Raw genomic sequence first — 57,671 nt, forward strand, 5'->3', positions numbered from 1 at the left:
GCAAACAGCAAGAATCCCAACATGCCATTAAGTAGGAGCATATTGAAGTTCAGACTGGCCACAGATGTGGTGATGGCTTGAGTGACGCTGTTGTCGTAGTACTGGGTGAAGCCCATTAACAGCAATGAAATTACAACGGAGCCGGTTGTGATAGCGATCGTTGTTTGAAGTTTGAGCACGTATTGATTGCTAAAGGCAATTAAGATAGCAATAACGGATAGAAGACAGAGGAAGTACCAAGCGTTCATAGAGTTCCTATTTGATAAGCATGTTTACAACTAAACGCCCACAGGAAGGGAAGGCAGAGGGTAGGACGCTTAGTTTTAAACACGGCAACACTAAAAATTATACGCCTGATGCAAGTCAAATTTTTAGTGTCGGGTATTGTATTCCTATAAAAACACTATTTGTAGGGAATTGTGTAAAAAAATTACGAGATAAGTCATTGAGGATGGTTTCCTTGTCCGATTCTATTCATGTACTTTTCGGATACATCTTTCCGTATTTATCGAGGAAAGCTACGCAAAACAATGCCTTGTAAATGTTTTCTATTTACCAACATAATGCCTATGAATGAAATGTCTTCTAAGATAACTTATTCACTCGTAAGGAGCGTCTTTGTTTAAGTGTAATAAATGGTGTGCTGTAATGGCTTTACTTGGCTTCGCACAGTGGGCGCAGGCCGATCAAGTACATGTTGCTGTCGCCTCGAATTTCTCGAGGGCGATGAAAGCGTTGGTTGAACAGTTTGAGTACCAGACGGAGCATGATGTGGTGCTGTCGTCTGGCTCTTCTGGAAAAATGTTAGCTCAGATTCAAAATGGGGCACCTTACGATGTTTTTTTGTCAGCTGACCAAGCAAAGCCGCTGGCCCTAGAGGCGTCTGGTGAGGCGTTGCAAGACACTCGATTTACGTACGCTATTGGTGCATTGGCGTTATGGTCGTCTGATTCAGATTTGATTGATCAGTCACCCGCAGCACTATTATCTGGCCAGTTTAATAAGCTGGCCTTGGCCAATCCAAAGCTTGCTCCATATGGCTATGCTGCATCTGAAGTGCTCAATGCCATGGGGCTTACGGAGTCGACTCAAGCTCATTGGGTGATGGGAGAAAACATTTCTCAAACCTATCAGTTTGTTGCATCTGGTAATGCGGACCTAGGTTTCGTGGCTTTGTCTCAAATTATGGGCAATGGCGCTGTGACAAACGGTTCTAGCTGGTTGGTGCCCAAGTCACTTTATCATCCGATCAGGCAAGATGCGGTTTTGCTAAAGCGAGGACAAGATAACCTTGCGGCCAAAGACTTGTTGGCCTTTCTGAAAAGCCCCGCCGCCATAGAAACGATCCATCGTTTTGGTTATGGAACGGAGTAATTAAGCTCATGTTCAGTGAAGCGGACCTTATTGCGATCGGATTAACCTTGCGGTTAGCGTTTACGGTAACGGTGATTTTATTAATCATCGGGACTCCTGTCGCGTGGTGGCTTGCACGAACAGATTCATGGTGGCGAGGACCTGTGGGGGCAGTGGTGGCATTACCACTTGTTTTGCCTCCGACGGTTTTAGGTTTCTATATGTTGGTTGCCATGGGACCTAATGGCTATTTAGGGCAACTGACACAAGCACTGGGTATGGGGCTGCTGCCTTTCAGCTTTTGGGGGCTGGTTCTGGCGTCAGTGGTGTATTCCCTTCCATTTGTTGTGCAGCCGATTCAAAACGCTTTTGAATCTCTCGGTAATCGTCCTCTAGAAGCTGCAGCAACGCTACGTTGCGGCCCATGGGAAACATTTTTCTATGTTGTATTACCGCTAACAAAACCGGGTTTTTTGACAGCTGCGATACTGGGATTTGCTCATACGGTAGGTGAGTTCGGTGTTGTACTGATGATTGGCGGCAATATTCCAAATGAAACCCGAGTGGTTTCTGTGCAGATTTATGATTATGTGGAAGCGCTGGAGTACGGTCAGGCCCATATTCTTTCAATTGCTATGATAGTGTTCTCGTTCCTAGTGTTACTTGGCGTTTATGGGGTGCGTCGTCATGCGAATGTGTCTAGTTTGATGAAGGCGCGTAAATAATGGCTAATACTCCATCAATGCTTCGAGCAAGAGTGAAACTTGAACGAAAATCCGCACAGCACCGGTTTTGTTTAGATGTGGATTGCGAGCTACCGGATAGCGGAGTTACCGCTATTTTTGGTGTTTCGGGCTCAGGGAAAACGACGTTTTTGCGTTGTATTGCTGGCCTTGAACGGCCCGAGCAAGGTGAAGTGGTCGTTGCTGGACAAGCATGGCAACAAGGGGCGTCATTCACGCCAGCCTACCAGCGTTCAATTGGCTACGTGTTTCAGGAAGCCAGTCTGTTTGAACATCTCACTGCCAAAGGGAATTTACTGTTTGCCATGAAGCGGGCAGATCAAAAGGTTTCTGACGACTATTACCAAGAGGTAATTTCGTTATTGGGGCTTGAGACCTTGTTACAACGTTTCCCGATTGAGCTGTCTGGTGGTGAGCGTCAACGGGTGGCTATCGCGCGAGCTTTGTTGATACAGCCGAAGTTATTGCTGATGGATGAACCCTTGGCTTCGCTGGACCAAGCTCGTCGACAAGAGATTTTGCCCTATCTGGCGCGCTTACGAGAAGTGTTTTCCATCCCTATTTTATATGTCACTCATTCTATTGATGAAATCGTTCAGCTCGCGGATCACGTGTTAGTGCTTAAAGACGGTAAACAGATTGCTGAGGGGGAACTGACCGAAGTCTTGTCCCAACCAGACTTGCCGATGTTTACGGGATTTGATGCTGGAACAATTTGGCAAGGTCAAGTCATTGAACGATCAGAAACGTGGCACTTGGCCCAAGTGGAATGTGCACAAGGAGTGAGTGTATGGGTTCGTGATACGGGGATCTCGGTTGGACAAACGTTGCGTATACGAATCTTGGCCCGAGATGTAAGTATTACGCTAGAAGACGCGACCGCTTCTAGTATATTGAATAAGATCTCAGCCAAGATTTTAAGAATAGATCCAGACTTAGATGAAGCCATGTTGCTCGTGCGATTACAATGCGATGTTCTGAGTCTTACGGCACGTATCACTAAGCGTTCAGCTTATGAATTAGGTCTTAGCATTGGCCAACAGGTTGTTGCTCAGGTGAAGTCTGTTGCACTGGTTTGTTGAAGTGTACAGCAAAGGCAAACGATAGTGGGTAAGATAGGCTAACTGTATTCGTCAAAGTCAGCCTATCGGGATGTTCTATCCGTCTTGGTTAATGATTTTAATGATGTCCTGGAGCGCTTGTTCCGCCTGATCGTTTTCAATCTGGCAAGTACCGGCATTCATATGACCACCGCCACCGTATTTCAAGCACAGCTCACCCACATTCGTGTTAGATGTTCGGTTCAGGATCGACTTACCAATTGCGAAGACCGTATTTTGCTTTTTCAAGCCCCACATTTTATGAATAGAAATGTTGCTTTCAGGGTACAGCGCATAGATAACGAAGCGGTTTGTGGTGTAGATAGTTTCTTCTTCTAATAGATCCAACACAACTAGATTGCCGTGAACGGTTGCACAACGTTTGATTTGTTCTTTGGCTTTAGCGTCGTGTTCTAAATAGAGGTCGACACGCTCTTTTACGTCTTCCAACGCTAAAATATCTTCGATGGTGTGGCTTTTACAGTAATCGATCAATTGCATCATCAATTGATAATTGGATATACGGAACTCTCGGAAACGCCCTAAGCCTGTGCGAGCATCCATAATGAAGTTCAGTAATACCCAGCCCGTTGGGTTGAGTACTTCATCTTCATTAAACTGCGCAGAGTCACCTTTATCAACCGCGTCCATCATATCGAGTGAGATGTCTGGGAAACGTTCTTGTCCACCATAGTAATCGTATACCACTCTTGCTGCGGAAGGAGCATTTGGATCGATGATATGGTTATCAATGTTACTGTCGTTACGTACCGTTTCACTTAAGTGGTGATCGAATGCAAGATGGCAGCCGGCAACATAAGGCAAATTTGTCGTAATGTCATTGGCGTTAATGTCGACTTTTCCATCCTGCATGTCCTTTGGGTGAACAAACAAAATATCATCAATCAAATCTAAATCTTTCAGTAACACGGCACATACTAAACCGTCAAAGTCACTGCGAGTCACCAAACGAAATTTTTCGTTGCTCATATTTTTTACGTCCTACACTGAATTCAACAACAATGTTTTAAGTGTAACAGCGATTTATACTATCTGTGTGAAATTTAATGTAATGCTTTTTGATGTAATACATTTTATGTATCAGAAGCCCTTATACAGTTAGCCGAAAAGCAAGTGTTTTTTTGAAGGTCATAAACCCTAATAGTCGTTTTCCTCGCGAAGAAGATTGATGGCATAATGCTACGTTAATGATTATAAAATGATTAAGAGACGTAGCATGGCGAGAGGGCGCCCCTCCAAAAAGGGCCTGATAGCAGACGCAGCATTGAACTTATTTCAAGTGGCAGGCTATCAAGGAACGAGCATTGACCAAGTTGTACTGGAGGCGGGGGTATCCAAGCCCACCGTCTACAGTAACTACCCATCGAAGCAATTGTTATGGCAGGAAGTGCTAAAACACATCATTGAGCGAAGTAAAGCAGAGTTAGATGGTTTAATCACTCAGCATGAGCAGTGCAATGATGTGTTCTCACAAGGCTGGATCGATATATGGCAGCATTGGTCGAATGCTAAAGATCGCTTGGCGGCTTACAGAATTCATTGGGGGGAACCGCATAAATTTTCTGAAGAGGACAGCACACTTTTTGCTCAACTAGAGCTTTCCTTGATTCAGACTTTGCAACGCTGGATGGCTTTTCACGCTGTGTCTGATTCGCATTTCTTTGTCTTGTTTGCTATCTCACGAGAAGCATTTTTATTGCCTAAGATCAATCCGTGTCGCCATGACTCAAAGCTGACTAGTGAATCCATTACCGCCTTAATCGATTCACTAGTGCAACAGAATAACTAGGTGTTAACGTTCGATGCGGGCAGCCATGAAAGCAAATACACTGCCCATGGCGCATATGAACCAGATCAGCCCGACTAAACCGTTTAGACCGTATGCCGTGATCAAAGTAGCAAAGCTTGGGGGGCCGACGGTTGCACCTAAATTACCTAATTGGGCGATCAGACCGTATCCATTTGCTTGCTCGTCACTGTTTCGTGCTAAGCGTGGAATCATTGCTAGCGCAGCTCCAGGGATCAGTCCAGCAAAGAGCACCATTTGGCCAACTACTAAGCAAAATGCCATCGCAGAAGATAGGTTGCTAAACAGCACAAGCGCACCACAAGCAAGACCAGCGTAAGCGACTTGAGCAACTCGCTGTGGTCTCATCGCATACTGCGAGAGCGTGCCTGCGATAAAGGTGCCTGCGGTACTTAGCAGGGGCAAGATGACTTGCATAGTGGCGCGCAACGAGTCTGATTCAATAAAGTTGGGGATATAAGTTAGCAACGAGACCAATGTGCAGGTATAAAACACGAACACTAAACCCGGTAAGAGCGTTTGTGGGGTTCGGTAGATTTTGCCAAGCTTCTTAAAATATGGTTCGTTTGAAGCCACTGAACCTGAGTGGTAACGCTGTTCGTTTTTATCTAATAATGCGATTAGGGCAATAGCCATACCGCCCATTAATAGCCCGTGGGTGAAATACAGGCCACTTAACTCAAAGTGGCTAATCAGAGACTTGCCAAATAAACCGGTTAGCGCAAACGCAACACCAAAAAAAGTGCCCCATAGCCCCATGGTAATAGATCGGTGTTTTGCTGCGCTGAGTTTTGCGATCATGGTTGGTGCGGCAACGACAACGCCTAACTGGGAAAAGCCTTCAAGGACTCGAGTTGCCATAACAATTTCAAATGTTGGTAGCAGAGATTGTACAAATGATAGTGATGCCCCAAGTATTAAAGCACCAATGAGCACTTTTCGATAACCAATTTTTCCTGCGATCAAGCCAGCTGTTACACCGAAAACAAGCCCAATGGTGCCAACGACAGAAATGGCTGCCCCTGTGAGAGTTGGGCCAGCCTGATAATACGTCAGCAGCTCATTATAGGAGACGGAAAACTTCGCAAACTGCATGGCTGCGCTGATGCCTGCAAACCAGAGTAAAAATATCTCAAGCCAAGCAGTTTGCTCTGATGCTGAGTGGGAAGAGGGCATGAAGCGTCCTTAATCTTAATGTCCAAAATGGGGACGCTATTCTAAACCGTTTGGTCAATTATGTCGTTAAAGGATTCTCTTTTTGTTCTTTTAATAGCGACAATAAGTTGTATTTGTCTAATGGGTAAGACAAGTGGTAACCCTGAACTGCATCGCAGCCAACACCTTGTAACACATGCAATTGTTGTTCTGTCTCAACACCCTCAGCAATGGCTTCAAGTTTTAAACCACGAGCAATTGATAAAATCGACTGAATGATAAGACTGTCTACTGGATCTTCTCCGAGCCCTTCGATAAAGCTCTTGTCTATCTTTAATATATCAACGGGCAAATGCTTTAAGATAGCTAAAGAGGAGTAGCCTGTTCCGAAGTCATCAATGGCTATTCTGAATCCGAGTTTTTTTATTTTTTCAATAGCGTGTTTGCACTGTTCTAAATTAGTAATCATATCACGCTCAGTTAATTCTAGTATGATTTGAGAGGTGATAGCTGGTGACGTTGATTTTCTCTCATTTAGCTGATTTATAAGGTGATCCGAAAATAGTTTTCTACCTGAAAAATTAACGGAGATTTTAAAATCTTGGTCAATCAAGTTCTGCTTTGTCCAAGCGGATAGATCTTCAAATACTAAATTAAATACATAATCGTCTAAGTCTACGATAATGCCAGTTTGCTCAGCGATATGTAAGAATTCAGCAGGTCTTAGAACACCTTTAGTTGGATGGCACCACCTCACTAAAGCTTCTGCGCCGATGATGCGTTTATTAAGTGCGTCAAACTGAGGCTGATAGACGACAAATAGTTCTTGTTTGATTAAGGCGTTCTTCAGGCCTGAACTCTTCGACATCAGTTCATGTGCTTCTGAAGTCATAGAATCTTGATAAATTTTAAAACCATTTCTACCTTCTCGTTTTGTGTGGTACATAGCTGTATCAGCATTTCTTACGAGCTTTTCTACCGTGTCACCGTGCTCAGGGTACAAACACACACCAATACTGCTGCTTACAAAAACGGTATGCTGATCCACCTTAAAGGACTTCCTTAGCGCTTCATTAATAGTGCAAGCAAGATGTGTAGCATCTTCTATGGTACGTGCTGAGTTACATAAAATCATAAACTCATCACCACCCAATCGAGAAACAACGTCTTCTGCTTGTGTTAGTTGTAATAAACGGTCTGCAACTTCTTTTAAAAGTTCATCCCCAGCATTATGTCCTAATGAATCATTAACGGTTTTAAAGTGGTCAATATCCATATACAAGACTGCAAATGAAGTCGCTTTGTGAGTGCTGCTAGCGATCGCTTTATGCAGTTTTTTATATATGAGAAGCCGATTTGCTAAGCCAGTGAGAGGGTCTCTATGGGCCAAATTATCGAGTTTTATGCGCTCGTCTTCTAAGTCTCCATAAGTCTTCTTTAGCCTATTTGACATCCGGTTGAAAGCATTTTCTATTACTCGCCATTCATCCAATCGATCCAGCTTAACGGGGTGATCGAAGTTATTTTGCTCGATTTCTTGGAATCTATCTTTCAGTTCAGATAATGGTCTGGCGATATGTCGTTTGACCATAAGTAGTATGATGGATATACCAATAAATAAAGCTAAAAAGCTGGATATAAATACCCAAGCTCTTGTTATAACTAAATCTTTTTTCAGGTCACTGGATATTCTCATAGCACTGTTTTGTACGATTTGCTCATTATCAGCAACGTACCCTAGCAAATTCGTTTGAGAGTTGATCAGCGCGTCCATGACCGTCCATCGTTGGTTGAGGTTTGCCGTCATTTTTCTAAGAACAGCTCGGTAGAGTCGTATTGCCTGACGAACATTATCTTGTGCTTTGCTTACCTGAGGGTTGTATGGGCCCATACTCGTTAAATGCATGGAAAGAATATTGAGCTCTTTTTCGACTCTAATAATCACGACTCGTTCTGTATCAGGTGTAATTCGGCTGCGAACAGAAGATGCCATTTTCCCTGCTCGGAGGTATGTCTCTCTGATGAAGTGCATGACCTCTAAATCCGCTGGCAAAGGAGTATTAGGCGAGATTATAGCTTGAGATACAAAATGATTTGACAGGTGCTCGTCTAATAGATCAATTTTCTTTCCCAGCTTGTGATCAACGATTGAAAGTTCCTTTAATATACGATTTAGGGTAACCGAGTTACCAATAAAACGATGGAAATCAACGATAAAATCGTCCATCTTCAACACAAAGTTAGAGTCTTCTGAGAGTGACCTTATGTTTTGCAATTGACCATCTATGTTAAAGCCTTCTTCTGACAAAATATCTTCATCATAAAGAAATGTCTGTTCAAGTAGTCGAACCCGCGACGATAATTCGAAAATTTCGCGGCTGATCATTGAATTTATGGTTAGCTCTTCAACATGACGAGCTGATTCTTCTTCTAAAAGCGCTTCAATAGAAAATAAAGAGCGGATGAGGAAACCTATCCCTAATCCAAAGACTGAGAACAGTATAATCACAGTTAGCGCAAACCGTGCGCTTAAACTCGCTCTTTTAAAGATCACTTCCAGATCCTCATATAGTTTTCGCGGTATTTATTTTTGGGGTCGTATACACCAATGCTTTGATCGATAGTGTGCACGTTACTTTTGACAGTTAAATGGACAGGCGCCTCATAGCCACTTGGCGGGAGTTGATGGAAAGCTCTATTTAGTTCATCTACTATTTGCCAACCTTGCATAAACAAAGGCTCAGGCACTGTGGCCAGCTGAAAGAAACGACTTCCAATTCTGTTATAGGCTTCAAAACTACCATCTCCAGCTGAAATGTTCTGGGGTATATGATCGTATTCCGTAGCAAGTGTCTGCAACGTAGGGATAGCGAAATCTATATACAGATCATTGATGGCGAGAAAGTGCGTTATTTGATTTGGGTTATTTTCCAGAAGTCGGGAGATTGTAGCGGGAAGCTCATTAGCAATATTATCTAGAGGTATGTCTTCTATACACACTAACTCGCACTGTGGGCATTCTTCAATCGCACGGGCCATACTGTTGGCTTTCAGCGTCGCGATGCTGTAATTTGAATCTGTAAAAATGACGACCTTAGCTTTCCCTTTAGCGTCGACAATGGCGAGAGAGGCCGCAATTTCCCCTACCTTTTGAGCATTAGTGGTAATGTTAGTAAACAAGCCTAGCTCTTGTTGTTCTCCTACATGGTTGGCGGCATGCCAACCAATGACAGTTATGCCAAGTTGTTTTGCAATGTTAAGAGCTCGTCTATGATGCTTTGCGTCAATCCCACCGAGAACAATACCATCAGGCTGCATTGCAATTGCTCGATTGAGTATGGCAGCTTGACGAATTTTTGAGCCATTGCCGTCTAGTAAGCGCAGCTGCCAGTCTAATTCTGAAATCGCATCACTCATACCCTTGGCAACGCTACTCACACCATCATTCCTTAAGTCTGAAGCGATAAAAACTATTTGCTTGTTTGAATTGATTATAGGCCCTGATAAAGGCCCTTGCCACGCACTTTTTTCTTGGATAGCAGTATTAACTCTTTGCTGTATCTGCTGAAAGTCGTAGCCCTCAGCCTGCGTGGCGTAAGAACAAAAAATGAGTACACTAATTAAATAGTAATGGTATATCTGTTTTCTGATATTGGTTAAGCGTGCCACGGTTACAAACCCTTACTCTTTTAAGTTTATGTCATTAGGAAAATCCGTGTACCTTTAAATTGCATTGTATGCACTGATAAGTGGTTTGACTGTTTTAATAGGATTGAGAAATGTCTAGATTTGTAAAAGGATGGCTATTTTTAGGTGCTTTTATAACAAGTATGGTGACGGCTGCAGAGCTTGAGCAGCGCAGTGATAGTAGACCCTACTTATTGCCGCAAGAGGTAAATTCTGCGGGGGGGCTTGATGCATTTCAAAACATAGTCAGTGAGCCGCCAGTGCCATTTGAAGGAAATCTTACTCAACCTATTCAGATAGCTTTGATTTACCCTAGTGCTGATCTATCTGACTTTTGGGTTCGGAATTATCATGCTTTAATTTCGCGTCTTAAGGACCTTGGTATTAATTACCATATTGAGGAATACAGCTCGCGCCAGATTGAGCACACCCTCCAAACTCGCTATACCGATCAAGTACTTGAGCAGGCCGATCACTTTGACTATGTCATCTTTGGTCCTTCTGAATTATCCGTGCAGGCTGAGAATATTCAGAGATTGTCAGATTCAAGCCAGTTTAAAACCTATGTTTGGGCTTTCCATACGCCTTTTAAGGATTGGATAGCCCAACCTGATGCATGGTTTGACTTCTCGAGCTCCGAAGGCGCAAAAGCACTGTGTGATTTCGTTGTCGAGCGATTGGGGGATGATGTCTACTTTGCTATGAACCGCGGTATCCCTGGAATAACAGATGACCAACGCTCAGAAGAGTTTAAAAAATGTGTTGAGTCTCGAGGTGATTGGATAAGTTTGTACGAGCACTTTGGCCAATATCAAGCTGGCGGTGGTGTCGATGGTGCATCACTGGTAACCAAAAGCTTTCCGGAAGTAAGTATGTTGCATAATGCTAACACTGCGATGACTCTTGGAGCGCTAGAGTATTTAAAAGATCATCAGTTAATGAATCGGCTATATGTGACTGGATGGGGTGGTACGGCAGCGGAAATAGATAAAATTAAACAGGGCCACCTTAATGCGACACCTATGCGCATGAGTGATGATGTTGGTGTGGCCACAGCAGAAGCTATAAAACTGACTTTGGAGCATAAAGAAAAGCAAGTACCGAGGGTTTACTTAGGGCGTATTCAAATCGTGGATGATCAAATGACTGATGCGGAAATAAACAGGCTGACTGAAGAAGCGTTTCGCTACTCGAGTCAAATTGATCAATAAGCTAATTTGCAAGGGCTAATGCGCTGTTTTGTTATTTGCTGAGGGGGCAGGTTTTGCAATCATGAGTAGGTGTTGAATCTACTTGGAGCTTTGCCCATGGCAAAACCTAATAACAATAATTACCCACATTTGTTTCAACCGCTAGATCTAGGATTTACGACACTTAAAAATCGTATCCTAATGGGATCAATGCATACTGGTTTGGAAGAAAAAGACCATACGGGCGAGCGTTTAGCCGCCTTTTACCGCGCTCGTGCCAAAGGGGGCGTTGGCCTGATCGTGACTGGGGGCTTTAGTCCCAATGCAGAAGGCTCGCCGTATCCATTTCCTTATGAACCGCTGAGCCTGTCCGTTCATCAATGTATTACTGATGCGGTGCATGAAGAGGGTGGCAAAATTTGTCTGCAAATTCTTCATACAGGGCGTTATGCTTATCACCCTAACCTTGTTGCGCCTTCACCTATCACCGCTCCGATTAACCGATTTGAGCCACACGCCCTGAGCCCAGAGCAAATCGAGAAGCAAGTGCAAGACTTTGTTGATACCGCTTTGTTTGCTCGCGCGGCTGGTTACGATGGCGTGGAAATCATGGCGTCTGAGGGCTATTTGCTAAACGAATTTTTAGTCGAGCGCACCAACCATAGGGATGATGAATGGGGTGGCGAGTTCACTAATCGCATTCGCTTTCCCGTCGATGTGGTACGTCGTATTAGAGCTGCCGTAGGCGAGAACTTTATTATTATTTTCCGTTTATCCATGTTGGACTTGGTTGAGCAAGGTTCTTTGTTCGAGGAGATTGTTGCACTGGGTCAGGCCGTTGAGCAGGCGGGCGCAACCATCATCAATACTGGTATTGGCTGGCATGAGGCCCGCGTACCGACCATCGCAACTTGTGTCCCCAGAGCGGGATTCAGTTGGGTAACAAAAGCTTTTAAAGACCACTTTTCTATTCCAGTAATTGCCACCAATCGTATTAATACTCCCGATATTGCTGAACAAGTATTGGCTCGTGGTGACTCAGATATGGTGTCTATGGCGCGACCATTCCTCGCGGACCCTGAGTTTGTGAACAAGGCCGAGCGCGGACAAGCGGAACGTATTAACACTTGTATTGGCTGTAACCAAGCCTGCTTAGATCATGTATTCGAAGGTAAAGTAGCGAGTTGCCTCGTCAATCCTTATGCCTGCCATGAAACGGAATTGGTCGTTCAGCCAGCACAAACAGCTCGTAGGATTGCTGTTGTCGGTGCTGGGCCAGCTGGGCTTGCCGCAGCCGTTACGGCTGCGGAACGGGGCCATCAAGTGACCTTGATCGACGCGAACGACCGTGTCGGTGGGCAATTTAATGTTGCCAAAACCATCCCTGGAAAATCCGAGTTCTCAGAAACATTGCGTTATTTTTCTACGCGACTGAAAGAATTAGGGGTAGAGGTTCGTCTAAATACTAAAGTAGACGCCAGTACCTTAAATGCAATGTCCATCGATCATGTGCTATTGGCCACGGGGATTCGCCCTAGAGTGCCTGAGCTGGAGGGTGTTGGTCATGAGAAAGTGCTTTCGTACCTCGATGTTCTCAAAGATAGAGTCAACGTTGGTAAAAACGTAGCGATTATTGGTGCTGGAGGCATTGGCTTTGATACGGCTGAGTTCTTGCTAAGTGAAGCCGACGAGACGACCACGGTTGAACAATTTGCTCAGCAGTGGGGCATTGATCAAACCTTGCAAGCGCGAGGCGGATTAGCGACTGAAGCCAGTCAACCAATGATGGAGTCGACACGTAAGATTTATCTACTACAACGCAAGCGCAGTAAGCCTGGGGCAGGACTCGGCAAGACAACCGGTTGGATACATCGAGCTCAATTGAAACAACATGGCGTTGAGATGTGGTCAGGCTGTCAGTATCAGCGAATTGATGACTCGGGACTATGGATTGAACGTGATGAACAGAGCCTTTGTCTAGCAGTCGATCATGTCATTTTATGTGCGGGTCAAGAACCTGATCGCAGCCTAGTCGACGGATTAGAGTTGCCTTACACCTTGATCGGTGGGGCAGACGTTGCCAAAGAGCTGGATGCGAAACGAGCCATTGCCCAAGGGACAAAAATCGCTTTGCAAATTTAAAAGAGGACGATACCAGTCCTCTTCCTACTCAACGATACAGAGTAATGATTAAGAGGACAGGTTATGAAACAGCTTCTTTTAACCAGTGCCATGACATTCGCGGCACTGAATATGACTACCCCAGCTATGGCGCAAGAGCACAGCTTGATTGTTGCTGGCGGCTGCTTTTGGTGTGTCGAATCCGACTTTGAAAGCATTGAAGGTGTCATCGATGTGGTGTCAGGCTACATCGGTGGGCACGTTGCCAACCCTACTTATCAGCAAGTAGCTGGCAAAAAAACGGGACACTACGAAGCCGTCAAAATCACCTTTGACGATGACGTCGTCAGCCTACGAGAACTCACCGATTATTTTTGGTTAACCATCGACCCAACCGACGCAACAGGACAATTCTGCGATAAGGGTGACCCTTATCGCACCGGCTTGTTCTATCAAAATGCGCAACAGCACGATGTGTTCAAAGCTTCACTTGCAAGCACTGCTCAAAGCAAACCTTTTGACGCCGACATCGTCACCGAAATCCTCCCTGCGAGTACCTTCTACTTGGCCGAAGACTACCACCAAGACTACTACCTGAAAAACAACCTTCGTTATAAGTTTTACCGCTTCAACTGCGGACGGGATGCACGTATCGAAGAGCTATGGGGGAGTGTGGCGAGTAAGAAGTATCAGCACTAACGAAAGCTCTTCTTGAGTGTTTAGGATCGCTCATCTATAGCTATCCACAGACTGGGGTTGTTCTCTAGACCGACCTAGCTCTTACTTTAGTTAGGGTTAGGTTGACTATAACGAATTGGTTTAGCTAAATAGTGTCATGGAAGATAAAAAGGACTCTGAATATGGATCAGTTTTCCCCCTCGGATATGAAAACGATTTTGCACTCAAAGCGTGCAAATATGTATTACCTCGAATATTGCCGAGTATTGGTCAAAGATGGCCGTGTGGAGTATGTCACGGATGAAGGCAAACAGTCTTACTATTGGAATATTCCTATTGCCAATACCACCACGCTTATATTGGGTAATGGTACGTCTATTACACAAGCTGCTGTACGCGAGCTTGCTAAAGCTGGTGTACTGATTGGTTTTTGTGGTGGCGGTGGTGCACCATTATTTTCTACCAATGAAGTCGATTTTGATGTCTCTTTCTTTAGTCCGCAAAGTGAATACCGCCCAGTAGGTTATTTGCAAAACTGGGTTTCATTTTGGTTTGACGAAGCCAAGCGGTTAGACGCTGCCAAACTTATCCAAAAATATCGTATCGAATTTACCAAAGCGCAATGGCTTAAAAATAAGCAGCTAAAAGAAGCTGAGTTAGCTATTAATGTAGTTAATTTAAATAAAGCGTTAGAACAGTTTGAGCAGCAAGTAGAAGAAGCCAAAGATACGCAATCGTTAATGCTAAGCGAAGCTCGCTTAACTAAGACGCTTTATAAAATCATTTGCACAGTGACTGGTTACAATGATTTTTCAAGGGTGAAACAAGGCGCCGGAACAGACTTCGCTAATCGATTTTTAGATCATGGTAATTATCTTGCCTACGGTCTGGGGGCGACGGCAACTTGGGTGCTAGGGCTTCCTCATGGTTTATCGGTTTTACATGGCAAAACACGCCGCGGCGGATTGGTGTTTGATGCAGCGGATCTAGTGAAAGATGCAGTTGTTCTTCCACAAGCTTTCCTAAGTGCGATGAATGGCGATACTGAGCAAGAATTTCGCCAAGCCTGTATTGGGGCAGTGCGTCAGAGTGAAGCCTTAGATTTTATGATCGACAGTCTTAAATCGATCAGTGAGGAGTGCAGCGCTTAATATGAATATCTTGCTGGTTTCTCAATGTTCCAAAAAAGCGTTACAGGAAACACGTCGTATCATCGATCAATTTGCTGAGCGTACGGGGGATCGTACATGGCAGACAGCGATTACTGAGCAGGGCTTGGCACCCCTGCGTAAACTACTTAAGAAAACCGCTCGGCGTAATACCTCTGTGGCTTGTCATTGGATTCGTTCGAATAATCGAACCGATCTAAAATGGATAGTGGGTAACCCGCGACGTTTTAATAGTGAAGGTACAGTTCCAACCAATGTAACAGGGCGTGATATCTTAAGAGCCAAAGACGAAAATGTTTGGCACACCGCAGAGGATATGCGCCTCTTAGCCTGCTTTGCTGCGTTGTTCCACGATGTCGGTAAAGCCAATCAAGCCTTCCAAGATAAAATTAAGCCTCGTGCGCGTTCTGGCTCAGTCAAAAACTATGAGCCTTATCGTCATGAATGGGTATCTCTGCGTGTTTTCGAAGCTTTTGTCCAAACTGCCATCGCTGGCGTTGAACCATCGCAACAGGATCAGGCTTGGTTAACTGCTTTGACCCAAATCGATTCTCAGACTGATGATCTTGTTCAAAAAGTGCTTATCAAAGACGGGCTAGACAAAAGCATCCGCTCGCCATTTAGAAATTTACCGCCAGTAGCCCAAACTGTTGCTTGGCTGATACTCAGTCACCACAAACTGCCAGAGCCAGAAAAAACAGATAAAAGTTACTTGGTTCGACCGCAACGTATTCTTAGTTCTGTTAAAAGCCCTTGGAACTCACCGCAAAGCTCGAAAGATTGGAGTCGCGCAGAAATCGAAGCTGTTTGGACGTTTCCGAAAGGTGCACCATTTCGTAGTAAAGTATGGCGCGAGCGTTTAGCTCGTGTCGCGGAGCAAGCATTAAGGCGCTCAAGCTTTACCAAAGCTGAGTGGTTGTTTGATCCCTTCACATTGCATTTGTCTCGCTTAAGTCTAATGTTGGCGGATCATTACTATTCAGGACAAAACCGTGTTGGGCAAAAAAGTGTTTGGCACGATTACGCATGGGGCAAAACACAAAAAGACATTGTCTTTGCCAATACGTGGCGCGAGCGTGGCAGTAAAGACAAAGGTAAGTACAATCAAACCTTAGATGATCATTTGATCGGTGTGTATCACCATAGCCATCAAATGGTGCGCAAACTGCCGTCGTTAAAAGAATCCCTGCCAGTCATTACGCGACACCCTGAGTTAAAAAAACGCACCGCAAATAGCCGCTTTGCTTGGCAAAATAAAGCTTATGAACTGGCGGTTAGTATACGCGATACGGCGCGCCAGCATGGCTTCTTTGGGGTGAATATGGCCTCTACTGGTATGGGTAAAACCTTTGCCAATGCGCGTATCATGTACGGCCTTGCAGATGAACGAAAAGGTTGTCGTTTTAGTGTGGCGCTGGGCCTACGGACGTTAACCCTGCAAACGGGCGATGCTTTTAAAGAACTATTAAAGCTTGATGAAGAAGATCTTGCGATAATGATTGGCTCCAAGGCTGTAAAAGCGCTGCATGACGACCATAATCATCAAAAGGCGCAGCTAGTCGAGAGTCAGCAAGAGCAAGTACTTGGCTCAGAATCTGCCAGCGATTTTGCTGACCAAGACAGCTATGTAAGTTACGAAGGTGCATTAGGTGACGGCTTCTTATCAAAGTGGCTCGAAAGCTCACCTAAGATCAATAAGCTAGTCAATGCACCAGTCTTGGTGAGCACGATTGACCATCTAATGCCTGCAACAGAGGGAAGTCGCGGCGGTAAGCAAATCGCACCCATGTTGCGTTTGTTAACCTCGGATTTAGTGTTGGATGAGCCGGATGATTTTGGTTTGGAAGATTTGCCTGCGTTGTGTCGTCTGGTACATTGGGCTGGCTTGCTGGGTAGTCATGTTTTACTGTCCTCTGCGACCTTGCCGCCGGACTTAATCGAAGCTTTATTCGATGCTTACCAATCCGGACGAGCACAATATGAAAAAGCTGTCAGTGTTAATCCGAGCTCTGCTCCCAACATCGTTTGTGCTTGGTTCGATGAATTCAAAAGCTCCTCTATACAGGCGGCGCAACTGTCTGACTTCCGTGCTGAGCATAAGCGTATTATAGCAAAACGCTGTGACAAGCTTGCTCAGCAAACGGTACGCAGAAGAATCGAGTTAGTAACACTCGAACCTGTAATAAAAGCCGCGATCATAGGTGAAATCGCTACAAAAGTGCATCAAAGCATTTTAACACTGCACCAGCAATATCATCATGACCACCCATCAAAACAGGCCAAGGCGAGCTTTGGTTTGGTACGTATGGCGAATATTAACCAGCTCGTTGCCACCGCTAAACAACTTATGGCAATGCCAAGTCCTGATGGCGTACAGATGCATTATTGTGTCTATCACAGTCAGTATCTGCTGTTGCAACGTTCGGTGATTGAGCACATGCTCGATACCGTACTAAACCGCAAAGCCCCGAGTGCAATATGGCAACAACCCAGTGTGTGCGATGCCATCGATAAAGCACCTGATAAGCAACATATCTTTGTAGTATTGGGTAGCCCGGTTACCGAAGTAGGGCGGGATCACTCCTATGATTGGGCCGTAGTAGAGCCATCGTCGATTCGCTCATTGATTCAGCTGGCGGGTCGGGTACTGCGTCATGACCAAGTGACCACGGTAGACCAGCCCAATATCCACCTACTTAATCAGAACTGGCGCGCATTGCGTGGTGATGAAATTAGCTACGTGCGTCCGGGGTTCGAAAGTAAATCATTAAGGTTGCAGTCTCATTTGTTGGAACGATGTATTGAGCCAAGCGAATATCAAACCATCAATGCCTTACCTAGAATTCAAAAAGCGGCGGAGCTTATGCCAACAGAGCGCTTTGTGGATCTTGAACATGCTGCCTTAGCCATGCAACTTTGGGGCACTAATAAACAGTCAGATGAAGCTTATGCGGGCCTCTGGTGGCAACGGCCTATGCACTGGACAAGTCACTTGCAAAAGCTCCTACCATTTCGCCGACATACACCCAGTGAGGACTATTGTTACTACATTGAAGAGGAGTTTGACGAACCATTGATGCATCGTTGGCATGACAGTGGTGAATTAAAGCTGGATGACAAGCAAAGCTTTCAGCGGGACGACAGTATCACCTTAGCCCAAGGTATAAGTGTCTGGGGTGGAGTGTTTGATTACAGTCAGCATATCAACGATTTAGCAGAACGTTTAAACCTAACGCTTGCCGAAGCCACGATACAATTCGGTTCAGTGAACTTGCGTCGCTCGAATGAGAAAGAAGTCTGGCAGCAGAGCGGTATTTTCGGATTTTACCAACCCTTTGCTTAACAAAGGGTTGGTAAAGCCGCTTATTCAGCGGTGCATGAGAAATTAATAATTTTCTAAGCCACATTACTATGGTTGACTGCATGTTAGGTTAATTTAAGGGTTAAGTAAAATGAGTAATTGATAAATTTATAATGGTTGAAATATTTGTTTCTAGTCCTATAATGACTTTAAATTAGTTGTTATGAGGGATTCGTATGTTTCGTTTTAAAAAAGAAGTGATCACTAAAACTGAGGAAGGTGAAGCAGGACAGATTAAAACTCGTTCTGCAAAAGTATCCTTTTCATTGGGAGAGGTGAGTTCTGGATTTGTGGTTTTCGGCTACTTATCTGCTCTGGGTATCGATAGCTGGTTTAGTCAGATTACAAGTGGATTAGTTTAGCGGGTTTTTACAGGAGGTTAGCAGAGTGAGTGAGTTAGCTGACAAAATCCTTGACTATATCAATAGTCGCAAAGAGGATCGGTTAGAGAAGTTTGATAAGGAAACGGAAAAAGGCGTCAAAGCCGCGAAAGCTGGAGAGGTTGCGGCTTATGAGCAGCAGCGTTTTGAATTGCGCGTCGCAGAGGAAGCGCGCTTCAAGGCAAGTGTATGGCTAGATGACGCCGCAGGGCGGGCTAAACAGCTTCAGCTTGTGACTCATGCCTTAAAATTTACCCACTCTGATGCAAAGGGAACCAGCATTTTTGCAGATCAATACGCTGGTGAGCGAAGCTTCATTGGCTCTCACAGTATTGAATCGCCAGTCATCGATATCGTTGGTAATGCGGCGGCTTTAGATGTGGGTAAACTGCTGATGTTGGAAGATAATTCAGGCAAGTTGCTGGTTCATTATATTCAGCAAGAGGATATGTCACCTTTTCAGCTCTTTGCGGAAACACAAGAGCAGCTTAGACAATGGCTCGAGGGGTTTAAGTTGGCTGTGACGGCAAAAGATCCAAGCTCTAATAAACTCGCAAAGCAGCTTTACTGGCCCTTAGAAGAGGGTGTCTATCATATCCTTATGCCGCTGTTCGCTACGTCATTAACGCATGATATCTATGATCGTATCCAAACGGCACGCTTTTCAGAGGAGCAAAAGGCTGCTCGTGATGCACGTCGCAATGAAAAAGTCTCGGATATTCATACCATTGAGTTTCCTGATATCGCAGTGCAGGCATTTGGTGGTACCAAGCCACAAAATATCAGCCAATTAAACTCTACACGAGGTGGACGAGCCTATTTGCTCAGCAGTGCTCCGCCAACATGGGAAAGTCAAGAGCTGCCACCTCTAAAAGTGACGTCTATCTTCCGCGGCCCATTTTCACGTAAGGTTTATCCGCAGATTTTAGGCTTGAAAAAGTTCTTAGTGACTAAGTTAAATGATCGTAGTACTTGGAAGGTTCGCAATGAGCGTGCCCAGCGTATTGACGATATTGTGGATCGTTTAATTGGTTATGCGGCAAATGTACGTAGCTTTCCGGCGGGTTGGTCAAGCCACCCTGATTGCCATCTACCAGAGCATCAAAAGCTTTGGCTTGACCCTAAACGTTGCTATAACGACCCAGACTTCAAAGACGAGCTTGATAAAAAGGAATGGCAGGGCAAAGTAGCGGAAGACTTCTCACGTTTTCTAAATGCTGAGTTGGAGCGCAACAGCGAGATTGCTACCGGTGATGTAGAGTTCAAGCAATGGAAAGTACTCACTGCTCAAGAGCTGCGCCTAGTCAAAGATGACGTAGAAGGAGCGTTCAGTGGATAAGTTATTAGTTATTAAGCATCTGAAAGTGGAAGGGGCCAACGCCATTGCGGGCCTTACATGGAGCTTTCCTGCGATCACTAACTTTCTAGGATTCACCCACGCGCTACAGCGTAAAGTCCAAGAGAAAATTTCCTCTTCCATATTGTTGGAGGGCTGTGCGGTGGTTTGTCATAGCAGCCAAGTACAAACCTACAACAATAATATGAGCCGAGAGCATTACTTTGCCTTAACTCGAAATCCGCTTGTGCTGAAAGGCAAAGAAGCCGTTACCGCGCCGTTTAACGAAGAAGGCAAGATGCGCATGGATGTATCCTTGCTGATCGATGTTAAAAGTGCAGAAGAGGATGGTTTTTTAGAGCCAGACGATTTGGAGGATTTAAAAGAATTGATCCCAAATCTTATCCCGACAATGCGATTAGCGGGAGGATCTATTTCAAAATTTGAAACCACTGAACTGGTTTTAGATGCGGGATCGCAAAACCGCGATGATCAAGCTCGTAAGCGCTTTTTACGTCAGTTCTTACCGGGGTTTGCCTTAGTCAGCCGACACGATGTACTAGAAAAGCATATCGAGCAAACACAGCTATCACCGCTGGATGCTTGGCTAGACTTTAGTACCCGTAAAATGCGCTCCGAAGACCCAGAAAAAGAAGGCGACAAAGCAAAATGGGTTGTTGAACGACCTAAATTCAGTGGCTGGTTAAAGCCCATTATGATCGGCTATCAAGGCATCTCTGATCTGTATGAAGCTGGGCAAGTGGGCCATGTGCGAGATCGCAGCGTGCCAGTACAGTTTGTTGAGTCGATCTACTCATTAGGGCAGTGGATCAGTCCACATCGCATTACCAATATTGAGCACTTACTTTGGACGCAAAGTTACGAAGCAGAGCGTTCCCTTTACTTATGCAATAACGTATTTGAACCTGATACCTCTCATTTATTATACAACGAATACTCGAATACTGAGGAGCAATAGCATGGCAGCCGTAAAAACAGCATCTGTATTAGCATTTGAACGTAAATTGGCCAATTCGGACGGTCTACTCCTAGCGGGTAATTGGTCTGACATTGATACCGACAGTAAATGGGTACCTGTAAATGTAAAAGAGAAAGCGGTACGAGGTACTATTTCGAACCGACAGAAAGGTGCAACGGAAGCAAAACTTGACCAAGAAGTGAATAAGGCCAATCTACAAAAAGTCGATACCGCAGCGCTTCCTTTTGATTGCGATACTTTAAAAGTGGTATTTAGTTTGCGTGTACTGGGGGATCTTGCAACACCTTCTGCATGTAACAGCCCTGATTATCAAGCAGTGCTAAGTAGCACAATCAAGTCTTATATTTCTGAGCAGTCATTTGCCACACTGGCACATCGTTATGCTTCCAACTTGGCTAATGGTCGCTTCTTATGGCGTAACCGTGTCGGTGCAGAAGACATCAAAGTGCGTGTGACACAAGTGGTAAAAGACTCAGAAACGACGTGGGTCTTTAATGGCTACGATTTATCACTGCGTGACTTTGACTACCAAAGCGATGACTTAAAAGCGCTTGCATCAGCTATTGAACAAGGCTTGGCCAGTGATCAGTTTACCTATCTTAAGGTAGAGGCTTTTGTGAAGTTAGGCGAAGGTCAAGAAGTTTTCCCATCGCAAGAGCTTGTATTAGACAGTAACTCTCGTAAGAGCAAAGTGCTTTACGATGTAGAAGGTACCGCGGCGTTGCATTCACAGAAGATCGGTAATGCTATCCGTACAGTCGATACTTGGTATAAAGGTGCTGAGGAGGTTGGACCTATTTCTGCCGAGCCATTTGGCTCTGTGACCAGTCGTGGTAAAGCGTATCGCAGCAATAAAGATGATTTTTATACCTTGTTTGATAAGTGGATGGAAAAAGGCCAAGTACCAGAGTTAGAGCAGCAGCATTATGTCATGGCGAATATGATCCGCGGTGGCGTGTTTGGTAGTAAATCGGAGTAATCCATGGATCATTATCTAGATATTAAAATCTTAGAAGACCCTGAATTTACCACGCCCATCCTGATGAATGCGTTGTTTAGCAAGCTGCATCGCGCACTAGTCGAAGTGTCTGATCATGATATCGGAGTCAGTTTTCCTGAGGCTAGCAAAAAGTCATTAGGAAAATGCCTGAGAGTTCATGGTACACAAGAACGCTTATCAGTGTTGGAGTCGTTAGCATGGCGCAAAGGGCTAGGGGACTTTACTCAGGTATCCGGCATTACCAATGCTCCGCAAACAGGTGAGCATTGGTTAGTGCAGCGTATTCATGTGCAAAGTAACCCAGATCGTATGCGTCGCCGTGCAATGAAGCGTCATAATTTGACTTATGAACAAGCCGTTGAGCAAATACCAGACAGTGCGGGTAAAGAACTGGACTTACCCTTTGTGCGCATCAAAAGCCAATCAACAGGCGGTCAGCAGTTTCCTCTATTTATAAAGCAAACCGTGATTAATAAAGGCTCACAAATATCCGAAATTCAGTTTTCGAAATATGGGCTGAGTTCAATAACGCCTGTGCCTAAATTTTAACCCTTTTTTTAGCGATGTCTGTCAAAGCCCGTAAACACGGGCTTTGCTTTTTTCGATAAAAAAAGGGTGTTTTTGTGTTTAATAGACAAAGCTCTTTAACAATCAAAGTCTTAATGCTAATTTTGTCTACTTCACCGCCGAACAGGCGGCTTAGAAAAATCTCTGACGACATATCTGTTGTGTCTTTATCTTCACCGCCGAACAGGCGGCTTAGAAAAGTTTGCTCTCTGGATTAATAGCGACCATGATCTTCACCGCCGAACAGGCGGCTTAGAAATGCGAATTTCATTTCAACAAGCACGTATTCTTCTTCACCGCCGAACAGGCGGCTTAGAAAATTGTTTGATGGGGGCTGGATTGCTTCGGTCGCTTCACCGCCGAACAGGCGGCTTAGAAAGCTGGCATTCAGAAAGACACGCGTACCACCAACTTCACCGCCGAACAGGCGGCTTAGAAAAACTACCCATACTGGTGAGAAGTTAGCACTTCCTTCACCGCCGAACAGGCGGCTTAGAAAATCATCATAGGCAACATAGAAACCAGACTTTTCTTCACCGCCGAACAGGCGGCTTAGAAAATTAAAGCCTTGGTCGGGTGTCGTCACACAGCCTTCACCGCCGAACAGGCGGCTTAGAAATGCACCTGAGTCATACATAGACTTGATGAATGCTTCACCGCCGAACAGGCGGCTTAGAAAAGCATCATGCGCTCATATCCCAAACGATTAAGCTTCACCGCCGAACAGGCGGCTTAGAAATTCCTCATACTCAAAAACGGCTGTGATGTACTCTTCACCGCCGAACAGGCGGCTTAGAAATGATGGTTCTGTAGAAATGGATTTGTTAAACCCTTCACCGCCGAACAGGCGGCTTAGAAACGCCATAAGACGCCCTTTTCTAATTCATCCTTCTTCACCGCCGAACAGGCGGCTTAGAAATAGTTAACATGCGTCTTGCGCAAACACCAGCGTCTTCACCGCCGAACAGGCGGCTTAGAAAAAAGCAAGAGACAACACCGAAGCACCGCCAACCTTCACCGCCGAACAGGCGGCTTAGAAAAAGTGCCCCATAAATCGCCAACTCTGACTGCACTTCACCGCCGAACAGGCGGCTTAGAAATTGAGCTGTTAGGTAAGCATGTAAATGTGAATCTTCACCGCCGAACAGGCGGCTTAGAAATGCTGTAACGTCGTCAATTGTTGCTGGCAGCGCTTCACCGCCGAACAGGCGGCTTAGAAAAAGCACAGATAACTGCATCCATGCTTGACTAGCTTCACCGCCGAACAGGCGGCTTAGAAATCGGATCGACCTCTTTATAAGACAACCCTGATCTTCACCGCCGAACAGGCGGCTTAGAAAAGAAGACTACATCGAGCAAATCAGGGCGAACTCTTCACCGCCGAACAGGCGGCTTAGAAAAGTTTGCAGAAGTCTTGTATAAGAAACGGGGACTTCACCGCCGAACAGGCGGCTTAGAAAGTTGTAAGCCGCATGAGCTGGTAAAACCCATTCTTCACCGCCGAACAGGCGGCTTAGAAAGTAACGGACATATCATCGCCCAACTGGGTTTCCTTCACCGCCGAACAGGCGGCTTAGAAAGAACAGAGCCAGCAAACTCTAATTAACTGGTTCTTCACCGCCGAACAGGCGGCTTAGAAAACAAGTGGTAGAGCCCAAACCAGTCCCTTATGCTTCACCGCCGAACAGGCGGCTTAGAAAACTACCAAGTCTGCCAGCTAACTTAGTCAGCACTTCACCGCCGAACAGGCGGCTTAGAAATTTAACACCAGCAAACGATGTCATAGGGTACTCTTCACCGCCGAACAGGCGGCTTAGAAATGTGACGCTGGAGGATGTTAATAACGTCTACCCTTCACCGCCGAACAGGCGGCTTAGAAAGTATGGTGCCGCACTTGGGCGCATGGGATCAGCTTCACCGCCGAACAGGCGGCTTAGAAATGATTTAAATTCCCATTCCTGACCATCGGCTTCTTCACCGCCGAACAGGCGGCTTAGAAATCTAGCTTTTCTCGCGTAGCACTTCCATTGTCCTTCACCGCCGAACAGGCGGCTTAGAAATGATTCGATATATGTAGATGGATAGCTCTTTTCTTCACCGCCGAACAGGCGGCTTAGAAAATGAGCGATGCAGTGGACGACCTGCATAAATCCTTCACCGCCGAACAGGCGGCTTAGAAACGTAAAACAGTTAGGTTTGATGGGGAAACAGCCTTCACCGCCGAACAGGCGGCTTAGAAAAACTACCCATACTGGTGAGAAGTTAGCACTTCCTTCACCGCCGAACAGGCGGCTTAGAAAAAGAGTCTTCCACTGACTTACTAAAGTGTCTGCTTCACCGCCGAACAGGCGGCTTAGAAATGTTGTGTTGATACGTGTAGTTAGTTCTTTAACTTCACCGCCGAACAGGCGGCTTAGAAATGAGTGATACAGCTCGACTTGTTTTGAAAAGCACTTCACCGCCGAACAGGCGGCTTAGAAATAGAGCTAGACTCTAAAGTTTACGAGCTAGTACTTCACCGCCGAACAGGCGGCTTAGAAATAGAAACATCAAAACAAAGAGTGGATATTGAACTTCACCGCCGAACAGGCGGCTTAGAAATGTTTACCATGATTTCGTTATGAATCGCTTGACTTCACCGCCGAACAGGCGGCTTAGAAATGTTTACCATGATTTCGTTATGAATCGCTTGACTTCACCGCCGAACAGGCGGCTTAGAAAGACAACGAGTTAAACGACTGCCGGAGCTGACTCTTCACCGCCGAACAGGTGGCTTAGAAAAGTTGTTCAGAAAATCCAAGATGCTATAGTGAGTCCGCTGAGCATGCGGTTTGGCAGTTGAGAGTTTAATACGTACATCATACCGACATACAAAAAAGCGGCTCTTTGCAGAGGAAGAGGAATGAAATTAAAGAGACTCACACTTTCGAACTTTCGTGGTTTTACCTCGTTTGAATGTGAATTTAATCTAGGGTTGAACGTGATTGTCGGGCAGAATGGATTTGGTAAAACCTCTGTGTTGGATGCTATTTCCGTTGCTTACGGACAATACCTTAGTGCGTTTGGCACGGGTGCGGATCGCGGTGTCCATAAAGATGAAATTCACCTAGCCGCGACTAAGGCAGTCGAAGGGGAAAGCGTTCAAATGGAATATCAGTTTCCAGTGATAGTGAATTGCGAAGCTTACGACGTATCGTCTATGTCAGATTTCCCACGTTCTTGGACTCGTAGCTTGAATTCTGTAAAAAGTCGCACGACTCAAGTAGCAACGCTTAAGAACGTTGCTAAGTACTTAGAAAAAGCCGTGCAAAATGGCGAGACTGTGACCTTGCCTATTTTGGCTTACTATGGGACCGGACGCCTTTGGAAGCAGAAATTACTTTCTTCTCTGAAAGAAGAATCACTGAGTAAGGCCAGCCGTTTAGAAGGCTATCGTGATTGTATGGACCCTGAGTCTAGCTATAATGCCTTCGCTCGTTGGCTTCGCAATGAAACAATTGCTGATTATGAGCGTCGTATGGAGATCATTGAGCAATCAGGTCTCCAGAGGGCGATCGTAAGTGGGCAAACGATTCGAGGAAAGTTTCTGAGTGCTATCAGCAATGCGATCAATACCGTGCTTGCGCCTTCTGGTTGGAGTAATGTGCGTTACGGAGCGAGTACCAAACAAATTATTGCGACACATTCTGTACAGGGTGATATGCCGGTTTCTCTGTTGAGTGACGGTGTGCGGAATATGGTTGGTTTAGTGGCGGATATTGCTTATCGCTGTGTGCGTTTAAACCCACATTTAGAGGGCAATGCAGTCAATGATACATTTGGCATAGTACTAATCGATGAAGTAGACATGCATTTACACCCTGAATGGCAACAATTAGTGCTACAGAATCTGGAAGAAGCCTTTCCTAATATACAGTTTATTGTTACGACCCACAGTCCGCAGGTACTCTCAACTGTTAAAAAAGAGTCCATCATAGTACTAGGTAAAACTGGCAAAGTTCAGCCTATTTTTGGTGAAACGTACGGTGAAGCGAGTAATGACATCTTAACGGAAGTGATGCATGTGAACCCTAAACCACGTATCGAGCAGGTGGTGGAAGTAGAACGCTATTTAGACATGATTGACTTAGGGCAACATGAATCAAGTGAAGGTAAAGCCTTACGAGCCAAACTAGAGTCTATGATTGGTGCAGGGCATCATGAATTACAAAAAGCAGATCGTAAAATTCGACGTAAGGGATTATTGGCAAAATGAGAGCGATTGCTAAAACGGAATTAGGCAGTAATGTATTAGATCGGCAAAACAAGATAAGCCGGCCAAATACCGCAGAGGAAGCGGAAGAGCGTTGGGGAGCTTTTGGTAAAAAGACAATTGTACGTAATAAGCTAAAGAGCCAGCAGCAAGGGCTTTGTGCCTACACTGAGTTTAACATTAGCGCGTTTGTTTCTTTGGCTTCTTCTAAACAAAATGGTTGCCATATTGAACACATCAAACCTAAAAGCCGTTTTCCAACAGAAACCTTTGATTATGAAAATCTAGTAGTGTCTGTACTGGATGCTCAGGATTTACATTCGATCAAACAGGGTGAATTATCCGTTAGTACCCAAGACCCAGATGATGAGAGTCATTTCAATTATTTTGGTGGTCATGCCAAACTACATTTTTATGATGATAATCTTTTTATCTCACCTACCAACCAAAATTGTGGATACTTTTTTGCGTTTCTAGAAGAAAGCGGCGCGATTGTTCCTTCTCCTAACCTCGATGATGCAGAGCAAGAGAAAGCAAAATACACAATTAATCTGCTGAACTTAAACCATCCTTATCTTAAAAATCAGCGTCGCCAGCGTATGTCGGAAGTTAGAGAAGATATTGATAAAACAGATGACTCAACAAAAATCGTTGCTCTAATTGATTTAGAAATTTCTGAATACGAAGCAGGGCAGGTTGCCTCCTTTCCATCTGCGATATTGTCCCTTATAAAAGACTCATAGAAGCATATGATTAGTAAATCATAGACGAAGTCTATTTGAGATAACTACAGAGTAGCTAGTGAAATCCAAGTACTCGATATTCATCTAATTAACCGAAATATTCCTTATAAGAGCATTAGCATTGTATCTCTGCAAAACAACACTATACTGTATGTATATACAGTATTTGGTTTGGTGGTTGTATGCGTTTGACGTATTTGGGCTCAGCTGAGTCGTCTGGTTTTTTTGCGGCGAAGCAGATGAAGATGCCGCTTTATGTGGAGTCGGTGTCGGCGGGTTTTCCCTCACCTGCCCAGGATTTTGTGGAATGCTCGTTGGATTTGAATGAGTTGTGTATTCAGCATCCGAGTGCGACGTTTTTTGTGCGGGCGCAGGGAGATTCTATGGTGGATGCTGGGATTCATTCTGGGGATGTGTTGGTGGTGGATCGATCTTTGACGGCGAAGCATGGCGACATTGTGATTGCGTCGATCCATGGCGAGTTAACCGTTAAGGAGTTGTGTTTAAAGCCTGAGTCGATTTTGCGTCCTCACAATAAGGCCTATCCTGTGATTCCGATTTCGGAGCATTCTGAATTCGAGATCTTTGGGGTGGTGACTGGGGTGGTGCGGAGACTGGATCGCTGATGGATAAAGTCTTTGCTTTGGTGGATTGCAATAACTTCTATGCCAGTTGTGAAAAGCTGTTTCGCCCTGATTTAAAACATACTCCGGTGGTGGTGCTGTCAAACAATGATGGCTGTGTGGTAGCGCGTTCGCGAGAAGTGAAAGCGTTAGGACTGAAAATGGGGGCGCCGGTCTTTCAGGTGCGGGATCTTATCGAGCAACACAATATCGCCTGTTTTTCGTCTAATTATGCGCTTTATGCGGACATGTCGAATCGGGTGATGACGGTATTGGAGCAAGAAGCGCCACAAGTTGAGATTTATTCCATCGATGAAGCCTTTCTTGATTTAACCGGTATTGATGCTGTGGATGATGTGGCACGTCAGATCAAGGCCAAGGTCGATCAATATACAGGTATTACAGTTGGTGTGGGGATTGCGCCTACCAAAACCCTAGCAAAGCTCGCTAATCATGCGGCGAAGGCTTACCCCGCTACGGGTGGGGTAGTGGATCTAACGGATCGTGAGCGGCAGCGGCGATTGATGGCATTGGTGGAGGTCGGGGAAGTCTGGGGCGTGGGGCGTCGCTTGACCAAACATTTGCAGGCACGGGGCTTACGGACTGCATTGGACTTGGCGGATGCCGACCCGAAAATGATTCGTCGAGAGTTCTCTGTGGTATTGGAGCGTACCGTACGAGAACTCAACGGTATCTCCTGCTTGGAGTTAGAGTCGATGACGCCGACGAAACAGCAAATTGTCTGTAGCCGTTCGTTTGGAGAGCGCATTACCCAAAAGGGCGAGTTAAAAGAAGCGCTGGCAAAGTACGTGGCGCGGGCGGCTGAAAAGCTGCGACAAGAGGCATGCCTCGCCCAAGTCTTACAGGTGTTTATTCGCACTGGTGTGTTCAACCCTAATGAGCGCCATTATTCCAATTCCGCGTCGGTAAAATTATCCGCTCCTTGTGATGATACACGAGCCTTCCTCGCTGCGATGGAGCCATTGTTTGAGTCGATTTACCGTCCTGGGTTTCGCTATGCAAAAGCCGGCGTGATGTTGACGGATTTTTATCAACCGAACACCTATCAAACCGATCTATTCCATCCAGAGGAGGACAGAGAACGTTCCAAGAATTTGATGGATGTATTGGATAAGATCAACCGCCAAGGGCGCGGCCATCTCTTTTTTGCTGCTCAAGGGGTGACGCCGCAGTGGTCTATGAAACGCGAATTTCTTTCGCCTGCGTACACCACTAATTGGAACAGCTTGCCCAAGGTCTATTAAAGACGACAATTGAGCAAAAGAGTGAGATAGGGCAAGATGCCCCTTATGTTGATAACTGGTAACCCTATGAAACCTGTTGATGTCACACCGAGTACTTTTGCGCAAATATGCCCGCTTTGTCAGAGCGAAAATCATTGTGCTATGACGACCGGCCAAGCTCCTGAAACCTGCTGGTGCCATCAACCAACGGTCGAGATCAAAGCGGAATGGTTGGAGTCGTTGCCAGATGAGGTCAAAGGAAAGGTGTGCCTTTGCCAACGTTGTATTGATACATTGGCAAAGCAAGCCGAGGGCAATACTTTATAAAAACGGCTAGAAAGGGCAGGGGGCAACAAACTTTACCCATGCTTGAGTAAAGGGGTGAAAGAACTCAACACGGTATGCGTGCAAGCGCAAACGCTCGTCGTCACTCGGTTTGATAGAGTCGTAAAAGTCATCGCCAATGATAGGATGTCCTAGGCTTTGCATATGAACGCGCAGCTGATGGGAGCGCCCAGTGATAGGCGTTAGACTGACTCGTGTATGACCATTCTCATAACCAAGAGGTCGCCAATGGGTGATGGCGTCTTTGCCCCACTCAGTGCAAATCATTTGTCTGGGGCGTCTGTCCCAGTCACAGCGCAATGGCTTACGTACTTCGCCAAACTCTCCGAGCAATCGCCCACGCACTAAGGCGCGGTATTCCTTTTGCACATGACGTTCACGAAATTGTGCGTACATCCGCTTCTGACACTCAAGGTCGCGGGCGATCAGGATCAACCCCGACGTCGCGTAATCGAGGCGGTGAATGGCATGAGCTTCACCATAGCGCTGTTCCGCTCTGGTCACGATAGAGTCGTACTTGTCAGCGCCACGACCGGGCACTGACAAGCTTTTCGCAGGTTTATTGACGACCACTAACCACTGGTCTTCGTACAGAATGTCTAGCACGGATTACTCTGGTTTAGTGGTCAGAATAATACGAATAGCGTCCAAACGGATTTGGTGCTCATCGATGCGTGTTAACCCTTCTTTTAGATATTGCTCGTACTCAGCAATGTGCTCATCTTTAATCGCTGAGTTCTGCTGTTGCAACTCTCGTAGACGATCAATCTCAGCTTGCCATTTACGCTGGTATGCTTCTTTCGCTGCATGGACCGTAGGACGAGCCTGATCTTGTGCGTTCAGTTGGTGAGCTTGCAGAATGTCCAATAGCTGAGAACGCAGAGCGGCAACCCATTGCTCTGCTACGCGATTTGGCACACCTTTTAGCTTCTCTGCCCATTTGTCCGCAGTGAACTGGTTGTGCAGGAATTTGCTGTTCGCATCGGACAGTTGCCAGATTGGCGTCAAAGGTAAGGATTGGGCAAGCTTCAAACGCGGGTGGCCTGTTGCTTCAATCACAAACATACTTTCTACCAATACTGTGCCTTCTGGCAGCGCTGCAATCGGAAGAATCGCAGAGGTTAGTTTGCCTGAGTCGAAGCCTTGAACTTCATCCATCAACATGGTGATCAACGGGTGTTCCCACGTGGCAAAGGCAACGTCTTCACGTTGGCTGGCTTGGCGACGATCTAGCATGAGAACTTTACCTTCTTCCTCAATACCAGGCAGCGCTTCAAGCATCATGTCAGTAGAAGGGCGGATAAACCACGCACCTTGCTCAGGCTCGTCGTTCAAGCAATCGGCATAAATGTTGAAGGCATGAGTGACTTGCTCAATGTAATCGTGCAGGCCATGTCCCGCTTGATCATTAATTTGATCAATCAAAGACTGGGCAACGGTTGGACGACAAGACGACATTTCTAACAGTCGATTACGGCCTTCTTCCATCTGCTTGAGCAAAGCTTCGTGATAAATACGCGCTTCTTCGATCAGTGCTTGATCATCGTCGCTACCAAACAAGAACGACTGCAATGGCTCTTTGAAGGCAGAATTCACTTTGTCACCAGAACCTGTCGTACGGTTAAAGGCATTAAGTGCGTTGTGATACCACTGGTAAAGGCGCTCTTGGACGCTGCCTTCTAGGTAAGGGACATGAATTTGTACCGTGTGACGTTGGCCTAAACGGTCCAAACGACCAATGCGCTGCTCTAATAGGTCAGGGTGCTCTGGTAGATCGTACATCACCAAGTTATGGCTGAACTGGAAGTTACGACCTTCACTGCCGATTTCAGAACATACCAGCACCTGTGCGCCCTCAGGGTCAGCAAAGTATGCTGCCGCTCGGTCGCGGTGAATCAATGGCATTTGCTCATGGAAATCGGCGCTTTGGAAACCTGCAAACGTCAGCTGGTCGTTTAGCCAGCGAGCCATGTCAGCCGTATGACAAATAACCAGAACTTTGGTCTTGGCTTTTTGATCCCCTAGGAACTCTTTTAACCATAACCAACGTGGATCATTTTCCCAAAGACCATGATCGACACCAGACTCAGGTAGTACATGATGCGCAGCGCTAGCAAATGCCTCGTGATTAACCAATGGGTAGACGTTCAGATGACGCTCAGGGAAACCACCGATGGCTGCACGGGTGTTACGGAACATTTCACGGCCTGTACCATGGCGGTCGATCAGCCAGTTGATAGCATCTTGAGCCCCTGTTTGCTGTTTCTCGGCATCATCCGATGTGAGTAATTCGAACCACTCTTTGTTTTGTACATCGTGTAAATAGTCCGAGAACACTTGCTTCCAATCAAGGTTATCAAGGCAGTGATCGGTTTCTGTGAACGGTAACAAGGATTCAGCTAGTTCCGCCGCTTGTTTGAAATCGTTCTGTTGAGCTTGATATACCTCAAAGCTGTGGTAGTGCTCAGGGTCTAACAACTGCAAACGAGAGAAATGCTCGCGTTCACCTGTTTGTTCTGGCGTTGCGCTGAGCAGCAACAATGACTCGCTTTCCGCTGCCAGACGAGCGACAAGCTGGTAACCCACGCTCGGCGCATCCGGTTCCCATGAAAGGTGGTGGGCTTCATCGACAATGACCATGTCCCACTCAGACATCAGCATGTGCTGCGCCGCTTTACTGTGTTGGGCAACCCAATCAATCGGTGCAATCACAAACGGCTGAGCGTCGAATGGATTATCATCACCGTCCATGTAGTCTTCATAGACAGATTCATTAATCAACGTGAATGGCTGATGGAAGCGGCGTAACATCTCGACCAACCATTGGTGCTGTAAGTTGGTCGGTGTCAAAATTAAGGCGCGACGTGATAAGCCATTTAATACGCGATGATGAAGGATAAGGCCTGCTTCAAGGGTTTTACCCATACCTACTTCGTCACACAGAAGCGCACGGGCCGCTGGACGATTGGCAATGTCATGGGCCAAGTACATTTGGTGCGGTAACAGTTCTGCCTTTAATCCCATCAAGCCGCGTACCGGGCTCGCAGAATGGGCAGCTTGGTGTTCTAACGTCTTACGACGCAGATCAAACCACATACGGCGCGCAGGAGACAAAGCTAAGATAGAGTCCAGCTCGTTTTTGTCATTGCGTGGGAATTGAATCTCAGATTCATCGATCCACTCGTCACCAATGTTGTATTCCATTAAGGAATCGTACTCACGTACTTCCAATACTGAATGCGCTTCACCTTCAAAAATAAGCTGATCACCTGGTGTCAGGGTTCGGCGCACTAGGCTGGTTTGAGAAACGGAATAATTACGCTCTGTTTCTGCATCGGAAAAGTACAAAACAAAGGATTTCGCTTGTAATTCAATAATAATGCCGATACCAAGATCTGGTTCGTTTCGGCTACTCCAACGTTGTCCTATTTGATACATAACTACTCTGTGTCGCTTTCAATAATCGTAATATTGCCCTGACATAAATCGATCAAGGACTGTTTCTGTTCTGCCCACGTCCGTTCAATCACGGCGAGGGTGATGTCGATGTTTTCGCCAAACTGTTTGTCTTCTACATCAATATCGCTATTTTCTAACCAATATTCCACTTTACCCATCATAGGATAGGCGATCTTGATGAAAACCGTTTGACGAGGATAAATTTCTTCCCAAACAAGTTGATCTAATGCTTCCACCACGGCTTGGCTGTATGCCCGCACTAACCCCCCTGCACCAAGCTTGATACCACCAAAATAGCGCGTTACCACCACGGTAATCTCACCAAAATTAGAATGCTGTAACACATTCAGCATCGGCTTACCGGCAGTGCCTTTTGGCTCGCCATCGTCGCTTTGATCCCAAAGGTGAACGTTATTGGGGGCGCCCGCCACAAATGCCCAGCAATTATGGTTGGCATCCGGATAGCGCTGGTTCATTTCTTCGATAAAGGCCTTGGCTTCATCGCGTCCACGAGTCCGTCGAATAGTGGTAATGAACTGGCTGTTTTTAATTTCCAGATCAAAGCGTTGCTCGTGTGTTGGGCTCTGGTAGTAATCCATGTAAACTTCGCTTAGCGATTGTTTTTAAACGTAAAGTGGCGGGTTAAATAAATGACAGACTGGATGCAGCAATCTGTGTGGATGGCGTTAGCTTGTATGGTCGGTGTGGCCATCACGACTACCATCGCGGGTGTTATTGTACAGAGAATCCAGCGTAAGTGGCAGGTTGAGCATGAAAATTCTGTGCAGGAATTGACGCAAACGCAGCAAAAGCTGGAACGAGCGCAGCAAGAAATTCACCAATTAGAAAAAGAAGCATTGACCCTAGAGCAGCAATTCGCTGCAGCCCAAGAAATTTGGCAACAAAAAGAGCATTTCTTTGAGCAACAGAAGCGCCAAAATGAAGTGCAATTTAAACAGCTGGCACAAGAAATTATTCAGCAGCAAGGGGCTCGCCTAGCCACTGAAAATGAAAAACAACTCAGCGCTATCTTGTCGCCACTAGGGCAGAAAATTCATGAATTTCAGCAACGTGTTGAACAAAGCTACGATCAAGAGGCCCGCGAACGCTTTTCGTTAGTCAAAGAAATCAAAAACCTTCAGTTGCTAAATCAGCGCATCAGCGACGACGCGATGAGCTTAACGGAAGCGTTGAAGGGGCAGAACAAAGTTCAAGGTGGCTGGGGAGAAGTCATTCTTGAGCGAATTTTAGAGCGATCAGGCCTAGAAAAAGGGCGAGAATACGAGGTTCAAGTATCGCTCAATACTGAAGATGGAAAACGCTATCAGCCTGATGTCATTGTTCACTTGCCAGAGAGCAAACAAATCATCATCGACTCTAAAATGGTCTTGGTGAGCTACCTTGCTTATGTGGAGGCGGAAGACGATGCCACTCGTCAGCAAGCACTTAGACAGCACCTCGACGCCATTCGCCGTCATATGAAAGAACTGAGTGCTAAGAATTATCACGACTTAAAAGGCATTACATCGCTGGACTTCGTGATTATGTTTATTCCAATTGAAGCGGCTTATGGTTTAGCCCTGCAAGCAGAGAACGGTCTGTTCTCAGAGGCGTTTGAGCACAACATTATTATCACAGGCCCTTCTAACTTGCTGGCAACACTGCGCACCGTACAGAACATCTGGCGTAATGAGAAACAGAGTCAAAATGCCTTGGAGATCGCAAGACAAGCAGGGGCGATGTACGACAAGTTCGCTGGTTTTGTGCAAGATATGGACGATATCGGCGCCAAAATAGACACGCTCTCACGCAGCCATGATCAAGCCATGAAAAAACTGTCTATCGGTCGCGGTAATCTAATGAGTCGCGCAGAGCGTTTGCGCATGATGGGAGCGAAAACTAATAAACAGTTAACGCTCCCCGAAGACGATCAGGACGAGGCTTAGTCGAACTGCCAGAGCACCTTATGATCTTTGCCATAAGGAACATTCTGAAGATCAAATAAAACACTGTTAGTCACTTTGGTTAGATCTTGGCTAGGTGCTTTGGTCGCGTTACCAATCAGGTGAATGCTCAGTGTTTTATTCAGGTAATGAAGCTGAGTGCGGTCTATGTCGATGTACTCTCGATGACTACGCAGCATGAAACCAAGGTCGGCAAGAACTTGGTCCCGTGCTGGCAGTTGAAGCGCTGGCGGGCGTCCAGTGGATTCGTGATTTAGCGTGTCCGACTGGATGTGGTCATCAGTATCCACGTGCACCATGACATCTTGCACCTGAGGGTGGGCTTTCTTAATGGTATACACCACCAAGTCGCTTAAATAGTGGCCTTCACTGACGGTCGCGTGAGCAGGGACATGGATATGCATGTCGAGGAAGATCTTGCCTGCCATGGAACGCGCACGGATATCGTGGGGCGCCATGACATTTTTTAGGCTGGCTGCTGTGTCACGGATTTGCTCAATGGTCTTAGGATCGGGAGCGGTATCCACCAACTCTTTTACATTATCCCAGATCATTTCAACGGCAATTTTACCAATTAAGATACCGACAATGACAGACGCTGCTTTATCGGCCCAGTGGTAACCGAAATACACCCCCGCTAAACCTGCAAGTACGGCAACAGAAGACAGTGCATCACTACGACTGTGCCAAGCGTTGGCGATTAATAGTTTACTGCCGATCTGTTTGCCTGCGCGGTGGGTGTAGTGAAAAATCGCTTCTTTGACGACGATGGTTAACACCACAGCCGCCAAACCGTACCAAGTTACCGTTGGGGAAAGCTCGGCATTGAAAGCTTCAAAGACGATTCCCGTGGCCACGACAATAAGTACTACACCTAGGATAACCGTGGTCAAGGTTTCAAAGCGTAAGTGGCCATATGGATGATTTTTATCGGGGGCTTGGCGTGCGTTGTTAGCGGCGATCAAGACGAATAAGTCGGTGACCAAGTCGGATAAGGAGTGAATACCATCAGCGACAAGGGCTTGAGATTGAGATAACCAGCCAGCAATAATTTTGGCGATACCCAGAACGGCATCCCAAAACGCCCCGACAAGGGTAACTCGTTGAGCTATTTGCTTTTCTTGTTGCATTTTTGACATGAATCAGCGACCTAAAATCCTATTTATGCAGCGATAAAAACTGCTTAAAAAATATGGAACGGCAGGCTTCAAGTATACTCTGACATAGCCGCCGTTCTCCCCAGTGTTATCCACCCAATCTGTGGAAAACTAGTCCTCGTCTTGAATTTCAAACCATACTTTATAGGACTCGAAAAAGTCTCGTACGGTCAAAGACATCAAAGCAAAATTGGCGTCCATATCCGATAAAGCACCACCTTGAGAGTCATTAAAAGCGTTGTCTTTTAGGGTGTCATCAAACTTCACTTTCTTCAGTGTTAAGTCATCATTGAGAACAAAAGACATTTTATCGGTCCAGCGCAGTGCCAAGTTTTTAACACTCATACCTTGTTCAAGGTGTCGCGTTACGTCCTCGGAAAGTGGTTCTAGGGATTTGAAGCGAATCTTTGCACGGTCCTCGGAAGCATCTTGGATTTCGACTTCGTCACCGGTTTCAAGGCTCGCAGGAATATCATTTTTGATCAGCCAGTCTGTCATAATGGAAGATGGCGAGACGGTGGCTTGTAAGGGCACCATTGGGAAGCTGCCAAGAGTGGTTTGTAGCAGCTTGAATAATTGCTCTGTCATGCCTGCATTGGTGCTGTTTAAAACTAATAATTTGGCTTTTAGATCAATGTACGCCCAAATATCAGAACGCTTTGCAAACGCCTTTGGACGCAGGGAAAACACCAACTCTTCTTTGAGGTCGGCTTTCTCTTTACGACCCACTTTACGGCCTTCTACGAGCTCAATCTCAGCAACTTTTGCTTCAAGCTCTTCGCGTACGACGGCAGTAGGAAGTACTTTTTCCTCCTTTCCTGCGCGAACGAGCATGCACAGATCGCTGGAGATGGACCATTGTTCGCTATTGCGAATCAATGGCAGCCAGCCAAAGGTAAATTCGTCCTGGGAGCCACACTCACGCAGAGGATGATCTGGAAGTTTGGTGACGAGGTCGGTACTGCTGAAGTTTTCCGTATCCTTGAGTTGGAAAATCTGTAAATTCTTAAACCACATAAATCAGTCCTTCATCGCTTCTTTAAAATGTTTACGGCATACGGAAATATAGCGATCGTTACCACCAATTTCGATTTGTGTACCTTCTTTAATGGCATGGCCATGTTCATCCACTCGTATGACCATGGTGGCTTTGCTACCACAATGACAGATGGTTTTTAGTTCAATTAAGGCATCCGACCAAGCCAATAGGGCTTTACTGCCGGGAAATAGCTCGCCTTGGAAATCCGTGCGTATACCAAAGGCTAAGACGGGGATGTTGAGCCGATCGACCACATCCGATAATTGGTACACTTGCTCCTTGGTAAGGAACTGGGCTTCATCTACCAACACGCAGCCCACTTTGTCTATTTGGTGGTTTCGCTCGATGAGAGAAAATAGCTCGGTGTCAGCTTGAAACAACTCAGCCTCTGCGGCAATGCCAATGCGTGAGGTGATTTGCCCTTGATCATAGCGATCATCCAGTGCCGCAGTGAGCAGCAGTGTATTCATACCACGCTCTTGATAGTTGTAAGCAGACTGCAGCAAGGTGGTGGACTTACCCGCGTTCATTGCGGAGTAATAATAGTAGAGTTTCGCCATGCTAGGTGTCTTTTGCTGTCATTTTTGATTTATTGAAGGCAAGGGCGACTTGCATAGTGAGCCAGTCGGCTCGCTTAATCCCTGACATGTCACACAGCATGTCGAGCTTTTTTGCGGTATCCTCATCCACGACTAATTCAACTCGTTTCATCCCTAATGATTTTTCTTTCTCGCGCTGCGCGCGTTTATTCGCTTTAAGTTGATCTTTGCGAGATAGAGGATGAGTTCGGGGGCGGCCGCGCACTTTGCCAAATAGGTCAATGGTATTGCGGTCAGAAGAAGCTTTAGCCATAACGTTTATAGAATCGATTTTATCAGTAGGTTGAAATGGAAATAGAAGAATTTGAGTCCATCATGGTGACCGTATTAATCAGCGGCTTTTGCATGTTTATGTTGTTCATCATGTGGGACCTTGCTCGTAAGTCAAATGCCGGAAAATTAGGTACATTTGTTATTATCGGCGGTTTGGGCCTTGGAATGCTAGCATTTGTCTTAAAAGGTGTTGTGATTGAGCTTATTTTAGGTGGGGCAGGCTGACCTAGCGGGCCAGCTTGCCCGGTTAAGGCTAGTGATTTTGCTGATATAAGCTAATAAAATCTAAGATAACCTCAGCCGCTTCGTGGGCGTAGACATCTTCTTCAGGCGCTTCAATATCGTCCACATTATCAAGTGTTGGTAAGTCTAAAGCTTGGCGACGTTTATTTTCACGCTTCAACTCACTTTGCTCACTGTCTTCACGTTGCTGCTCACGGGTCTTTTCATTGAGAGAAATAGACTTGAAGTGTTCAGACTGCTGTTTGACATAATCAATCTGTTCTTCCAAAGCAACAAAGTTCGCGTCTTGCTTAATACGATCGCTGTGAAGCTGTGTTAGATCGGCAATGTACTCATCAAAATCCCAGTACACAGGGTAGCGCGTGTCGTGAATCTTATCCCATGGCAATGGGTTTTCTAACGCGCTTTCTCCGACGTCATCGGTATTGATCAGAGAAGGAAAGTTGATATCAGGCATCACCCCTTTATGTTGGGTACTCTCGCCAGAGACACGGTAAAACTTCGCTTGGGTAATTTTCAGTTGTCCTTTGTCCAGTTCTTGGAGCACTTGAACAGTACCTTTACCGAAGGTTTGATCGCCTACAATGATCGCACGGCCGTAATCTTTCAACGCACCGGCAACGATTTCAGAAGCAGAAGCGCTCATGCGGTTGACCATCACCGCCATCGGGCCGCTGTAGGCAACGTCACGGTCTTGATCCCCCAGAATACTGACACGGCCTGATGCGTCGCGAATTTGAACCACAGGGCCTGCTGGAATGAACAAGCCAGTCAGGGAGTTGGCTTCTTGTAGTGAGCCGCCGCCATTGTTGCGCAGGTCTAGAATCAGGGCTGTGATGCCTTCTTCTTGTAACTCTTCGATCAGTTTCTTGGTATCACGTGTTGAACTCTTGTAGTCACGATCACCTCGTTGAATGGCGGCAAAGTCAGAGTAAAAGGTTGGTAGTTCAATGACACCCACTTTAAAGGTTTTACCACCGCGTTCAACTTCGACAATTTTCTTTTGCGCGGATTGATCTTCTAACTTAACCTTTTCACGGGTGATGGTGATTTTCTTACTGTTTTGCGAATTGCTGTTCGCAGGAATGATTTCAAGGATGACATTCGTACCCCGCTCGCCTCGGATCATATCCACAACGTCGTCAAGGCGCATACCGACTACATCAATCATAGGCTTGCCTTCTTGGCCAACGGCGATGATGCGGTCGTTCGGTGCTAATTCATTTTGCGCTTCAGCTGGACCACCTGGAATCAGTCTAACGACTTTAGTGTAGTCGTCTTCCATTTGTAAAACGGCGCCGATCCCTTCTAGGGAGAGGCTCATGTTGATGTTAAATGCTTCTGATGCTCGCGGTGCGAAATACGTTGTATGTGGGTCTAATACTGCAGTCACTGAGTTAGCAAAACTCTGGAATACATCTGTAGCATTGGTTTGATCAATTTGCTTTAGCTGACTTTTATAGCGACGCTCAATGGCTTCGATGATTTCCTGCTGCTCTTCGCCATTTAATTTAAGGGTTAAGGCGCGATTTTTGATTCGTTTACGCCAGTAGTCATCCAGTTGTTCTTGGTTTGTGGCCCAGACCAGTTTGTCTGGATCGATATTCAGACTTTCATCTACGCTGTAATCAAAGCCTTTGACCATGTCAGGGATTTCGATCAAGACTTTTTCAAGACGCGTTTCAGCACGTTTTAGGTAAACGTTGTAGATGTCGTAAGCAACCTGAGAATTGCCGTTGCGTAGAGCATCATCAAATGCATCACGGTATTTCGATAAACGATCGATGTCCTCTTGCAGCAAGAAGCTTCGGGACGGATCCAAGGCGTCTAAGTAATTGTCGAACGCTTGTTCGGAGATTTCATCGTCGATAAGAGTTTTGTTATAGTGGACGTTCTCTAGCGTTGACACGATTTCTTGGGCAACGCGATCATAGTCATGAGGTGGTTCGAGTTTTTCATACGCCGAAACGGAACCGCTGGCTAACGCGATACTAGGAAGTAAACTTAACAACAGGCGTTTGTAGATCATCCGCGAATGGTTCCCTTAAACTAATTAGTCTGTGATTATTAAAATCATATTAGACTCGTATCGACAAGACCAGTCCAGTGACGAAAAAGTCGTTTTTTATATCATTGACTTAGCAGGAAAATATGAATCAAGCCAGTTTTAATCAATCTTTGTTGTCATTTCTTGATGATTCCCCAACACCGTTTCATGCCGTAGCGACAATGAAGCGAGATCTGCTGGCCGAAGGCTATGAGCAGCTTGATGAACAGCAAGAGTGGGTGATCAGTGAAGGCGGCAAGTATTTTGTTACCCGCAATGACTCCTCAATCATTGCCTTTACCACACCTACCTTGGATTTTGCACACCAAGGTTTCCGTATGATTGGTGCCCATACTGACAGCCCATGTTTGAAACTAAAGCCTAACGCTCACGTAGAACGTTTTGGCTACCACCAGCTAGGAGTGGAAGTGTATGGCGGCGTGCTGCTCCACACTTGGCTTGATCGCGATCTTTCAATTGCGGGACGTGTGACGTTTAAGACGGAGTCTGGTGAGCTGAAGAGCCGCTTGATTGACTTTAAAGATCCGATTGCCTTAGTACCCAATTTAGCCATTCATTTGAGTCGTGGAGTCAATACCGAAGGCTTTAAGGTCAATCCGCAAGAAGAGATCTTGCCAGTGCTTTGTGGTGCAGAACATACCTTTGAACTGGAAACGCTGCTGAAAGAGCAAATTATTCGTCAGAATAGTGATGTGACAGTGGAATCTGTGTTGAGCTTTGAGTTGAGCCTCTATGATGTACAAAAAGCGGCGATTACCGGTTTGCATGGGGACTATATCAGCGCTGCACGCTTGGATAATTTGCTTAGCTGCTATGTTGGTATACAGGCTCTATTGAATGCAGATGCATCTCGCCCAACGTTGCTAATTTGTACTGACCATGAGGAGGTGGGGAGTCAATCTTCTTGTGGCGCAAATGGCCCATTCTTAGAAGATGTATTGCGTCGATTAACGCCTGTGCCTGAGCAATACACTCAGACGGTACAGCATTCTATGCTGATCTCAGCAGATAATGCCCACGCTTTGCACCCTAACTACGCTGCAAAACACGATCAACTGCATGCGCCTTTGATCAACCAAGGTGCGGTCATTAAAGTGAACAACAATCAACGATACGCTACCAACAGTGAAACCGCAGCAGTTTATAAGGACATTGCTAACAGTTTGGGGCTTCCTGCACAGACCTTCGTGGTTCGTAGCGATATGGCCTGTGGCAGTACCATCGGCCCGATTACGTCAGGGGAGATTGGTGTGGCTACATTGGATATTGGCTTGCCAACTTTCGGTATGCATTCGATCCGCGAACTGGCTGGCAGTGTGGATGCCTTCAATTTATACATGATTCTAGTGGCGTTTACTGAGCGAGAGCATTTGATTACTGCTTAAATAAGTTAACTAAACTAGGCCGTTCTTAGAGCAAAAAAAACAGCGCATGATGCGCTGTTTTTTTTATATCAAATGCTAAGCAACATTAAATCAGCCATTGGTTCAGCTCAGCAATATCTTCTTCACTAAGATCGCCAGTCAGCTGGTCTAGAGTGATTTGCTGTAAAACGAAGCTGTAACGAAGTTGTTCGTATGTATTCTTGGCATCGAAGTATGTGGACTGAGCGTCCAACAGTTCAACGATATTACGAGTTCCCACGTCATAGCCAGCTTGTGTCGCTTCTAATGCACTCTCTGATGAGCGAATAACTTGCTGTTGTGCTTTCACTTGTGCTGCCAGGGTTTTAAGTTGCAACACGGCGCTACGGATGCTCAATTCGATGTCTTGAATAGAGCTTGCGCGGGATTCGAAAACAGATTCTGCACTGGCTACAGCCTGACGTACGGAAGCACTGATGGCGCCACCACTGTATAGCGGAATAGCAACGCCTACACCAATGGATGCTGTGTTCGTCACACCATCTTGTCTTGAAGAGGTCTCAGTTGAGTAGCTGTTATCCGTACGAGCAAGTGAACCTGTAATGGATACAGTTGGAACGCGGCCACTGGCTTTTTGGATATCTATGTTGTTTTGCGCAGATTCAACAGAAAGATCCAGAACTCGGATACTCTTATTCGACGCCATGGCGCGTTTGATTAGAGCATTCGCATTAAGGTTTGGGTCAACCTCGATCGGGAAGGCATCAGACAGGCGTGGAATCTCTTCGATACTTTGACCTGTACGTTGGTATAAGGACTCCAATGCGATCGTGAGATTAGACTCCGACTCTAGCTCTGTCACAAGAATCGAATCATAAGCAGCCTGAGCATCTTGCAGGTCCGTTACAGAGACAAGACCGACTTCATATTGCTTTTTAACTCGGTCCAGCTGGCCAGCGTAGCTTTTCACCTGGGAACGGGTAGTGTCTAGTGTCGCTTGAGCTGTTAGTACAGCAAAGTAGTCATTCAGCGTATTAAAGATCAGTTGTTCTTTGGCCTGCTCTAATTCAACCCCGGCGCTGGCGAAGGTGATTTCTACCGCATCAACACCATAATCAAGTGCTGGCGAGTAGATAGGATAGTCAAGATTTAGAGCTAATTGGTTTTGAGTATTACTGTAGGAGTCAGCATTATCAGGGTTGGTATCAGTGTAACCTAAGTTGCCACTAAAGCTGATGTTTGGGTAAAGGTTACCGCGGGTCACTTCTACCTGTTCTTTATCTGCTCGGTAAGATGCGTTCGCTGCACGTAAACTTGGGTCGTGGGCTTTGGCTAAATTGTAAACTTCACTCAGGCTCTCTGCATGCACTGTAGGTAGTGCCACCGTTGCCGCAATAAACGATGCGATAATGTGCTTTTTCATGGGTTCCTTTCTTGCCTCGATATGAAATAAATTTATATTACCTGACGGTACTGACAGTGAATACTGCGTTTTTTATTATATCTTGTATGACTGCTGACAATATCATACCTATAAGCAAAATCGTTCGAGCCTATTGTGTAAATAATGCAATATAGCCATGAGGACTCTGCAAGAAAGTCCTCATTTCATTGCCGTATTGAGATTAAGAGTCAGAAGGTGCTAACTCGACAGTGTAGCGTATTTGGTAAGTGGAATTGGGGGCAATCGATCCATGCAGTGCGACACTGTTGGCGTTGATTTGCTCCAACGAGCGCAAAGATAACTCTCGAATTGGCGCCGACATGCGATGATTGATTTGATAGTCCTGAGGGCGTTTCGATAGGTTTTTCAAAGACAGCTCCCAAGTTTGTGTGATCCCTTTAGTGCCTTTGGATTCAGTAATCAGCGTTAGATCACCTGTTAAGTCCAAGCTTTTGTTAAGCATGACTTCAACTTCCGCGCCTTCACGTATATTTTTTAAAGCGACCGGTTGCCCACTGAGGTAGTAAGGCTTCTTGTGCCAGAGGGTTTGGTATGTGCCAGGCATTAGATCTTTCGGACTATCAAAGCGTATTTGTTGCTGAAAGTTCAAAGGAAGTTTAGACGCCGAGGAGTAGCTATAAACCGACGATACATTACTGCGCTGCGTAATTCGGCTAGAATGTTTGCCTAAATCTACTAGTGTCTGTGAAGCTGCTGGCAGGGTTAGATCAGTCAGTTCAAGGGTAATTTCACTGTCTTGGTAATCGGTGCTCGGAGCACTGCGTTCCGTCATCATATCCCCAGCTATAGCACTTTTCATCATCATGGGACGTACAAGCGAATTGCGTTGGCTGTAGTGCAGCAGGGCACTATCAAGAGCGATTTCCAAAGAAGCATTGTTTTGGATACTAGCTTGCTGGATAAGCGTCACTTCTTGGTCGTCAATGATCATTGATAATTCAGGCTGCCAGCGGATGTCAGCCGTTTGATAAGTGAGAATACCTTGATAGTTAAGCGATGTACGACTATTGGATGCAGCTAACTTCGGTACCAAGTAAAAGTCATTTATCGGATAGTTAGCCGATACGCGCTTAACACTTAAAGTGAAGTATTGGTCATTCACGGCCTCAAGTGTCCCTTCGAGGGAGAGCTCTCGGTTTCTATGCTCAACTCTAACGGGTTGTCCAAGGTGGTCACTCCAGCTTTTGCGAGTGCTGTTGAAAAAGTCTGGTAGTTGGAATGGCGAATAATTTTTGCCGATGGGCAAAATACTGCCTTCCACCGGAGTGAAGCTCAGTGATGCGCCTTTCACTAAATTTTCTGTTACTTGGCTGCCATGTTGATCGATTACGATGGCATCAGGGGCAGCAAACGCAGTGACAGATGTCAGCAGTAAGCCTGTAACCGTTGCATTGCTTAACATGGTTTTCGTGTCCATTAGCCTTCCTCTGTAGAAATGGGCGATAGAGAGCATGGGATTACTCCTTTCTATACGAGAATAACGTAGAATACGCAAAGATATATAGGACACAAAGTGGAAGGTTAGTGTGCAAAAAGGGCTTTTACTCATTGATGGCTTAAACTTGATAAGACGTTTACATGCGGCGCTAGAGAGTGAGCAGGATCCTAATCGGCGAATTGAAAGAACCCAAAGTCTTTGTATTGATGCCTTATCAAAGCTGGTGGCACAGTTTTCACCTGCATATATGGCGGTGGTGTTTGATTCCCCCAGTAAAACTTGGCGTCATGAGATGTTTCCAGAATATAAACTCGGCCGTCCACCCATGGAGGATACTTTACTGGAGGCGATGCCAGCATTTGCGCAGGTGTTTCGCTTTAATGGTTGGCCCTGTCTTCGATTAACGGGCTGGGAAGCAGATGATTTGGTAGCGACTCTGGCTTATAAAGCCAGTCTTAAAGAGATCCCCTCGATGATTGTATCAACGGATAAGGGCTATACCCAGCTATTGAAATTTCCGCATATTCTGCAATATGACTATTTTGCCAAGCAAGGTTATGACCGGGAGTGGGTGGAGCAAAAGTACGGTGTGAAGCCCGAATTGTTACCTGATTATTGGGCCTTGGTTGGTGATACCACCAATCATATTCCTGGTGTAAAGGGCATTGGTCCCAAATCGTCAGTGGATATTTTGTCTGATAAACAAAGTTTAGAAGATGTTTTTGCGAGTCTATCTGAGTATCCTGCCAAATTTCAGAAACTACTAGACGGCCAGTTAGCGCATTGCCAGTTTGCCCGTTCCTTAGTGACGCTAAAGTGTGATGTAGAAATCGGCATTCGATTGTCTCAACTCACTTTGAAAAACAATTCTTAATTTAACCTTTAAAGATAGCGAATAAGCCTTACTCATCCTTCTTAACAGGCATATAATAGTGCCCCACTATTCACCCGATTAATGAGATAGGATATGTCTGAGGTAAGAACTCGTATTGCGCCATCTCCAACTGGCGACCCTCACGTTGGTACTGCATACATCGCACTGTTTAACATGGCTTTTGCTAAAAAGATGGGCGGTGAATTTATTTTACGTATCGAAGATACTGACCAAACACGCAGTACCCCTGAATCGGAGAAAATGATCCTTGATGCGCTGCGTTGGTTAGGCTTGGATTGGGCGGAAGGTCCAGATGTCGGTGGTCCACACGGCCCTTACCGTCAAAGTGAACGCGGCCACATCTACAAAGATTATGCCCTTGAACTTGTTGAAAAAGGTCACGCATTCTACGCGTTTGAAACGCCAGAAGAGCTAGATCAAATGCGTGCTGAGCAAAAAGAGCAAGGCTTACCGCAGAAATACGACGGCCGTGCTCTGAACCTTACTGCTGAAGAAGTTCAAGCAAAACTTGACGCTGGCGTACCATACGTTATCCGTATGAAAGTGCCAGAAGAAGGGACTTGTGTGGTTCAAGACATGCTGCGTGGCGCGATCGAGATCGATTGGGCTCAGATTGACCAGCAAGTACTTCTAAAAGCAGATGGTCTGCCAACTTATCACCTAGCAAACGTTGTTGATGATCATCTAATGAAAATCACCCACGTCATTCGTGGTGAAGAGTGGATCAACTCGGCGCCTAAGCACATTTTGTTGTACCAATACTTTGGTTGGGAAATGCCAACATTGTGCCACATGCCATTGTTGCGCAACCCAGACAAATCTAAGCTGTCTAAGCGTAAGAACCCAACATCGATTCTGTACTACCAGCGCATGGGCTTCTTGCCAGAAGCGGTCATCAACTATCTAGGTCGTATGGGGTGGTCAATGCCTGATGAGCGTGAAAAGTTCGCCTTGTCTGAAATGATCGAAAACTTCGATATCCAGCGTGTTTCTTTGGGTGGTCCAGTATTTGATGTTGAGAAACTTAAATGGCTGAACGGCGTTTGGATTCGTGAAGATCTATCGGTTGCAGACTTTGCTCAGAAGTTTGCTGAGTGGGGTTTGAACAGCGAATACGTGAACGCTATTTTGCCATTGATCATTCCACGTATCGATACATTCTCTGATGTAGCAGATGTCGCTGGCTTCTTCTTCAAAGGTCAATTGGATGTAACAGCAGAGTCGTTTGCTGACATCAAGATGGAACAAGAAACACTGCGCAAAGCATTACAGTTTGCTCTGTGGAAGCTTGAAGCGTTGCGTTCTTGGGAGAAAGACAAAATCTTCGCTGAGATGAAGTCTCTTGCGCAAGCAATGGAAGTGAAGCCAAAAGACTTTTTCGCGCCATTATTTGTCGCGGTAGCGGGCACAACAGCGTCCGTATCAGTGTTTGATTCCATGACCATTCTTGGCCCTGACATGACTCGTGCTCGCCTACGTCACGCAGTTAACGCAGTAGGTGGCCCATCTAAGAAAGAAACCAAACGTTGGGAAAAAGAGTTCGCCGAGCTTTAATTCGCTAAGCATTTAGTTTTCCCAATAAAAAACCGGCTAAGTTCAAACTTAGCCGGTTTTTTTACAACGTTTGAAATCTACTTATTTGAAATCTACTTAGTAGTGAAAACGCTGGTTTTCTTCTCAAGGGCTGAAACTTGGTCATGAATATGACGAGTATTGCCTTCGATGCTACCGATGTCTGAGCTGTCGCGTTGTAACTGCTGCGCGATATGGTCCATCTCCTCACTCATGTGTACAGCTGTTTTGGCAACTTCTTGAATAGAGTGCGCCATGTTCGCAGATGACACTGAGCTGGTTTGTGCGTTTTGCTCAATTTCACGAATTGCCAATTCAGCCTTTTCACTAAACTCTTCAATGGAGCGAAGGTTTTCCTGACCACTGGTCATTGTGGTGATGGCGGTTTGTGTAGATGTTTGAATCGTACCAACGATATCTGTGATTTTCGCTGTCGCATCTACGGTCTTTTCTGCAAGTGAGCGAACTTCATCTGCTACTACGGAGAAACCTCGACCTGCTTCGCCAGCACGGGCTGCTTCAATCGCTGCGTTTAAGGCAAGTAGGTTGGTTTGATTCGCCAGGTCATTGATCATGGCAATAACATTGTCGATGTCTTTTGAAAGTTGACCCAATTCATTTAGTTGATGGCCAGTTTGGTTAACCACGTCAATGGTTTGACTTAAATTTGATAAGGCCCCTTTGATTGTTTCAGCGCCAACTTTAGCTGACTCATAGGTATCACGTGACTGCTGGCTTAATTCATCAGTAGTATGAGAAATACTGCTAATGGTCGTAGAAATTTCCTCTGTTGCGGCGGCAAGAGAGTTGGTTTGTTCACTAACAGAACGGTTACTATCGGCAATATTTCCTACTGCGCTATTAAGTTTGCTGACCATGTTACTAACATCGCCCGTTGTATGAACAACATCACCGATGACCGCACCCAAACCTGTTGTCATTTCATTTACAGAGCCACATAGAGAGTCGAACTCGTCATTACGTTTGTGGTTGATTGCGAGGCGGGCTGTCAGATCACCACCTTTTACTTTACCTAGGTCGCGTATGATTTGGTTAAGTGTTTTATTAACACTTCGGCCTATACCCATCATCAATAAGCCTGCGATAACAGCAACGATAATACTAACAACGATAACGCTGATGCTGGCTTGTTGTGATTGGGAGGCTGCTTGTGCTCTGGCATCCACTACCGCTTGTTTAAGAAGCTCTTGAGCCTGATTGGTAGCATTGTTGTACTGGTCTCGAAGTTGATCGAATGTGTCCTGAAGACTGCTAAGGCTTCCAACCACTTGACCGTAATCTTGTACTTTGGCGTAGTACGCTTTGACCACGTCACCAAATCGCTCTTCTAAGCCAAAGTTAACGACACGTTGGTAAAACTTATTGTATCGGTCTTCAAAAATTTGTTTGTTTTCGTCAGTAGGCTCAAACATAAAGTTCTTTTCTGCTTCGCGAACTGGTAGGAATTCTTGCTTAACTAGGCTGAGGAATGAGACTTTCTCGATAACGTCTTCGCCTAAAACGTTAATTTCGCCTTTCATACCGGAATTAGCATTAAAGCCTAAAGCCTGATTTAAATTGACAAGTTCGGTTAGGGTGCTGGTGTATTGCTTTAACAGCTCACCAATGGTGGTGAGTGCTGTGACAGCCTCTGCTTCTTGAACAGCTTGAGCATCTTGCTCAATGATGGCTGAGTAACGCTCTTCATTACTGTTCAATGTTTCTAGAAAAGAGGCGTAGCTTGTGTCATCTAAGCGATCAAGTTGTTGATAAAGGGACATGTTTGCGATGACCAATGAAGATAGGTCATTTTGAACTTTTGTCATCACTTCGAAACGTTCGGACGCTTCAGTTTGCGCATTCATGCCACTTAATGCCACGAATGTAACGACTATGAAGCCTAATAAGCCACAAATCAGTAATATCGATAATTTGGCTCTAAAACTTAAATTTGCCAGCATTGTGTCCACCTGAGGTTACGTTGTTTTATAGTTATTCTTAATACTTAAGTATCTACATGTACATAGAGTATTTAGTCTTGTGTAGCTTTTGTAAATAGTATGTAAGTTGGTTTGTGCAATGTTTTTTTTTACTTTGTATGAAAAATATACAATCTACATGGGGTGAGGGTCGAAATGAATGCTGATTTGCTGCATTCCACGCATTTTAATTTCGCCTTGATGGCGACCGCTACCGGTTGAAGTAAAGTAAAACTTATAGCAGCGGACTACTTCGAATTGTCCTTGTTTAAAAGTAGGGCGCCAGTATGAGCCTTGTATGGCGCCATCGAGTAGTTGAACGCCTAGCTGATCACACTGTTTCTTTACGCATCGTAAGGTATATTCTCGTACTTTGAAGTGCTGCCAAATAACTGCGATAAAAGCAGCGAATAGAAAAATTAGAAAAACATCAAGAAGGGAAAGGTACATGCTATAAGATCACACTGATTTTATAGAAAGCTTACAAAAGTTAAGAAAAAAAGAAAACACGCTTCCCCAAAAGCAGGAGAGAGAAAAGGGGAAGCGCGTTTTATGCAGAAATTTAACCTTCGGTTAATCACTATTTACACTGATTTGGTCATTCGGGGCAGCGAATGAGTGGAAGCCAAACGAGTCGTGTGTAAAGTCGTGAGCCAGTCTATCTAACCTTAGGCGGCTGCCAGTGCCTGCTCTGCATAAAGTTGAATGACCCACTGTTCTACCCTTTGATCAGTTAGGTCAAATTGTTGGTCTTCATCGACAGCTAAGCCTACAAATTCAGTTTTGTCAGCGTTCGCTCCACGAGAAGCCTCGAAGTCGTAACCTTCAGTCGACCACTGGCCGATAAAGGTTGCGCCTGTATTCACCAGTTTTTCATGTAGCCATCCCATAGCGTCCACGAAATAGTCACCGTATCCGAATTGGTCACCAAGCCCATAAAGCGCAATCACTTTGCCGCTAAGGTCTAATTCAGATAAGGCATCACCCACTTCTTCCCAGTCACTTTGGATGCCACCAAAGTCCCAAGTCGGAATGCCTAGAATCAAAAAATCGTATTCAAGTAGCGTACTTACATCAGAGTCTTTGATGTCGTGTAACTCAACGGCTTGATCAAGTTCAGCAAACTGTTGTTGAATCTTTTGGCCCACCATTTCGGTATTGGATGTGTCTGTACCATAGAAAAGACCAATAGTATTTGTGTTGCTCATAGTTTCCTCAAAATTACTGCATACTGCCTAGTTGATGGCTCATGACACCAAATCTTTTAAGGCAGGCTTTTTCGATATCTTGTTTTGTCCAGCCAGTATCAGCAGTGAGTCGATTTGCTAACGACAACCCTGACTTAGGTTGTGCCATGGCTTTACGGAAAGCGACTTCAATTTGATACTCGCCAACTGTCATTCCAGTGATCGCAGTGAAACCTATTTCTAAAGCGGTTTGAGTTAAGCCGATAGATTTGGCCATTTCTTCGCTTGATAAATAATGGTTTGCTTCAATCTGATTTTGCGCTGTAAACAGTTTCTTTTGGCAATCATCACATTGGCTAATATGTTGTTGAATCTGTATGTGCTCGACCGTTTGTAGCACAACATCATACAGCTTGCCGACTAGCACCAGTTGCTTACCTTGGCGGTTAATCAACTGATTAAAATCATTGGCCAGAGCTTGAGTCAAAGTCAGGTTAAGTGGTGCGCCTGTTTTATTACTGACATGGCGCTGAAAAAAGTTTTGTACGTGCTCAACTTTTTCACCAGTTATGGCCGCAAGCTGGTCCCAGCCGATATAGATTTGAGTCCAGCTGAAACAAGTCTTGCGGGTTACTTCCCAGTCAACCAATGCATCTTCGTAGACAGGTAATACCTGTACTGGCGATGCTTCTTGCAATTTGTGGTGTATCGTTGCTGTATCAAAAGTGATGTAAACACCAGCCTTCACTTGCTCTTGAATCACAACGGGTTGTAAAACGTGTAACTGTTGTTGGATGAAGTGCAGATCCTGCAGAGGTTTTAAAAGTTTCTGCTGGCCAGCAAGGTAAGAAGCGTAGATTGCATTGACGCAACCTGTCTCTTCAAATAAGTCTTTGGCCTGTAAGATCATGAGTAATCATCCGTTCATCGTGAGAATGATTACTATTTAAAAGCCTATTGAGATTAAATGCAAGTGTTTCTCATTTAAAAAATAAAAAATTTACATTAATTGGAAGGCTTTTAGCAATGTAACGCCAAGACTGGTAGTTAACAGAGAAAAAATAGTCGTTAGAACAATAATATTCGCGGCTAGAATTGCATTGCCATTCATTGCTCTCGCCATGATGTACCCTGCTGAAGCGGATGGGGAAGAAGACAGTAGGAATAATATGCCCAGCTCAATGCCTCTGAATCCCCATATATAGCCACCTAGTGTCATTAGAAAAGGCATGAAAGCAAGTTTACCAACCGTAGCAATCATTGCAGGAGTGATGTCATTTTTTAAGGCGTTAAAGCGTAAGGATGCCCCTGCACAAAGTAATGCCAATGGTAGAGTCATTCTGGCAAAGTAATTGCCAGCTTGGGTAACGACATCGGGCAGGGTTAGATTTGCTTGGGTAGCAGCATAAGAAACAACAATTGCTATGATTAGAGGATTTTTAGCGATTGCTTTTAAAGAATCAGCAACACTCTTCTGTGCGTTCATTGAACGATTGATCGTTATGACGGCTAAAACATTGTAGAGCACCATAACGCCACCAATATAGATAGAAGCAACGGCGAGCGCATCGTCGCCATAGGCGTTAAGGCAATAAGCGAGCCCAATAATCGCCATGTTTGAGCGAAAAGCGCCTTGTACAACAATGCCTCGATCGCTCTTTTGGGGCACGGTTTTACTAACTATCCACTCGAGTATGAGATATCCAATAACGGTTGCGACAAGGGCATAAATCAGTAGGGGAAGGTGCGCCCCAGGGTCTTTGCTGTTTTTTGTGATACTAATAAAAATTAAGGCAGGCATGGTGACGTTGAAAACAAGCTTTGACGCCACTTCAACGAAGTTGTCGTTGATCATACCAATGCGTTCTAGTATGACCCCGACAATTAGCACCAAAAAAATGGGAGCGGTAATGGAAATAGAAAATTCCACTACTGCTAAGAAATCGTCCATGCAACCTGCCTAATTTTTAAAGAGTGTACTGAGTTGTCGCGTTATCTAGTTAATCGTTGTTTTCAAAACGGTAACCAGCACCGTAAACAGAGTGAATAACGTTAAGCTCAGGTGCCACAGCTGCGATTTTCTTACGCAGTTTCTTGATATGGCTATCAATAGTTCTGTCACTAACAACGCGGCTATCTGTGTAGATACTCTTCATGATCAAATCACGACCAAATACTCGACCTGGCTCTTTGATCAGAAGTTGTAGTAGCTGGAATTCAACTGTGGTTAGGTCGATTAGCTCGCCTTTATATGTCGCGCGTAGACGGTCAGCATCTAAATCGAAACCGTCAGTTTTTGGAGCTTCGGTCTGATCCAGTTCTACACGGCGTAAGTTCGCTTTAACGCGAGCAACGATTTCGCGTGGGCTAAATGGCTTGCACACGTAGTCATCAGCACCCATTTCTAAACCGATTAGACGGTCGATTTCTTCTGCTTTTGCTGTCACCATGATGATGGGCATGCCGCTAAATTGACGAACTTGTTTACATACTTCAACGCCATCTAGGCCAGGAAGCATTAGGTCAAGTAGCATTAAGTCTGCTTGGTTGTTCTTAAGGTAGTCAATGACTTGATCGCCACGATCAATGTGATGATGTTCATAGCCAGCTTGCTCAAGGTAAGCAGCCATTAATTCGGCTAATTTTGGTTCGTCTTCAACAATCAGTACTTTACTCATGGTTATCGATTCCATATTAATTTAAAGGAAATTCTACTCGTATCCCAAGCCCACCGTATGGCGAGTGATAAGCGGTTATAGAGCCTTGATGCCCATCGACGATATTCGTACAGATGGCAAGCCCAAGGCCACGCCCGCCAGTTGCACGGTTGCGTGAGTTCTCCACGCGGAAAAACTGTTCGAAAATATGTTGAATGTCATCATCACAAACACCAGGAGGCGTATCTTCTAAAAGTACAATAGCCTTTTTATTTTCACGAGTTAAGGTGACGGTAAGTTTACCCGGAGCATTTGTGTATTTCAGGGTGTTATTCATCAAATTAGCGAACAACTGGTGTAATCGGTCATCGTCGCCATTGATCATAATGGGTGCTTTTTTCTTTATTACAAGTTCAAGTTCGATTTCCGCTTCATCAAAGGGCAATTGCATAGAATTTATAGTTTGTTCTAGAACTTCATTCAGGCTCACATCTTCCATACAATAATTCAAACTTCCCATATCATGCATAGATAGTTGATTTAAATCATCAATAAGTCGAGCGATATGAACGGCTTCTTGCTGCAAAGAAGCAAGGGAATTGTCAGAAACCTTAATAATACCATCTTGCATAGCTTCAATTTCGCCGCGAAGGATAGCAACAGGGGTTCTAAGTTCGTGAGCGGTGTCCGCTACCCATTTCTTACGAGCATCGCGCATGTGTTCAAGCGTTGATGCCAGATGATTGAAGTCACGGCCTAAATCAGCTAACTCATCTGACCCCTTAATCTTAATGCGTGTTTCAAACTCTCCTGCAGACAAGCGCTTTGTTGCTTGACGTACGGTACAAATAGGTCGGCTAAGCCATTGGGCTAAAGGCCAGGTCAGCAACGCCGCAATGGTCAACATAAACGCCGAAATAAGTAGAAAAGCTTCACCTTGTTGACGTACAAAACGTAAGGTTTGATCTTGTACCAAAGCACGCATAGAACGAAGGCCAACATAACCGACTAACTGATCATCAACCATCACTGCATGGGTTTCAGCATCAGCAAACTTTATACCTCCAATGAGGTTTACCTTGTCTTTGCTAAATAACAAAAAACGTTGTCGATAGTATTGGGAAGGATATATTAAATCTAAATTTGGCGTGCTTGGAGGAGGGATCAAGTCACGAATGTTTTCCAGCTTCGCTTGCTGCCACTCTTTTTCTAAACGGCTTTCTTGCACCAAGAAGTACCAGTCGTCATAGTAGATATAAAGATTGGCGGTTCTGTTTGCCATTTGTTGCAAAAAATCTCGGTCCCGCTCGGTAGCATAGGTAACAAAACCACGGTCAAAACTCCATTGGAATACTTGCCACATAGAAACAATTAGCAAAATGTTACTTAGTACAAAGACTAAAAATAACTTATGCCGTATCTGAAAACCTTTGATGCTTACCATAATCACTTTTGCAACAGATTGCAGAACCTTAAAAAGACTAAATGGATGTCCAATTATAGTATAGGTATATTGCCTTCCTGACTATTCATCACCTTAGCAAATAATGAGGAGCAACTATTAACATTTATATGCTAATAGCCCTAGCTTGGTCTCATGAGTGCTTTACCTCGTTGTTTTCTTTCTGAGCACTCGGAGAAAACTGACTGTTCACACTGAGCACACTGCAATAAATCCATATCTCTTTCAATTTGCTGAATAGCAATGCCTTTACCTGGATAGGTGTGGCGTTCCCCAACTTTGTTTAGTACTCCAAAACGCTCTAAACGTTCGAGCTGCCATAAATAGCGAACAACAAGATGTACCTGAGTGCCAGCCGCTTTTCTCTGATCGACTAGTTGTTTTAAGAAATGAGCTCCTTGCATGTCTATGGCGGACAGCCCTCGACACAAAATAACCCAATGATCTTTATGGGGGTAGTCAGTTTCCAGCAATTGAAATTGCTTATTCATGTAGTCAACGGAGCCGAAGTAGAGCGGTCCATCTAAGCGAATGAAATGAATTTGAGGGCAAGTATCTAGTTTGAAGTGCACGATATTATGAAAATAACGACCTTCGTCTGTGGTCATAGGAGCAAGTAGTCTGACATTAGGTTTAGCGGTTTGGTTTAGGAACAGCGCCAAACTTAGCCCAACACCGACAAGAATGCCGAATTCCAAGCTGATGCCAATGGTGCTGAATAACGTAACTAGAGCAATGCTCAATTCAGCCCGACTGGTTTTGGCGTAATGAATTAACTCTTTGAACTCGATTAACCTCCAGCCAACCAGAATAATAATGCCTGCCATGGCAGGGATAGGAAGGTGTGAGAATAAGGGAGCAATGAGGCTTAGAATCAACAGCAAAATAATGCTTGAGAAAATAATCGCCAGGGGCGTGCGTGCCCCGGCTTCCACATTAATTCCGCTGCGGGTAAATGAGCCTGAACTCATGTAATTTGAAAATAAGCTGCCTACCATATTGGACATCCCTTGCCCAACAAACTCTCGGTTCGTATCGATTTCTTGTTGGGTTTTTAAGGCGATGGCTTTTGAGATCGATGCCGCTTCTAGCAGTCCGATAAGCGCCAATACCACAGCACCAGGTGCTAGCTCACGGAGTGTGTCGCCGGATAACTCAATTAATGCAAACGGAGGAATGGCTTTGTGCAGCTCTCCAACCAAAGGCACGCCATTGCTTCCCGCTTGCATCACGTAACCAAACACACTGCCGACGATTAGGGCTAGTAAGTAGTGTGGGAGTTTGCTGGAAATCTGACGAATGATGATGGCGGCAGCGATCGTGATCGCGCATATCGATAAAGAGTATAAATTTACGTGTGAGCCCACATGAAAAAGAGCGTTGATAAAACTTAGTAAGTTTTCAGGTCTGGGCAAGTTAGCGGTTAATGCATGCTGAACTTGGCTCAGCATAATTAGAAAAGCAGCGCCGGTGATAAAGCCTACCATAACGGCATGGGAGACAAAGTTGGTTAGGTTTCCGAGTTTGGCTAGCCCCAGGGCAAGCTGTATCGCCCCTGCCAAAAAAGTAATGGCTAATGCCGCTTGGATGAACTCCGCTGATCCAGGTGTATACAGGCCCGATAAGGAAGAAAAGAGTAGCGCCGAAATGGCTGTAGCTGGGCCACATACCATATGCCAAGACGAGCCAAATAAGACCGCAATGATCGGTGCTACCATGGCGCTGTAAAAACCGTATTCGGCAGGTAGGCCCGCAATCGCGGCAAAGGCAATGCCCTGTGGAATAGACATCGATGCACAGGTAATTCCCGCAATAAAGTCCGCTTTTAAGGTTGAAGAATTAACCAAAGCTAACCAGGGAAACCATCGATGCAAGGATGAGGGCATAGGGACTCCAAAAGGAAGATTGTTTTTAAATGACCTTTTAATAAAAGATAGCCTATCATACTGGGCTGAGATTTTGTTATGGGTAGGCTGTTTCGACAATATTGTAGAGTTTTGATGTCGCTTTTGTCTTGGTAATGCAGTATTTGGGAATGAAATCTTTGTAAGGGAGTTTCCTATCGCAGCGCTAAGCGTTAGAATTTCGGCTTTCTAAACGACTTAATAGAGTAGGAATATCTAATGGGCAGAGCCTTTCAGAACCGAAAAGAGTCCATGGCGAAAACCTCGGATCAAAAAGCCAAGGTTTACAGTAAATACGGACGTGAAATTTATGTTTGTGCGAAATCTGGTGGTATTGACCCAGCGGGCAACCTTGCACTACGTAGCATGATCGAACGCGCTAAAAAGGACCAAGTACCAACGCACGTTATCGAAAAAGCCATCGACAAAGCCAAAGGTGGCGGCGGTGAAGACTTTGATACCGCACGTTACGAAGGTTTTGGCCCAGGCAACACCATGGTAATCGTAGACTGTCTGTCTGATAACCCGAACCGTACTTTCGGTGATGTTCGTACTTGTTTCAACAAAGTTAAGAGCAAGATCGGCACGCAAGGCAGTGTGTCTCACATGTTTGACCACTCTGCGATTTTTGTTTTCGCTTCAGAAGACGAAGATGCCGTGATGGAAGCATTGTTAGAAGCCGATGTTGATGTGTCTGATATTGAATCAGAAGACGGTAAAGTATCTGTATTCACACCAAACACAGAATACGGCAAAGCACGTCAAGCAATTATTGATGCATTTGGCGAAGTTGACTTTGATGTGGATGAAATTCAATTTATCCCACAAATGACAACGGAAATTTCAGGTGAAGATGTTGAGCAATTCGAGCGCTTCCTTGATCTATTGAACGATCTAGACGACGTTCAACGCGTATACCACAACGCTGAATTCTAAAATTCCAAAAATAAACCTCGCTGTAAATGGCTGTCGTTTGACTCATTCTTTATAGCGAGGTTTATTTATTTTAGAAGCTTAGCGTTTACTGAGAAGAAAAATGAAAAACACCAATCGTCAGAAAGCGTCTGCTAA

Annotated in this window: 49 protein-coding genes and 1 CRISPR repeat array (2 of these 50 cut by a window edge); of the genes, 26 read left to right on the plus strand and 23 right to left on the minus strand. The window is 45.3% G+C overall.

What is annotated here, in order from left to right:
• Positions 1–248, minus strand: the beginning of a protein-coding gene (locus ACXAC1_RS14325; protein ID WP_475062293.1) for a cation:proton antiporter. It extends 1,030 nt beyond the left edge of the window; the window shows 248 of its 1,278 coding nt (coding positions 1–248); its start codon is at positions 246–248; the stop codon falls past the left edge of the window.
• 370 nt (positions 249–618) lie between these two features.
• Between ACXAC1_RS14325 and modA the strand changes: the two genes are divergently transcribed.
• Genes modA through modC form a run of 3 tightly spaced genes read left to right on the plus strand, consistent with a single transcriptional unit; the run spans position 619 to position 3,178 of the window.
• Complete coding sequence (modA, locus tag ACXAC1_RS14330; RefSeq protein ID WP_475062294.1) at positions 619–1,374, plus strand: molybdate ABC transporter substrate-binding protein; 756 nt, start codon at positions 619–621, stop codon at positions 1,372–1,374.
• 8 nt (positions 1,375–1,382) lie between these two features.
• Complete coding sequence (modB, locus tag ACXAC1_RS14335; protein WP_475062295.1) at positions 1,383–2,078, plus strand: molybdate ABC transporter permease subunit; 696 nt, start codon at positions 1,383–1,385, stop codon at positions 2,076–2,078.
• Entirely contained in the window at positions 2,078–3,178 is a 1,101-nt protein-coding gene (gene modC / locus ACXAC1_RS14340) for a molybdenum ABC transporter ATP-binding protein (protein ID WP_475062297.1), read from the plus strand. Before modB ends, modC begins: the two co-directional genes overlap by 1 nt.
• Positions 3,179–3,253: 75 nt before the next feature.
• On the opposite strand, the gene ACXAC1_RS14345 is transcribed toward modC, so the two are convergent.
• Entirely contained in the window at positions 3,254–4,186 is a 933-nt protein-coding gene (locus ACXAC1_RS14345; RefSeq protein WP_475062299.1) for an exopolyphosphatase, read from the minus strand.
• 229 nt (positions 4,187–4,415) lie between these two features.
• On the opposite strand from ACXAC1_RS14345, the gene ACXAC1_RS14350 reads away from it, so the two are divergent.
• Entirely contained in the window at positions 4,416–5,006 is a 591-nt protein-coding gene (locus tag ACXAC1_RS14350) for a TetR/AcrR family transcriptional regulator (protein ID WP_475062301.1), read from the plus strand.
• A 3-nt stretch (positions 5,007–5,009) separates the two neighbouring features.
• Here the strand turns inward: ACXAC1_RS14350 and ACXAC1_RS14355 are convergent, their stop codons facing one another.
• Genes ACXAC1_RS14355 through ACXAC1_RS14365 form a run of 3 tightly spaced genes read right to left on the minus strand, consistent with a single transcriptional unit; the run spans position 5,010 to position 9,848 of the window.
• Positions 5,010–6,200, minus strand: coding sequence for an MFS transporter (locus ACXAC1_RS14355; RefSeq protein WP_475062302.1), 1,191 nt, complete (start codon positions 6,198–6,200; stop codon positions 5,010–5,012).
• A 58-nt stretch (positions 6,201–6,258) separates the two neighbouring features.
• Entirely contained in the window at positions 6,259–8,733 is a 2,475-nt protein-coding gene (locus tag ACXAC1_RS14360; RefSeq protein WP_475062304.1) for a putative bifunctional diguanylate cyclase/phosphodiesterase, read from the minus strand.
• Entirely contained in the window at positions 8,730–9,848 is a 1,119-nt protein-coding gene (locus ACXAC1_RS14365) for a substrate-binding domain-containing protein (RefSeq protein WP_475062306.1), read from the minus strand. The genes ACXAC1_RS14360 and ACXAC1_RS14365 overlap by 4 nt, the downstream gene beginning before the upstream one ends.
• 110 nt (positions 9,849–9,958) lie before the next feature.
• On the opposite strand from ACXAC1_RS14365, the gene ACXAC1_RS14370 reads away from it, so the two are divergent.
• From ACXAC1_RS14370 to ACXAC1_RS14440, 15 genes are all read left to right on the plus strand, one after another.
• Positions 9,959–11,077 carry a substrate-binding domain-containing protein gene (locus tag ACXAC1_RS14370; RefSeq protein WP_475062308.1) on the plus strand — a complete coding sequence of 373 codons (1,119 nt, stop codon included), beginning with the start codon at positions 9,959–9,961 and terminating at the stop codon, positions 11,075–11,077.
• 96 nt (positions 11,078–11,173) lie between these two features.
• Positions 11,174–13,198, plus strand: a complete 2,025-nt coding sequence (locus ACXAC1_RS14375; RefSeq protein WP_475062310.1) for an FAD-dependent oxidoreductase — start codon at positions 11,174–11,176, stop codon at positions 13,196–13,198.
• Positions 13,199–13,261: 63 nt separating this feature from the next.
• Positions 13,262–13,876 carry a peptide-methionine (S)-S-oxide reductase MsrA gene (gene msrA, locus ACXAC1_RS14380; RefSeq protein ID WP_475062312.1) on the plus strand — a complete coding sequence of 205 codons (615 nt, stop codon included), beginning with the start codon at positions 13,262–13,264 and terminating at the stop codon, positions 13,874–13,876.
• Between the two features lie 161 nt (positions 13,877–14,037).
• Positions 14,038–15,006 carry a type I-F CRISPR-associated endonuclease Cas1f gene (gene cas1f / locus ACXAC1_RS14385; protein ID WP_475062314.1) on the plus strand — a complete coding sequence of 323 codons (969 nt, stop codon included), beginning with the start codon at positions 14,038–14,040 and terminating at the stop codon, positions 15,004–15,006.
• Position 15,007: 1 nt separating this feature from the next.
• Positions 15,008–18,367, plus strand: coding sequence for a type I-F CRISPR-associated helicase Cas3f (gene cas3f, locus ACXAC1_RS14390; RefSeq protein WP_475062315.1), 3,360 nt, complete (start codon positions 15,008–15,010; stop codon positions 18,365–18,367).
• A 194-nt stretch (positions 18,368–18,561) separates the two neighbouring features.
• A complete protein-coding gene (locus tag ACXAC1_RS14395; RefSeq protein WP_475062317.1) occupies positions 18,562–18,747 on the plus strand; it encodes a hypothetical protein in 186 nt (61 codons plus the stop codon).
• A 25-nt stretch (positions 18,748–18,772) separates the two neighbouring features.
• Positions 18,773–20,104, plus strand: a complete 1,332-nt coding sequence (gene csy1 / locus ACXAC1_RS14400; RefSeq protein ID WP_475062319.1) for a type I-F CRISPR-associated protein Csy1 — start codon at positions 18,773–18,775, stop codon at positions 20,102–20,104.
• Entirely contained in the window at positions 20,097–21,080 is a 984-nt protein-coding gene (gene csy2 / locus ACXAC1_RS14405) for a type I-F CRISPR-associated protein Csy2 (RefSeq protein WP_475062321.1), read from the plus strand. The genes csy1 and csy2 overlap by 8 nt, the downstream gene beginning before the upstream one ends.
• Before the next feature lies 1 nt (position 21,081).
• Positions 21,082–22,080 carry a type I-F CRISPR-associated protein Csy3 gene (gene csy3, locus ACXAC1_RS14410; RefSeq protein WP_475062322.1) on the plus strand — a complete coding sequence of 333 codons (999 nt, stop codon included), beginning with the start codon at positions 21,082–21,084 and terminating at the stop codon, positions 22,078–22,080.
• 3 nt (positions 22,081–22,083) lie between these two features.
• Positions 22,084–22,650 carry a type I-F CRISPR-associated endoribonuclease Cas6/Csy4 gene (cas6f, locus tag ACXAC1_RS14415; RefSeq protein WP_475062324.1) on the plus strand — a complete coding sequence of 189 codons (567 nt, stop codon included), beginning with the start codon at positions 22,084–22,086 and terminating at the stop codon, positions 22,648–22,650.
• Between the two features lie 129 nt (positions 22,651–22,779).
• A CRISPR array of direct repeats spans positions 22,780–25,449; the repeat unit is 28 nt; unit sequence CTTCACCGCCGAACAGGCGGCTTAGAAA.
• Positions 25,450–25,570: 121 nt separating this feature from the next.
• Complete coding sequence (locus ACXAC1_RS14420) at positions 25,571–26,923, plus strand: AAA family ATPase (protein ID WP_475062326.1); 1,353 nt, start codon at positions 25,571–25,573, stop codon at positions 26,921–26,923.
• On the plus strand, positions 26,920–27,663 hold the full coding sequence (locus ACXAC1_RS14425) for a retron system putative HNH endonuclease (RefSeq protein WP_475062328.1): 744 nt from the start codon (positions 26,920–26,922) through the stop codon (positions 27,661–27,663). Before ACXAC1_RS14420 ends, ACXAC1_RS14425 begins: the two co-directional genes overlap by 4 nt.
• 182 nt (positions 27,664–27,845) lie before the next feature.
• Positions 27,846–28,289 (plus strand): translesion error-prone DNA polymerase V autoproteolytic subunit, encoded by a 444-nt coding sequence (gene umuD, locus ACXAC1_RS14430; RefSeq protein WP_475062329.1) that lies wholly within the window; start codon positions 27,846–27,848, stop codon positions 28,287–28,289.
• Positions 28,289–29,551: a translesion error-prone DNA polymerase V subunit UmuC gene (umuC, locus tag ACXAC1_RS14435; protein WP_475062331.1), complete on the plus strand. Its 1,263-nt coding sequence runs from the start codon at positions 28,289–28,291 to the stop codon at positions 29,549–29,551. The genes umuD and umuC overlap by 1 nt, the downstream gene beginning before the upstream one ends.
• A 45-nt stretch (positions 29,552–29,596) precedes the next feature.
• Positions 29,597–29,857 (plus strand): cysteine-rich CWC family protein, encoded by a 261-nt coding sequence (locus ACXAC1_RS14440; protein ID WP_475062333.1) that lies wholly within the window; start codon positions 29,597–29,599, stop codon positions 29,855–29,857.
• Between the two features lie 6 nt (positions 29,858–29,863).
• Here the strand turns inward: ACXAC1_RS14440 and ACXAC1_RS14445 are convergent, their stop codons facing one another.
• From ACXAC1_RS14445 to ACXAC1_RS14455, 3 genes are read right to left on the minus strand one after another with little or no spacing between them, the layout of a single operon-like run.
• Entirely contained in the window at positions 29,864–30,481 is a 618-nt protein-coding gene (locus ACXAC1_RS14445; protein ID WP_228191267.1) for an RluA family pseudouridine synthase, read from the minus strand.
• A 3-nt stretch (positions 30,482–30,484) separates the two neighbouring features.
• Positions 30,485–33,313, minus strand: coding sequence for an RNA polymerase-associated protein RapA (gene rapA, locus ACXAC1_RS14450; RefSeq protein WP_475062334.1), 2,829 nt, complete (start codon positions 33,311–33,313; stop codon positions 30,485–30,487).
• Positions 33,314–33,315: 2 nt separating this feature from the next.
• Positions 33,316–33,933: a YigZ family protein gene (locus tag ACXAC1_RS14455; protein WP_475062336.1), complete on the minus strand. Its 618-nt coding sequence runs from the start codon at positions 33,931–33,933 to the stop codon at positions 33,316–33,318.
• Positions 33,934–33,984: 51 nt separating this feature from the next.
• Here ACXAC1_RS14455 and ACXAC1_RS14460 point away from each other — a divergent pair, with 51 nt between their 5' ends.
• Positions 33,985–35,280, plus strand: a complete 1,296-nt coding sequence (locus tag ACXAC1_RS14460; RefSeq protein ID WP_475062338.1) for a DNA recombination protein RmuC — start codon at positions 33,985–33,987, stop codon at positions 35,278–35,280.
• On the opposite strand, the gene ACXAC1_RS14465 is transcribed toward ACXAC1_RS14460, so the two are convergent.
• The 4 genes from ACXAC1_RS14465 to ybfE all read right to left on the minus strand — a co-directional run bounded on the left by ACXAC1_RS14465 (position 35,277) and on the right by ybfE (position 38,346).
• Positions 35,277–36,437 (minus strand): cation diffusion facilitator family transporter, encoded by a 1,161-nt coding sequence (locus tag ACXAC1_RS14465; RefSeq protein WP_475062340.1) that lies wholly within the window; start codon positions 36,435–36,437, stop codon positions 35,277–35,279. The genes ACXAC1_RS14460 and ACXAC1_RS14465 overlap by 4 nt on opposite strands.
• 129 nt (positions 36,438–36,566) lie before the next feature.
• Positions 36,567–37,472: a recombination-associated protein RdgC gene (locus ACXAC1_RS14470; RefSeq protein WP_475062342.1), complete on the minus strand. Its 906-nt coding sequence runs from the start codon at positions 37,470–37,472 to the stop codon at positions 36,567–36,569.
• A gap of 3 nt (positions 37,473–37,475) precedes the next feature.
• Positions 37,476–38,054, minus strand: a complete 579-nt coding sequence (locus tag ACXAC1_RS14475; protein WP_475062344.1) for a thymidine kinase — start codon at positions 38,052–38,054, stop codon at positions 37,476–37,478.
• A gap of 1 nt (position 38,055) precedes the next feature.
• Complete coding sequence (ybfE, locus tag ACXAC1_RS14480) at positions 38,056–38,346, minus strand: LexA regulated protein (protein ID WP_475062346.1); 291 nt, start codon at positions 38,344–38,346, stop codon at positions 38,056–38,058.
• Positions 38,347–38,381: 35 nt separating this feature from the next.
• On the opposite strand from ybfE, the gene ACXAC1_RS14485 reads away from it, so the two are divergent.
• Positions 38,382–38,591, plus strand: coding sequence for a DUF2788 domain-containing protein (locus ACXAC1_RS14485; protein ID WP_133564053.1), 210 nt, complete (start codon positions 38,382–38,384; stop codon positions 38,589–38,591).
• 28 nt (positions 38,592–38,619) lie between these two features.
• Here ACXAC1_RS14485 and ACXAC1_RS14490 read toward each other — a convergent pair whose 3' ends face one another.
• The gene (locus ACXAC1_RS14490) at positions 38,620–40,638 is read right to left on the minus strand and encodes a carboxy terminal-processing peptidase (RefSeq protein ID WP_475062348.1); all 2,019 of its coding nucleotides are present in this window, start codon (positions 40,636–40,638) and stop codon (positions 38,620–38,622) included.
• Between the two features lie 122 nt (positions 40,639–40,760).
• Here ACXAC1_RS14490 and ACXAC1_RS14495 point away from each other — a divergent pair, with 122 nt between their 5' ends.
• Entirely contained in the window at positions 40,761–42,062 is a 1,302-nt protein-coding gene (locus ACXAC1_RS14495; protein WP_475062350.1) for a M18 family aminopeptidase, read from the plus strand.
• An 85-nt stretch (positions 42,063–42,147) separates the two neighbouring features.
• Here ACXAC1_RS14495 and ACXAC1_RS14500 read toward each other — a convergent pair whose 3' ends face one another.
• Together ACXAC1_RS14500 and ACXAC1_RS14505 are read right to left on the minus strand one after the other, a co-directional pair.
• The gene (locus ACXAC1_RS14500) at positions 42,148–43,464 is read right to left on the minus strand and encodes a TolC family outer membrane protein (RefSeq protein ID WP_475062351.1); all 1,317 of its coding nucleotides are present in this window, start codon (positions 43,462–43,464) and stop codon (positions 42,148–42,150) included.
• 202 nt (positions 43,465–43,666) lie between these two features.
• Complete coding sequence (locus tag ACXAC1_RS14505) at positions 43,667–44,923, minus strand: hypothetical protein (RefSeq protein WP_475062353.1); 1,257 nt, start codon at positions 44,921–44,923, stop codon at positions 43,667–43,669.
• Positions 44,924–45,032: 109 nt separating this feature from the next.
• Between ACXAC1_RS14505 and xni the strand changes: the two genes are divergently transcribed.
• Together xni and gltX are read left to right on the plus strand one after the other, a co-directional pair.
• Entirely contained in the window at positions 45,033–45,818 is a 786-nt protein-coding gene (gene xni, locus ACXAC1_RS14510) for a flap endonuclease Xni (protein WP_475062355.1), read from the plus strand.
• Positions 45,819–45,911: 93 nt separating this feature from the next.
• A complete protein-coding gene (gene gltX, locus ACXAC1_RS14515) occupies positions 45,912–47,393 on the plus strand; it encodes a glutamate--tRNA ligase (RefSeq protein ID WP_475062357.1) in 1,482 nt (493 codons plus the stop codon).
• Positions 47,394–47,485: 92 nt separating this feature from the next.
• On the opposite strand, the gene ACXAC1_RS14520 is transcribed toward gltX, so the two are convergent.
• The 8 genes from ACXAC1_RS14520 to ACXAC1_RS14555 form a co-directional block, all read right to left on the minus strand.
• Complete coding sequence (locus tag ACXAC1_RS14520) at positions 47,486–49,372, minus strand: methyl-accepting chemotaxis protein (RefSeq protein ID WP_475062359.1); 1,887 nt, start codon at positions 49,370–49,372, stop codon at positions 47,486–47,488.
• Positions 49,373–49,525: 153 nt separating this feature from the next.
• Positions 49,526–49,840 carry a DUF3301 domain-containing protein gene (locus ACXAC1_RS14525; protein WP_475062361.1) on the minus strand — a complete coding sequence of 105 codons (315 nt, stop codon included), beginning with the start codon at positions 49,838–49,840 and terminating at the stop codon, positions 49,526–49,528.
• A gap of 218 nt (positions 49,841–50,058) precedes the next feature.
• Positions 50,059–50,598, minus strand: a complete 540-nt coding sequence (fldB, locus tag ACXAC1_RS14530) for a flavodoxin FldB (protein ID WP_133564078.1) — start codon at positions 50,596–50,598, stop codon at positions 50,059–50,061.
• 13 nt (positions 50,599–50,611) lie between these two features.
• Positions 50,612–51,487 (minus strand): hypothetical protein, encoded by an 876-nt coding sequence (locus tag ACXAC1_RS14535; protein ID WP_475062363.1) that lies wholly within the window; start codon positions 51,485–51,487, stop codon positions 50,612–50,614.
• A 90-nt stretch (positions 51,488–51,577) separates the two neighbouring features.
• Complete coding sequence (locus tag ACXAC1_RS14540) at positions 51,578–52,528, minus strand: AEC family transporter (RefSeq protein ID WP_475062364.1); 951 nt, start codon at positions 52,526–52,528, stop codon at positions 51,578–51,580.
• A 49-nt stretch (positions 52,529–52,577) separates the two neighbouring features.
• Positions 52,578–53,255, minus strand: a complete 678-nt coding sequence (locus tag ACXAC1_RS14545; RefSeq protein ID WP_055461375.1) for a response regulator — start codon at positions 53,253–53,255, stop codon at positions 52,578–52,580.
• A gap of 16 nt (positions 53,256–53,271) precedes the next feature.
• Positions 53,272–54,612 (minus strand): ATP-binding protein, encoded by a 1,341-nt coding sequence (locus tag ACXAC1_RS14550; protein WP_475062366.1) that lies wholly within the window; start codon positions 54,610–54,612, stop codon positions 53,272–53,274.
• Between the two features lie 206 nt (positions 54,613–54,818).
• Complete coding sequence (locus ACXAC1_RS14555; protein ID WP_475062368.1) at positions 54,819–56,582, minus strand: SulP family inorganic anion transporter; 1,764 nt, start codon at positions 56,580–56,582, stop codon at positions 54,819–54,821.
• Positions 56,583–56,819: 237 nt separating this feature from the next.
• On the opposite strand from ACXAC1_RS14555, the gene ACXAC1_RS14560 reads away from it, so the two are divergent.
• On the plus strand, positions 56,820–57,536 hold the full coding sequence (locus tag ACXAC1_RS14560) for a YebC/PmpR family DNA-binding transcriptional regulator (protein WP_133564088.1): 717 nt from the start codon (positions 56,820–56,822) through the stop codon (positions 57,534–57,536).
• A 100-nt stretch (positions 57,537–57,636) separates the two neighbouring features.
• Positions 57,637–57,671 carry the 5' portion of a DUF1289 domain-containing protein gene (locus ACXAC1_RS14565; RefSeq protein ID WP_133564090.1) on the plus strand. The gene runs 181 nt beyond the window's last position, so only the first 35 of its 216 coding nucleotides appear in the window; it begins with the start codon at positions 57,637–57,639; its stop codon lies beyond the right edge, outside the window.

The sequence above is a fragment of the Marinomonas sp. AWM4_232 genome, from assembly GCF_056158325.1.

Excerpts from the sequence above, each read along its gene's own strand:
- modB (WP_475062295.1), top strand. The coding sequence starts at position 1,383 with ATGTTCAGTGAAGCGGACCTTATTGCGATCGGATTAACCTTGCGGTTA.
- modC (WP_475062297.1), top strand. The coding sequence starts at position 2,078 with ATGGCTAATACTCCATCAATGCTTCGAGCAAGAGTGAAACTTGAACGA.
- ACXAC1_RS14345 (WP_475062299.1), bottom strand. The coding sequence starts at position 4,186 with ATGAGCAACGAAAAATTTCGTTTGGTGACTCGCAGTGACTTTGACGGT.
- ACXAC1_RS14350 (WP_475062301.1), top strand. The coding sequence starts at position 4,416 with ATGATTAAGAGACGTAGCATGGCGAGAGGGCGCCCCTCCAAAAAGGGC.
- ACXAC1_RS14355 (WP_475062302.1), bottom strand. The coding sequence starts at position 6,200 with ATGCCCTCTTCCCACTCAGCATCAGAGCAAACTGCTTGGCTTGAGATA.
- ACXAC1_RS14370 (WP_475062308.1), top strand. The coding sequence starts at position 9,959 with ATGTCTAGATTTGTAAAAGGATGGCTATTTTTAGGTGCTTTTATAACA.
- ACXAC1_RS14375 (WP_475062310.1), top strand. The coding sequence starts at position 11,174 with ATGGCAAAACCTAATAACAATAATTACCCACATTTGTTTCAACCGCTA.
- msrA (WP_475062312.1), top strand. The coding sequence starts at position 13,262 with ATGAAACAGCTTCTTTTAACCAGTGCCATGACATTCGCGGCACTGAAT.
- cas1f (WP_475062314.1), top strand. The coding sequence starts at position 14,038 with ATGGATCAGTTTTCCCCCTCGGATATGAAAACGATTTTGCACTCAAAG.
- cas3f (WP_475062315.1), top strand. The coding sequence starts at position 15,008 with ATGAATATCTTGCTGGTTTCTCAATGTTCCAAAAAAGCGTTACAGGAA.
- ACXAC1_RS14395 (WP_475062317.1), top strand. The coding sequence starts at position 18,562 with ATGTTTCGTTTTAAAAAAGAAGTGATCACTAAAACTGAGGAAGGTGAA.
- csy3 (WP_475062322.1), top strand. The coding sequence starts at position 21,082 with ATGGCAGCCGTAAAAACAGCATCTGTATTAGCATTTGAACGTAAATTG.
- cas6f (WP_475062324.1), top strand. The coding sequence starts at position 22,084 with ATGGATCATTATCTAGATATTAAAATCTTAGAAGACCCTGAATTTACC.
- ACXAC1_RS14420 (WP_475062326.1), top strand. The coding sequence starts at position 25,571 with ATGAAATTAAAGAGACTCACACTTTCGAACTTTCGTGGTTTTACCTCG.
- ACXAC1_RS14425 (WP_475062328.1), top strand. The coding sequence starts at position 26,920 with ATGAGAGCGATTGCTAAAACGGAATTAGGCAGTAATGTATTAGATCGG.
- umuD (WP_475062329.1), top strand. The coding sequence starts at position 27,846 with ATGCGTTTGACGTATTTGGGCTCAGCTGAGTCGTCTGGTTTTTTTGCG.
- umuC (WP_475062331.1), top strand. The coding sequence starts at position 28,289 with ATGGATAAAGTCTTTGCTTTGGTGGATTGCAATAACTTCTATGCCAGT.
- ACXAC1_RS14440 (WP_475062333.1), top strand. The coding sequence starts at position 29,597 with ATGTTGATAACTGGTAACCCTATGAAACCTGTTGATGTCACACCGAGT.
- rapA (WP_475062334.1), bottom strand. The coding sequence starts at position 33,313 with ATGTATCAAATAGGACAACGTTGGAGTAGCCGAAACGAACCAGATCTT.
- ACXAC1_RS14455 (WP_475062336.1), bottom strand. The coding sequence starts at position 33,933 with ATGGATTACTACCAGAGCCCAACACACGAGCAACGCTTTGATCTGGAA.
- ACXAC1_RS14460 (WP_475062338.1), top strand. The coding sequence starts at position 33,985 with ATGACAGACTGGATGCAGCAATCTGTGTGGATGGCGTTAGCTTGTATG.
- ACXAC1_RS14465 (WP_475062340.1), bottom strand. The coding sequence starts at position 36,437 with ATGTCAAAAATGCAACAAGAAAAGCAAATAGCTCAACGAGTTACCCTT.
- ACXAC1_RS14470 (WP_475062342.1), bottom strand. The coding sequence starts at position 37,472 with ATGTGGTTTAAGAATTTACAGATTTTCCAACTCAAGGATACGGAAAAC.
- ACXAC1_RS14475 (WP_475062344.1), bottom strand. The coding sequence starts at position 38,054 with ATGGCGAAACTCTACTATTATTACTCCGCAATGAACGCGGGTAAGTCC.
- ybfE (WP_475062346.1), bottom strand. The coding sequence starts at position 38,346 with ATGGCTAAAGCTTCTTCTGACCGCAATACCATTGACCTATTTGGCAAA.
- ACXAC1_RS14485 (WP_133564053.1), top strand. The coding sequence starts at position 38,382 with ATGGAAATAGAAGAATTTGAGTCCATCATGGTGACCGTATTAATCAGC.
- ACXAC1_RS14490 (WP_475062348.1), bottom strand. The coding sequence starts at position 40,638 with ATGATCTACAAACGCCTGTTGTTAAGTTTACTTCCTAGTATCGCGTTA.
- ACXAC1_RS14495 (WP_475062350.1), top strand. The coding sequence starts at position 40,761 with ATGAATCAAGCCAGTTTTAATCAATCTTTGTTGTCATTTCTTGATGAT.
- ACXAC1_RS14500 (WP_475062351.1), bottom strand. The coding sequence starts at position 43,464 with ATGAAAAAGCACATTATCGCATCGTTTATTGCGGCAACGGTGGCACTA.
- ACXAC1_RS14505 (WP_475062353.1), bottom strand. The coding sequence starts at position 44,923 with ATGGACACGAAAACCATGTTAAGCAATGCAACGGTTACAGGCTTACTG.
- gltX (WP_475062357.1), top strand. The coding sequence starts at position 45,912 with ATGTCTGAGGTAAGAACTCGTATTGCGCCATCTCCAACTGGCGACCCT.
- ACXAC1_RS14520 (WP_475062359.1), bottom strand. The coding sequence starts at position 49,372 with ATGCTGGCAAATTTAAGTTTTAGAGCCAAATTATCGATATTACTGATT.
- ACXAC1_RS14525 (WP_475062361.1), bottom strand. The coding sequence starts at position 49,840 with ATGTACCTTTCCCTTCTTGATGTTTTTCTAATTTTTCTATTCGCTGCT.
- fldB (WP_133564078.1), bottom strand. The coding sequence starts at position 50,598 with ATGAGCAACACAAATACTATTGGTCTTTTCTATGGTACAGACACATCC.
- ACXAC1_RS14535 (WP_475062363.1), bottom strand. The coding sequence starts at position 51,487 with ATGATCTTACAGGCCAAAGACTTATTTGAAGAGACAGGTTGCGTCAAT.
- ACXAC1_RS14540 (WP_475062364.1), bottom strand. The coding sequence starts at position 52,528 with ATGGACGATTTCTTAGCAGTAGTGGAATTTTCTATTTCCATTACCGCT.
- ACXAC1_RS14545 (WP_055461375.1), bottom strand. The coding sequence starts at position 53,255 with ATGAGTAAAGTACTGATTGTTGAAGACGAACCAAAATTAGCCGAATTA.
- ACXAC1_RS14555 (WP_475062368.1), bottom strand. The coding sequence starts at position 56,582 with ATGCCCTCATCCTTGCATCGATGGTTTCCCTGGTTAGCTTTGGTTAAT.
- ACXAC1_RS14560 (WP_133564088.1), top strand. The coding sequence starts at position 56,820 with ATGGGCAGAGCCTTTCAGAACCGAAAAGAGTCCATGGCGAAAACCTCG.